This window comes from uncultured Allobosea sp., assembly GCF_945957345.1.
Lineage (GTDB): Bacteria > Pseudomonadota > Alphaproteobacteria > Rhizobiales > Beijerinckiaceae > Allobosea.
In genome coordinates, this window is sequence record NZ_CAMFKW010000004.1 from 54,159 (window position 1) to 109,920 (window position 55,762).

Sequence of the window (55,762 nt, forward strand, 5' to 3'; positions counted from 1 at the left end):
GACGCCGCGCTTCGTCTGGCTCGCGGCGCCTTTCGTCGTGCTGATCGGGCTCGCCACCTACGGCTTCACCAGCGCCGAGGTGAACTGGCAGAACAACCTGGCCGGGCGCCTGCTCTGGACGGCGCGGCTGCTCACCTCGCTCTCGCCCGAGGCGGTCTGGGGCCTGTCGCCGGAGAAGCCGTTCCTGTCCGATTCCGGCTATGCCTATTCGCTCAACCAGATCGGCCTCGTCGGCGTGATCGGCTTCTGGAGCCTGTTCATCTTCACGCCCGAGAATTCGCCGCGGGCCTGGCGCTTCAAGGTCTGCGTCGCCGCCTATATCTGCCTGCTGATGCTGGTCAGCGATTCCGTCTACTCGATCAAGACGGCGGCGCTGCTCTGGTTCATGACCGGAACCAGCGATGCCCATACGGACCCGGCACCTGCCGCAGCTTCGCAGCAGGCGGCCGCGCCCGCCTATTCCGCCGCAGCGACCGGCTGATCCGCCGGGGTTGCGGGTGGCGGCCCGGCATGGATGCGGGCGGTGAGCGAGAACCTGCGGCGCAGGCGCAGCACCGGCTTCTCGATCACATGCCAGGAGAAGGCGGCCATGGTGCTGGCCGCAGCGACCGAGAGCGCGAAGAAGGCGGCGCGGCTGTGCATCCGCGGCAGGACCTGGAGCATCGCCTGCTGCAGCGGATAGCCGTAGAGATAGAGCCCGTAGGAATAGTCGCCGCGGGCGGTGAACGGGAAGGCAAGCTTCGGTGACAGCCCGGCATAGTTGACGACGTAGGCGAAGATCGGCGCCGTCACGCAGGAGAAGACCGGATTGGTCATCCAGTCGGGCGAGCCGAAGGCGGCGAGCGCGATGTAGGCGAAGGCGCCCGCCAGGGCATAGTCGAGGCGATGGGGAACGCGATCGCGATACTGGTAGAGCACGATCCCCGCCAGGAAGAGCGGGACGAGCCGCGCCGCGCCGCGCGTGACGAAGAGGTAGGTCAATGTGTCAAGATGGGGCAATGCGATGCCCAGATCGGCACAGAGGAAGACCGTGATCGACAGGCCGAACCAGGCGAGCGTGAGCGCCAGCATGAGCCGGCGGTGGCGATAGAGGCCGGTGACCGCACACAGAACCAGCAGGGCATAGCAGGCGATCTCGTGTGGCACCGTCCAGAGCGAGCCGTTGACGATGTGCGGCTGCGGATTGTCGAGGAACAGCCCCGGCAATTCGAAATGGATGTTGCCGAGAATGTTGAGGAAGTAGCTGGCGAAGAGCGGGTCCGAGACATACTGCCGCAAGCCGTAGGCGGTGAGCAGCGGCCCCAGGATCAGGGCCGATAGCGTGATCTCGACCGCGAGAGCCGGCAGGATGCGCAGGCCGCGATTGACGATGAACTGGCCGATGGAGAGCCGCTCGGCGCTGCCGGCGACGAGGAAGCCGCTGAGCGCGAAGAACATCGGCAGGATGGCGAAATCGAAGGCCCAGAGTTGCAGCGGCGCGAAGGGAAGGACCGGAGCGAGCAAGGCCTCGGGCGTCGCCGGCCGCATCAGCCCGGTATGGATGAACAGCACCGCGAGCGCGAGCGCGATGCGGGTCGCATCGAAGCCCGGGCCGACACCCCTGTGTTCGGCAAGTCGCGATCCGAAAGTCGCCATGACCTCTCTCCAGCGCGGCCATCATGGTCCGTGCTTTCACACCCGCTTCAGCAAGACCGCTGCCAAGCCGCATGCGTCCCGGGCGGCGTTTCCCGCTCCCGCATTCCGGCAAGGCGCCGTTTACCACAGGTTGCAATCGCCGCCGCAACGGCGATTGCGGCCGGTTTTCGATGGCGGGAGCAAGGCAACCTTAAATTTTACAGGCTAGATTTCCGGGAAGAAAAAGAAACATCCGGCCGGATGACAGAAGCATTTCCGGCTGTGACGGCACGGCTGTTGCGAAGCGCCGCGCCAGTGATCCGATACGGGGCAGGGCGAAAGCATGAAGACCAAGATCCGTGAAATCCTGAAGACGACCGGCAAGCTGCCGGGCGATGTCGCGGCGCTTGCCGACGATGCCGATCTCTACAATGCCGGCCTGACGTCCTTCGGCACGGTCGAGCTGATGATGGCACTGGAAGAAGCCTTCGACGTCGAGTTCCCGGACACGATGATGAACCGGCGCAACTTCGCCTCGATCGCCGCGATCGCGAACGCGATTCAGGCCATCCAGAGCGAGAACGTCTGATGACGAGCCTCGCCCGCCTCGCCGATGCCGGGTTCGTCACCGAGGCGCCGACGCCGGCGGCGCGCGCCGAGGCCGAGAGGGCGATGATCGCCAAGGCGCGCCGGATCGCGAAGATCGCGGCCGAGCATGCCGCGGATGTCGATGCCCGCTCGCGCTTCCCGCAAGAGGCCTTCGATGCCCTGAAGCAGGAGCGCCTGCTCGGCATCATGGTCCCGGCCGTGCAGGGCGGCGAGGAAGCGAGCCTTTCGACGATCGCCGAGATCTGCACGGCGCTGGCCCAGGCTTGCGCCTCGACCGGCATGATCTACGCGATGCACCAGATCAAGGCGTCGAGCCTGGTCGTGCATTGCGGCGACGACCCCTGGCATGCCGGCTTCATGACCCGCATCGCCCGCGAGCAGCTCCTGCTCGCCTCGGCCACGACCGAAGGCGGCGGCGTCGGCGGCGACCTGCGCTCGTCGATCTGCGGGGTGATTCGCGACGGCGACGACTTCACCCTCGAGAAGGAGGGTTGCCTGATCTCCTATGGCGCGCAGGCCGATGCGATCCTGATCACGTCGCGGCGCACGCCCGAGGCGCCGCCCTCCGACCAGGTCATGTCGGTCCTGACCAAGGACCAGTACCGGCTCGAGCGCAGCCATGTCTGGAACACGATGGGCATGCGCGGCACCTGCTCCGACAATTTCAGCTTCGCCGGCCGCGCGCCGGCCCGGCAGATCATCCCGACGCCCTTCGCCGAGATCGCGGCACAGTCGATGCTGCCGCATGCGCATCTGCTCTGGGCCTCGGTCTGGTACGGCATCGCGGCCGAAGCAGTCGCCCGCGCCGAGGGCTTCGTGCGCGGCGAGGCCCGCAAGAAGCCGGGCTCGACCCCGCCGGGCGCGCTCAGGCTCGCCGAGCTGCTCGTCAGATTGCAGCAGTTCAAGGGGCTGATCATCGCGGGTCTCGATCGCTACGAGCGGGTGCGCGGCGATGCCGACGAACTCTCCTCGATGGGTTTCGTGGTGGCGATGAACAGCATCAAGGTCGCGGCCTCCGAGAGCGTCGGCGAGATCGTCAGCCAAGCCTTCCTGATCTGCGGCATCCAGGGCTATCGCAACGACAGTCCCGCCAGCCTGGCGCGGTTGATGCGCGATGCGCTGTCGGCGCCGATCATGATCAACAACGACCGTATCCTCGGCAATACCTCCAATCTCCTGGCGGTCTACAAGCACGACCCCAGCCTGTCCCGGTGAGCGCATGTGCCAGAACTGTCCCCAGCCGCAGGGCTTCCTCGCGGAACTGATCGATAACGGCCTGCTGATCGATACCGGCGTCGACGGGCTCTATGGCCGCAGCGGTCGGTTCGAGGAGGTCATCGCCCGCTTCGACGACCTGATCACCCGCCATGGCGGGCAGGACGGCGCCGAGATCGTGCGCTTTCCGCCGGCGATGAGCCGCAAGCATTTCGAGAAGAGCGGCTATCTCAAGAGCTTCCCGCAGCTTGCGGGCACGGTGCATTCCTTCGCCGGCGACGAGCGCGCCCATGCCGCATTGCTGCACAAGGTGGCCGACGGGGTCGACTGGACCGACGGCCAGATCTCGACCGAGGTCGTGCTGACGCCTGCGGCCTGCTACCCGCTCTATCCGGTCGTGGCCAAGCGCGGCCCGCTCGAGGCCGACGGCGCGCTGTTCGACCTGCAATCCTATTGCTTCCGGCACGAGCCTTCGAAGGACCCGGCCCGGATGCAGCTCTTCCGGATGCGCGAATATGTCCGCTTTGGCACGCCGGAGCAGGTCACCGAATTCCGCGCGACCTGGCTGGAACGCGGCCAGGCGATGATGGCCTCGCTCGGCGTGCCGCTCAATCTCGACGTCGCCAACGACCCGTTCTTCGGCCGGGCCGGGCGCATGCTCGCCAACAACCAGCGCGATCAGCGTCTGAAATTCGAATTGCTGATCCCGATCGAGAGCGAGGAGAAGCCGACCGCCTGCCTCTCCTTCAATTATCATCAGGATCATTTCGGCACGACCTGGGGCATCCGGACGGCTGCGGGCGAGACGGCGCATACCGCCTGCGTCGGCTTCGGCATGGAGCGCGTCGCGCTCGCCCTGTTCAAGCATCACGGCTACGACGTCGATCAATGGCCGGCGTCGGTGCGCGCCGTGCTCTGGCCGTGAGCGCGACGGCTGCCCGGCGCGAGGCTGTGAGTCCCGGTCCGGCCGGGGCGCTCCTGCCGGTCGATCCGCTCGCCTATATCAGGCATGCCATGCATGCCGGCGAGCGGCACTGGCCGCAGACCAATTGCTATGCCGATCTCTGGATCGAGATCCTGCACGCGCTCGGTCTGGAGCCGGCGGCGGCCTTCGGCTTCACGATCGGACAGGATTTCGAAGGCGACCAGTTCACCTTCTTCAAGCCGCCGCCCGACGATCTCGAAGCGCTCTATGGCCTGAAGGTCACGGAGCTCGCGCTCTATGACGAGCTGATCGGCCATATCGAGCAGCAGATCGCGCGCGGCCGGCTGGTGCTGCTCGAGCTCGATTCCTTCTACATGCCGGACACGCGCGGCGTGTCCTATCGCGAGAGCCACGGCAAGACGACGATCGCGGTCAACCGGCTCGACCGCGCCGGTCGCCAGCTCGACTATTTCCACAATGACGGGCTGCATCGCGCCGAGGGCGAGGATTTCGACGGGTTGTTCCGCCTGCTGCCGGGGCAGATGCGCGAGGACACGTTGTTCCCCTATGCCGAGATGGTGCGCTTGCCCGAGCGGGCGCCCCGCGAGGCCGACCTGCGCGAGACCGCACTTGCCCTGCTCGCCCGCCATGTCGCGCGCCGGCCGCGCGAAAACCCGGTCGCCGCCTACCGGGCCGTCGCGACGGCGCAGGCCGAGGCTCTGGCCGAACGGCCGGGCGCGGCCTTTCATCTCTATGCCTTCAACACGCTGCGCCAGCTCGGCGCCAATTTCGAGCTTCTCGCAAGCCATCTTGCCTGGCTGGGGCAGAGCGTGTCCGGGCTCGACGAGGCCGGTGCCATCGCCCTGCGCATCGCCGAGGGTGCCAAGCTCGCGCAGTTCCACCTAGCCCGGGCGATGAAGCAGAAGCGTTTCGAGCGCTTCGACGCCGCGCTGGCGGGCCTGGCGCAGGAGCATGAGCAGATCAGCGGCCTGCTCGGCCAGCGCTTTCCCGGCTGAGCGGCATGGCCCGTATCGTCGCCCGCGATCGGGAACGGGTGGAGCCGCTCGCCGGCTGGTCCTGGCTTGCGACGGCGGCCGATGCCGTCGCGACGCCGGCGGATCTGCCGGATGGCGGTTGGGAGGATGCCGCCGTTCCCGGCACGGTCGCCGGCGCGCTGCGGACGCGCGGCCGTCTCGACGATGCCAGCGCCCATGCGATCGGCCAGCAGGATCATTGGTATCGCACGCGGCTGGCGGAGCCGCTGAGCGGACGCTTGCGCTTCGAGGGGCTGGCGACGGTCACCGAGGTCTGGATCGACGGCGTCCGGCAGGCCGAGAGCCGTTCGATGTTCGCCGCCGTCGAATTGCCTGCCGATTGCCCGGCCGGGACCGAGATCGCCCTGTGCTTCCGGGCGCTGGCGCCGCGACTTGGCGCCGCGCCGCGCCGCTCGCGCTGGCGGCCTGCGATGATCCAGCCGAACGGATTGCGTTGGTTCCGCACCAGCGCGCTCGGCTCGGTGCCGGGCTGGTGCCCGCCGGGCTTGCCGACCGGGCCATATCGACCCGTGCTGCGGATCGAGCGGGACGAGGGCGGACCTGATATCGTCGGCATCGACCTGCGGACGTCCTATGAAGGCGGCACCGGCAGGGTGGCACTTGCGGTTACTCAGGGCGATGGCGCGGCCGATGTCATGAGCGCGGTCATGCGTTGTGCCGGCCGTGAGGCCGCCCTTCGCGTCGAGGACGGGCGGCTGGCTGGTCTGTTGACCTTGCCCGGCATTGCGCCTTGGTTCCCGCATACCCATGGCAAGCCGGCGCTGCACGGACTGACACTCGTCATCGACGGCGAGAGCATCGATCTTGGCCGCATCGGCTTCCGCTCGCTCGCGGTCGACCGTGGCGCGGACGGCGCCGGTTTCGGACTGGTCGTCAACGATGTCCCGGTGTTCTGCCGCGGCGCCTGCTGGTCGAATGCCGACGTCACGACGCTGGCTTGCGGCCGCGAGGCCTACGAGCCTTGGCTTCGGCTCGCGCGTGATGCCGGCATGAACATGATCCGCCTGCCCGGCGTCATGACCTATGAGGACGAGGCGTTCTTCGCGCTCTGCGATGAACTCGGCATCCTGGTCTGGCAGGAGATGATGCTGGCCAATTTCGACTATCCGCAAGGCGATGCGGGTTTTCGTGAGGCGATCAGAGCCGAGGCTGAGGAACTGCTTTCGCGGACGCAAGGTTCGCCCAGCCTCGCCGTGCTCTGCGGCGGCAGCGAGGTCTTCCAGCAGGCGGCGATGCTCGGCGCACCGCCCGAGGCCTGGTCCGGTCCGGTTTTCGACGAAATTCTGCCCGATGCGGTTGCGCGCCTGCGCCCCGACATCGCCTATGTGCCGAACTCGCCTTCGGGTGGGGAACTGCCCTTCCTCACGAATAAGGGCGTGGCGCATTATTACGGGGTTGGCGCCTATATGCGCGACCTCGACGATGCGCGTCGGGCCGAATTGCGTTTCGCGGCGGAAAGCCTCGCCTTCGCCAATGTGCCGGAGGCGGTCTCGCTCCGGAACGGGCGCCCACCCGCAATTACGCATCATCCCGACTGGAAGCGCGGCGTGCCGCGCGATCTCGGCGCTTCCTGGGATTTCGACGATGTGCGCGATCATTACCTTGAGCGCCTCTATCGGCTCGATCCGGCCAGACTGCGCCGAGAGGATCCGGAGCGCTATTTCGCTCTCTCTCGCGCGACTGTGCCGGAGGTGATGGAGGCAGCCTTCGCCGAATGGCGCCGGCCGGGCTCGCCGACATCAGGCGCGCTGGTCTGGCTGCTGCAGGATCTCCAGCCCGGCGCCGGCTGGGGCGTGATCGCCAGCGATGGCGAGCCGAAATCGGCCTGGCACGGGCTTGCCCGCGCCTTCCGGCCCGTGCAGCTCACGCTGACCGACGAGGGCGTGAACGGGCTCGCCCTGCATGTCCTGAACGAGCGGCCGGAACCGCTGGCGGCGACCCTCGAACTGACCTGCTGGCGCGACGGCGCGACGGCGGTCGTGCAGGCGCGGCGCGAGGTCGAACTGGAAGCGCGGGGAGCGGCAACGCTTTCCGCCTTCGACCTGATCGGCCGTTTCTTCGATATCACCTATGCCTACCGCTTCGGCCCACCCGGCCATGACGTCACCTCGGCCTTATTGCGGCAGGCCGGAAGCGGGCCGGTGCTGGCGGAGGCATTCCATTTCCCGCTTGGACGCGGCCATGAGCGGCATCGGCTCGGGCTTGCTGCGACGTTGGAGCGCGACGGCGAGGGGTGGAATCTCATCCTGTCGACGCAGCGTTTCGCGCAGTCGGTCGAGATCGTCGATCCGCATTGGCGGCCGGAGCAGAACTGGTTCCACCTTGCGCCGGGTGAGCCTCGACGGGTCCGCTTGCTTCGTCGCGCCGGCGTCGAGACCAATCCGGCCGGAGAGGTCACTGCGATCAACGCGACCGAGCGAGTGAGCTACATCGCGCCGGTCTGATCGGGGCGCCGCCTCTCAGCGCCGGCCGAACTTCGGCAAGCTGCTCGTCAGCCTGTATTGCAAGCTTTCAGCGATCGTGATGACCGCCGTTCCGTATCGCGCCGTCACCGCCAGTGAGATCATGGCTGCGGGAACGGCGAGGATGATCCCGCCGAGGAGGTCCGAGGGGTAGTGGACGCCGACATAGACGCGCGACCAGGCGACGACCAGGCCGATCACCGTGGCCAGGCAAGCCGTTCCATACTGCCGCACCAGCGCGAGGACGGTGGCGCAAACAGCGAAGACGAGGGTGTGGTTGCTGGGGAAGGAGGCGCTGGGCCGGTGCTCCACCAGACTGTTCCCGAGGCCGGCCATGAAGGGGCGCGGCCGGAAGATGACGAGCCCGGTGAGGAAACTCAGCACGATCGCGATCACGAGGGCCAGCACGAGCGCGAAGGCTAGAAGGCGGCGGCGCCGGGAATCCTGAATCCACAGGACCACGATATAGCAGGGCACCAGCAGGATCGCGAAGCGGGTGACGGCGATCGCGAAGAGCGCGATGTAAGGGTTCGGATTTGCCCCTGCATTGAGAGCGAGGAACAAGTCGGTATCGAGTGTGCTCATCGTCGCGAATCGGTCACGGGCTTGATGAAACAAGCTCTCGCACAACGCGCGATAGCCGGCGAATGAAATCCGGCCTCGTCTGCGATCCAGCACTGTCTCATATCGGCTTGGTGTCAGACGCTGCTAGGGCGTAGACTGGGAATGATGCCGGGCAAGGCCGCGGCGCAGCCCCGTCATTTTCCGATTGCCGGCCGGCGCTTTTGCGCCTTGGAGAGCGCGGCCGCCTGTGATTACCTCAGCAGCGTCCAGGGGGAGAACGGATGCCGCGCCGCATCGCATTTGGCGGATTTCTGCACGAGACCAATACGTTCGCGCCGAGCAAGGCCGGGATGGAGGCTTTCCTGCAAGGCGGCGGCTGGCCGCCGCTGGCGCGCGGCGAGGCGGTCTACGCGGCGGTGAAGGACGTCAATGTCGGCGCTGCCGGCTTCGTCGACAGCGCCCGCGGCCGGGATTGGGAGATCGTGCCGACGCTCTGGTGCGCGGCGAGCCCCTCCGCTCACGTCACGGCCGAGGCCTTCGAGGTCCTCGCCGATGAATTGGTCGAACGCATCGCCGCGGCGCTGCCGCTGGACGGCGTCTATCTCGACCTGCACGGCGCCATGGTAACCGAGAACCATGACGACGGCGAAGGCGAATTGCTGCGGCGGGTGCGCGCCGTGATCGGGCCCGACGTCCCGCTCGTGGCGAGCCTCGACCTGCACGGCAATGTTACACCGTTGATGATGGCGATGGCCGACGCGCTCGTCGCCTACCGCACCTATCCGCATGTCGACATGGCGCTGACCGGCAGCCGTGCGACCGAACTCCTGGCGCAGTTGGTCGAGAGCGGTACCCGCCCGGCTAAGGCCTTTCGTCAGGTGCCCTATCTCATTCCGATCGCCTGGCAGGCGACGGCGATGGAGCCTTGCCGGACGATCTATGCCGAGCTCGTTGCGCTCGAAGGTCCCGCCGTGCCGACGCTCTCTTTCCTGCCGGGCTTCCCGGCGGCGGATTTTCCCGATTGCGGCGCGACCGTTCTCACTTATGGCGCGACGCAGGCCGATGCCGACCGGGCGGCCGATGCCGTCCTTGCCCGCGTCATGGCGAGTGAGGCAGCCTTCAAGGGTCCGGTCTTCTCGCCCGAGGATGGCGTGGCGGAGGCGATGCGGTTGTCCCAGACCGCGACCAAGCCCGTTGTCATCTCCGATACGCAGGACAATCCCGGCGCCGGCGGCGATTCCGACACGATGGGCATGGCTCATGCCCTGGTGCAGGGCGGCGCCAAGCGCGCGGCGATCGGCGTCATTGTCGATCCGGCGGCGGCCGCGATAGCTCATGCTGCGGGGGAGGGCGCGACCGTCAAACTGTCGCTCGGTGCAAAATCCGGCATTCGCGGGGACAGGCCGCTGGCCGGGGAGTTCCTGGTCGAGAAACTGTCCGATGGCCGCTTCGTCGCGCCGGGCCCGTTCTACGGGGGCTCGCGGATCAATCTCGGGCCGAGCGCCTGCCTGCGCATCGGTGATGTCCGCATCGTCCTCGGCTCGCGCAAGGCGCAGATGGCCGATCAGGCGATGTACCGGCAGGTCGGCATCGAGCCGACGGAGCAGGCCATCCTCGTCAACAAGAGTTCGGTGCATTTCCGCGCCGATTTCGAACCGATCGCCGCCGCGATCCTCGTCTGTGCCGCGCCGGGGCCGATGCCGGTCGATCCGGCCGCCTTGCCCTGGCGCCGCTTGCGTCCGGGGTTGCGGACCTCGCCGCTCGGCCAGCCTTTCGCCTGAACCTTTCGCTATCTGGAGCCATAATGCCCGCTTTGCCTGAGATCCTGTCCTTCACGGACGAGCTCATCGCCATCCGCCGCGATCTCCATGCCCATCCCGAGATCGGCTTCGAGGAAGTCCGGACTTCCGACATCGTCGCGGAGAAACTCGCCGGCTGGGGCATCGAGGTCCATCGCGGCATCGGCAAGACCGGCCTGGTCGGAATTCTGCAGGGCACCGGCGGACCGGGCCGGCGCATCGGCCTGCGCGCCGATATGGATGCGCTGCCGATCCAGGAGATCACCAACCTGCCCTGGCGCTCGACCGTGGCCGGCAAGATGCATGCCTGCGGCCATGACGGGCACACCACCATGCTGCTCGGCGCCGCCCGCTATCTCTCGGAGAATCGCGGTTTCAAGGGGACGGCCGTGTTCGTCTTCCAGCCGGCCGAGGAGGGGCTCGGCGGGGCGCGCAGCATGATCGCCGAGAAGCTGTTCGAGCGCTTCCCCTGCGACGAGATCTACGGTTTGCACAATTCGCCCGATCTCGATCCCGGCCAGATCTCGATTTTCCCGGGACCTGCCATGGCGGGCGCCGATTTCTTCGACATCAAGATCACAGGCCGCGGCAGCCATGGCGCGATGCCGCATATGGGGCGCGACCCGATCGTCGTCGCTATGAGCCTCGCCAATGCGCTGCAGACCATCGTCAGCCGCAATGCCGATCCGCGCGAGGCCGCCGTGCTCTCGATCACGCAGATCCATGCCGGCTCGGCCTATAACGTGATCCCCGAGGAGGCGATGCTGGCCGGCACGATCCGCACCTTCTCGCCGGAGATCGGTGCGCTCGTCCGCGAGCGCATGCGCGAGATCGCAGCCGGCACGGCGGCAAGCTTCGGTGTCACGATCGAGGTCGACATCCGCAACATCTTTAACGTTCTGATCAATCACGAGGCGCAGACCGACGCCGTTGTCGCTGTTGCCGCCGAAATCGTCGGCTCCGAGGGAGTACTGACCGACGGCAAGCCATTGATGGGCAGCGAGGATTTCGCCGACATGCTGCGCGTCGTGCCCGGCGCCTATGCCTGGGTCGGCCATGCCGGCACCGTCCCGGTACATAATCCGGCCTATGTGCTCGACGACGGCATCCTGCCGGTCGGCGCCAGCCTGCTGGCCCGGCTCGTCGAAACCCGCGCCGCGGCATGAGAGTGGAGATGACGTCGTGCGGCCATGCGCGGCGTCATAGGGCCTTCAGCCATTCCTGAAAGAGGTCGCTGCCGGGCATGGCCAGGAGGCGGCTGACCTCGAAATGGTTCTGCCCGGCGGCAAGCAGCAGCTTGCCTGGCTTTCCCGCCTTTTGCAGGGCTTCGTGGAAGGTTCGGGCGTGGCGCCGGTACTCGTCGGTCTCGGCGTCGCCATAGGCGACGAGGACGGGGCAATCGAGCCTGGCGACATGCCGTATCGGGCTGAAGCTCTCGATCTCGTTCGCGGTCAGGTTGAGATAAGCCCCTCGCGCGCTGAGCATCGGCCCTTCCAGATCATAGGCGCCGCTGGCGCAGAGGGCGCCTGCCACAATGCCGGGCTCGAGCCGATGCGGGGTTTCGGCCGTGAGGGCGGCGGCCACGAGATGGGCGCCCGAGGAATGGCCGATCACGAACAGGCGGCGGGGATCGAAACCGAGCTCGACGGCATAGCGGGCGAGCCAGCCGATGCCGCGCTGGACCTGCGTCACCATCTCCGGCAGCCGGGCGGCAGGAATGCTGGCGAAGTCGAGGACCGCGAAGCTCAGGCCGGCGCCGGTGAAGGCCTCGGCCGCGAAGGCGCTGTCCATCCGATCGAGCATGCGCCAGGCGCCGCCATGGACATAGATGACGAGGGGAGCGCCCTGCATGGCCGCCGGGAACAGGTCGATCCGCTCGGCCGGCCCTTCGCCATAGGCGAGATGGCGGCAGGCGAGCTTGCGATGCGCCTCCAGGCTGGCATCCCGATACCAGGCGATGATCGCCTCGGCATTGGGCGCCCAGGCGGCCTGGTTGTAGTTCAGGTCGAGCCGGGCCTGGTCGTAGTCGAGATAGACGGCACGCTCCGTCATCGTCCAGCCCCGGCCTGCGCCCGGTAGACGATGCGCCCGTCGACGATGGTGAGCTCGGATTCGATCCGGGCCAACTCGTCGGACGCACAGGAGAGCGGGTCGGCCGAAAGCACGGCGAGGTCGGCGAGCTTGCCGACGGCGATGCTGCCCTTCTCGGTATCCTCGAAGGTCAGCTTCGCGCCGCCGAGCGTGGCACATTCGAGCGCTTCCTCGCGCGTCAGTGCCTGCTCCGGCGAGATCAGCGCACCCATGCGGTCGCGCCGGTTGACTGCAAGCGAGAGCGACTGGAACAGGCTGAGCGGCGCGTTATCGCTGCCGAAGGAGACAGGCACGCCGGCTTCGCGCAGGGAGCGCAGCGGCACGATCTCGTTGGCCCGCTCGCGCCCGAGCTTTTCGACCAATTCGCTGCCGCGCTTGTAGATATAGGCGGTCAGGTGGGTGGTGACCGCCAGCCCGAGGCTGGCAACCTGCTTCACCTGATCCGGCGTCAGGCTGACGACATGGCCAAGCACCCAGCGCTGCCCGGCGATCGGAGCGACCTTGTCCACCTCGGCGAAGAGATCGAGCATGTTGGGCAGGATGCCGACCGCCCGTATGCCGTTGCGCGCGGCCTCGATCAGCACCTCCTTCAGGGCCGCGCGCGGCAGCGAGGAATTGTAGTGGAAGCCGGCCCAGCCGGTCTGCGGGAAGGCCGCGCTGCGCAAGTCCCGCTCGACGGAATCGTCGATCTCGCCATAGAGCCCGGCCATGCCGAGCCAGGCGTCGCCGAGCCCCTTGCCCGCGAGCCAATGCCCCCAGGACTTGAGCAGGGCGCGGCAATCCTCGGCGGAGGTCGAAGGCCAAGCCGGGCTGAAGATCATCGAGGCGCGCACGGTCTGGCGCCCCTCGCTGCGCACCTGCCGATAGGCGTCCAGCACCTCGGCGGCGATGCCGTGCCCCTCGAAGACGCTGGTCGTGCCGGCCCGGTTGTAGAGCCGCATTGAGGCGGCGAGCGCGCCCGCCCGCTCGCTGGCAGAGAAATGCGGCGCCCGGCGCATCAGGCTGTGCTCGACCACCGGCATCTTGTTGGTCTCGACGAAGATGCCGTTCGGCTTACCGTCTGCGTCGCGGCAGATCTCGATCGACGGAGCCGGCGGCACCGTGGAGGCGTCGATGCCGGCCAGCCGCAAAGCACGGCTGTTTGCGATCGAGACCAGCGGCAGGGTCGAGCGCCAATAGCCCCAGATCGAGCGGATATAGACGGGGTTGTCGGGGGCGGCGCGGTCGAGATCGTGACGGTCGGGGAAGCGGTGCTCGGCGATGCCGGCCAGCACATCCTCGTAGCTCGGCGGGATGCCGATCGGCATCGTGATGATCCATTCGCCCGGCTTCTTGCCACGGGCGATCGCGGCGATGCGCGCGACGATGTCCTCGATCGAGCGGCAATCGGCGAGCGAGGGCAGCACGTTCTTGAGCCCCTCGCGGTCGAGATGGGCGTGGCCGTCGATCAGGCCGGGGACGACGGTCCGGCCGGTGAGGTCGACGATCTGGGTCGCGGGCGTGGCGAGGGCCGTGATCCCCGCGGAGCTTCCGAGCGCGGCGATGCGGTTCCCGACGATCGCCAGCGCCTCGCAGCCTCCGGCCTCACCGAGAACCCTGCCATTGACCAGCGCGAGCGAGGGGCCGGCATGAGGGAAGGCGGAAGGCATGGACGGTCCTTATCTGCTTGCGGATCGAGGCCGCGGCAAGCGGGTTTCGGAGATATCGGGAGGCGAGCTGGGATCAGGCCGCTCCGCCGGGAGTCGCATCGAGATCGGTGGCGAGGAAGACCTTCCGGGTGAATTCGATATGCTCGTCCAGGAGCTTCACCGCGCGGTCGGCATCGCGATCCAGGGCCGCGTTCATCAGGGCGGTATGCGGTTCGAGCGCCAGCGCATCGCGCAGAGCCGCGAAGGCGGGACTATCCTGCCAGCGCGCGCCGGAGCGGGCATGCGACAAGGCCGGCGCGATCGAGAGCACGCGGTGGTGGCGCCGGAGCTGGTCCTTGATCTGGACGTAGAAGCGCATCAGCCAGGGCGAGCTGTTGGCAGCGAGCAAAGCCGTGTGGAAGGCCTCGTGCCGCTCCTCCCAATCGGTCAGGCTCAGCTCCTCAGGGTTTTCCACGGGCGGCGTGCAGCGCGACAGCCGGTAATGCGCGGCGACGAGCGCCGTCTCCCAGGCCTCGCCGCCGCGGGCGATCGATTCGGCCAGCATCGGCAATTCGACCAGGCGCCTCGCCCGGGTCAGGTCGCTGAGCTCCTCCAACGACACGGGTGCGACCGTGTAGCCCTTGTTGGCGCTCGATGTGACCAGCCGTTCCGCCTCCAGGCGCGAGAGCGCCTCGCGCAGCGGCGTCCAGCCGATGCCATAGGTCTCGCGCATCGCACCGAGTTTCAGCGGCGCGCCGGGGCGCAGCCGCGTCTCCAGGATGTCCTGGCGCAGCGTGCGATAGGCGGACTCGGTCTTGGTGGCGATTTCGGCTTCGTCCATGGGCCCCTCATGCGATGAAGGTACTATATATAATTTCACGTTACTGGCAAAATTATATATATGATTTGACATCTTCGATAATCGTCGAAATGATCCGCCCCGACACGCCGCAGAGCGCGCTATCGATCATGAGTGGAGGCAGGATGAGCTTGGCATCGCTGGACAGCGCCGGCGGCGTTTCCGAGGGAGCGCGGCGGGACGCTGCCGATCCGCTGCGCCATCTGCGGGCGCGCTTCCATCTGCCGGATGGGACGATCTATCTTGCCGGCAACTCGCTTGGCCCCGCGCCTGTTGCCGCCTTTGCCGACATGGAAACCGCCCTGTCCAAGGAGTGGGCGGAAGGGCTGGTGCGGAGCTGGAACGATGCCGGCTGGTTCGCGCTTGTCGGCACGCTGGGCGACCGTCTCGGCCGCCTGATCGGCTCCGGCCCCGGCCAGACGGTGGTCTGCGATTCCGTCTCGGTGAACGTCTACAAGGCGCTTCACGCTGCGCTCGCGCTGCGGCCGGATCGCAATGTGATCGTCGCCGAGGGCGGCAGCTTCCCGACCGATCTCTATGTCGCCGAGGGTGTCGCGACTGGCCGGCCCGGCGTGACGCTGAAACTCGAAGGTGTCGATGCCGACAGGATCGAGGATCTGATCGACGAGCGCACGGCGGTCGTGCTGGTCAACCATGTCGACTACAAGACCGGCGAATTGCGCGACATGGCGGCGCTCAACCGGCTGATCCACGCCAAGGGCGCGGTCGCGGTTTGGGACCTCTGCCACAGCGCGGGCGTCGTGCCGGTCGATCTCGACGGCGCGGGCGCCGATCTCGCCATTGGCTGCACCTATAAGTACCTGAATTGCGGCCCGGGCGCGCCGGCCTTCATCTACGCGGCCTCGCGCCATCACCAGGCCCTGTCTCAGCCGCTCTCCGGCTGGTGGGGCCATGCCGCGCCCTTCGCCTTCGAGCGCGGCTATCGGCCGGCCGGCGGCATTCAGCGCCTGCTCTGCGGCACGCAACCTATCCTCTCCATGCGTGTCGTCGACGCCGGCCTCGCGGCGATCGAGGACGTCGAGATGAGTGCGCTCAGGACCAAGAGCCTGGGCCTGACCGACCTGTTCATGGAGCTGGTCGACCCGGTCTGCCGGGCGCATGGCGCCAGCATCGTCACGCCGCGCGATCACGCCGCCCGCGGCAGCCAGGTCTCGATCACCTTCGAGCATGGCTTCGCGGTGGTCCAGGCTCTGATCGCGCGCGGCGTGGTCGGCGATTTCCGGGCGCCGGACATGATGCGCTTTGGCTTCGCGCCGGCCTATCTCGGCTATGCGGACGCTGAGGCCGCGGCGAAGGCCTTCAATGACGTGATAACGTCCGGAAGCTGGCGCGACGAGCGTTTCGCGAAGCGCCGCGCCGTCACCTGACGGCGCCTCGGCGAGCCGACAACAAGAGCGCGGCCGGCCAGGAGCCAGAGCTGCGCCGATCGGGGAAACATAAAGCCTACGACGCCTTGCGGCATCGAACGGGCGTTCCAGGGGAGGAACTCATGAGGATTTCATTCAGATCGGGCTTGGCCGCCGCCGCTCTGGCGGTCGCCGCGGCCGTTTCCGCGCCGGCCGAGGCCGGGCCGACGCTCGACGCGGTCCGCAAGCGCGGCGAGGTCGTCTGCGGCGTCAGCACCGGCATCGGCGGCTTCTCGATCGCCGATAGCTCCGGCCGCTGGACCGGGTTGACCACCGATTTCTGCCGCGCCGTATCGGCGGCGGTTTTGGGTGACGCGGCGAAGGAGAAATTCGTCCCGCTCAGCCCGCAGCAGCGTTTCACCGCCCTGCAATCGGGCGAGATCGACATGCTCACCACCGTCGCGACCTGGACGCTGACGCGCGACGCCTCCCTCGGCCTGCTCTATGCCGGCGTCTATTTCTATGACGGCCAGGGTTTCCTTGTGCCGAAATCGCTCGGCCTGAAAAGCGCGCTGGAGCTCGACGGCGCCAGCATCTGCACCGCCACCGGCACGACGAGCGAGCTCAACCTCGCCGATTACTTCCGCGCCAACGGCAAGAAGTTCACGCCGGTCGTGTTCGAGGCCCAGAACGAGGCGCGCGCCGCGTTCTTCAGTGGCCGCTGCCAGGCTTTCTCGGCCGACATGTCCTATCTCTCCTCGGTCCGCGCCTCGGACGCGCCGAACCCCGACGAGTGGCAGATCCTGCCCGAGATGATCTCGAAGGAGCCGCTCGGCCCGGTCGTCGCCCGCAACGACCTCGATTGGTATACCGCCGTCAAATGGGTGATGATGGCGCTGATCGAGGCGGAGGAGAAAGGCATCACCGCCGCCAATGTCGATCAGATGAAGGATAGCCAGAACCCGGAGATCAAGCGCCTGCTTGGCACCGCCGGCGACATGGGGCAGAGGCTGGGGCTCGATCCGGCCTGGGCCTATCGCGCGATCAAGCGCGTCGGCAATTACGGCGAGATATTCGAGCGCAATGTCGGCCCCAAGACGTCGCTGCGCATGCAGCGCGGCGCAAATGCCCTGTGGACCCAGGGTGGGCTGATGTACGCGATGCCGACGCGCTGAGATGAGCGCCCTCGCGATCTCGCCGACGCGGCTGGCGCGAGGCCGTCACGACCCGGCTTTCCGCGCGCTGGCGACGCAGCTGATCGTACTGGCCATGCTGGCCGGCACCGTCGCCTTCCTGGCCATGAACCTCGCCGGCAATCTCGAAGCGCGCTCGATCCGCACGGGCTTCGGCTTCCTCTGGCAGGCGGCCGGCTTCGAGATCGGGCAGAGCCTCATCGCCTATGGCCCGAGCGCGAGCTTTGGCCGGGCGCTGCTTGTCGGCCTGCTCAACACGCTCGTCGTCGCCTCGCTCGGCATCGTGCTGTCGACGCTCGCCGGCTTCGTCGTGGGTATCGCCAGCCTGTCGCGCAATCCGCTGGTCAGCCCGCTGGCACGGCTCTATGTCGAGCTCATCCGCAACACGCCGCTCCTATTGCAGCTCTATCTCTGGTACGCGGTCCTCACCCAGATGCTGCCGGCCGCATCGGCCGCGCCGCAACTGCTTCCGGGCGTCTATCTCGCCAAGAGCGGTTTGCATTTTCCGGTGCTGCAGCATGGCGCCTGGTTGATCCCGGCGGCAGGGCTTGCCGGCCTCATCGCCTGGGCCGGCCATGGCGTCTGGGCGCGCCGCAGGGCCGCGCAGACAGGAGCACCTGCGAAGCTCTGGCCCGGCCTGCTATTGCTCCTGCTCCCGCTCGTCGCCGTGGCGCTCGAACGCGCCGTCAGCGCCTCCTTCGACATGCCGCACCTGACCCGCTTCGGCTTCTCCGGCGGCGGGATGATCACGCCGGAGCTGACGGCGCTGCTGATCGGCCTGTCGCTCTACAATGCCGCCTTCGTCGGCGAGATCCTGCGCGGCGGCATTCTCTCGGTCGGTCGCGGGCAGCTCGAGGCGGCGGCCGCGCTCGGCTTGAGCCGGGGCCAGACCTTGCGCCTCGTGGTGATCCCGCAGGCGATGAAGGTCGCGGTGCCGCCGCTCGCCAGCCAATATCTCAATCTGGCCAAGAACACCTCGCTCGCCATCGCGATCGGCTATCCCGACCTGATGTCGATCGGGAACACGATCATCAACCAGACCGGCCAGGCGGTCGAGGTGATCGCGATCCTGATGAGCCTGTACCTGACGCTGAGTCTGGCAATCTCGACCTTCATGAACTGGTACAATGCCCGCGTCGCGCTCCAGGGGGCGTCATGATCGGCGCTGCCCTCTCCCTGCGGGCGCGCCTGTTCGGCAGCATCGGCAACACGCTGCTGACCGTCGCGATGCTCGCCCTGTTCGCCAGCTATCTGCCCGTGCTGCTGCGCTGGGCTGTATTCGACGCGACCTGGTGGTCGGCCTCTCCCGCCGCCTGCCGTGCCGCGGGCGGCGCGTGCTGGGCCTTCGTCCACGAGAAGTTCCGCCTCGTACTGTTCGGCCGCTATCCGTTCGAGGAGCAATGGCGCCCCTTGATCGCCCTGCTGCTGACCATCGTGCTGGTGCTGGCGGGCTGCTCGCTACGCTTCGGCTGGCGCAGCGTGGTGGCCGGTGCGCTCGCGGGGCTTCTGGCAGTGATCGTGCTGATGCGTGGCGGCGTGCTCGGCCTCAGCCTCGTGCCGACCGATCTCTGGGGCGGTTTGCCATTGACCGTCTTCCTCGCCGTCGGCGGCATCATCGGCGCCTTTCCGATCGCGGTCGCACTGGCGCTCGGCCGACGCTCCGAACTCGGCGTCATTCGGGGCATCTCGGTCGTCTATATCGAGATGGTGCGCGGGGTGCCGCTGGTCAGCGTCCTGTTCATGGCGTCCTTCATGATTCCGCTCTTCCTGCCCGGGAAATTGCAGGTCGACGTGCTGCTGCGGGCGTTGATCGCGATCACGCTGTTCAGTGCGGCCTATCTGGCGGAAGCCATTCGCGGCGGTCTGCAAGCGGTTCCGGATGGACAAGAGCAGGCGGCCAAGTCGCTCGGCCTTGGCTATTGGCAGACATCGCTGCTGATCGTCGTGCCGCAGGCGTTGCGCCTTGCCATTCCCGCCATTGCCAACCTGTTCATCGGCCTGTTCAAGGACACGTCACTGGTCGGCATCGTCGGCCTCACCGATCTCCTCCTCGCGACCAAGCAGGCGCTCGGCGATCCGCAATGGCGCAGCTTCTCCCTCGAAGCCTATCTCTTCGTCGCCCTGCTCTATGTCGCGTTCTGCTCCTTCATCTCGCTCTACAGCCGGATGCTGGAGAAGCGAACACGACAACACCGGTCGAGCTGACACGCTGTCCGGGTCCTCAGGCCCGACCGGGATTTTGCGAGGCGCCGACAAGGCCCCGAGGTCTTCGCCTACAATCGGGGCGCATCGCTCCGCGTAGGGCGATCGAGCCTCGGTAGGGAAACGATGACACGCAAGCCGCCTTCGGACCGGTTTTCTAGGGCGATCGAGCCTTCATGCGATTGCGCGACAGCCTGGGCAATCGTGAGGCCGAGGCCGGAGCCGCCGGTTTCCCGGCCACGTGACTTTTCCAGACGCACGAAGGGATGGAAGACGCGCCCGATCTCGGCCGGCGGGATCCCCGGTCCCTGATCCTCGACCGTGACGACGACCTGGCCGTTGGCTTCGGTGATCGCGACGTCAGCCGACGCGCCATATTTGACCGCGTTGCCTATGATGTTCGAGAAAGCCCGCTTCAGCGGCAAGACGCGCCCCAAAATCGGCGCCGCGTTCAAGCCCGTCAGGCTGATTTTGTGTCCCTGGTCGAGATGCTCGTCGACGATGGTCTCGATGACGGACGCCAGGTCGATCGGCCGGGCTGCTTCGCTCGACACGCCGCCGCGCAGGTATTCCAGCGTCGAGTCGATCATCTCCTCCATCTCGCGAGGCCGGCATGACCGGCAAGATCATCGTCAAGTGAATGCTCTCAGCGAAAGGACATCCTCATGTTGAAGACTGCCGCAAGTCTGGCTTTCCTCATCGCCGCGCTGCCGGCTGCCGCCCAGTCGGTCAGCGGCACCGTCACCAAGGTCGACGAGGTCCAGGGCAAGCTCACCATCAATCACGGCCCGATCAAGAATCTCGACATGGACGCCCTGACCATGGTGTTCAAAGCGGCCGATCCCACCATGTTGAAGGGGCTCAAGGCCGGGACCAAGATCAAGTTCGACGCTGATCGGGTCAAAGGCCAGATCACCGTGACCAAGTTCCAGAAGGCGAAGTGACGATATCGAAGGAGGGCGGGCGGCTCAGGCTCGCCCGCTTTCGCCTCAAAGCGGTGTTGGTCGGAGCCGTCGCAGCGAGCTCAGTTGCTTCGGCCTCCGATGCCGACCTGCAAAGGGCACTCCTCGACAGCGCTTGCGCGGCGCCACGGATCGAGACGCTCATGCAGCAAGGCGATCTCGTCGCCTATCGCTCCAATTGCCTGGGTACTTCGCACAAGATCATCACCATCGTGTGCGGTAAGGGGCGATGCAGCCCAAGCCCTTCGATGGGCAACCGCGATCGCCCGTGACATACCGCTTGACCTTCCTATGATGGGCAGGAGCAGGCTCCTGACATCGCCACATCGAAAGGATGATGCAGATGTGCTCCTGCCAACAGCATGCAAACCCCGTAACCGAGACGACAGTGCCAGCCGGCGATTCGGTGACCTTTCAGGTCGAGGACATGACCTGCGGCCATTGCGCCGGCAGGATCAGGGGCGCCATCGAGACCAGGCTGCCGGGAACGACGGTGACCGCCGATCCCGACTCCAAACGCGTGAGCGTGCTGGGTTCGCCCGACCGCGCCGCGATCAAGGCCGCCGTCGCGGCTGCGGGCTATACGGCGAGCCTCTGACGGCTCGGTTGACGATAGACGAGCCAGCCCTGATCGCCGGTTCGTCCCCCGAAGGGCGCAAGCGGGGCAAGTATGAATGCGGTTATGGAAGGAAAGGTCGTGACGAACGAAAACCCATCAACGCGCCGCGCAGCGATGCGCGGCCTGGCGCAGGCGGTGGCCGGCTTGATGCTGTGGCGCCCCGCCATCGCTGCCGAGACCTTGCCGAAGATGACCGTGACGCGCGATCCGAACTGTGGCTGCTGCGGCGCCTGGGTCACGCATGTGAAGGCCGCTGGCTTCCCGGTCGAGGTGATCGAGATCGACGATGTCGCGCCGCTCAAGACGAAGCTCGGCGTGCCCGATGCGCTCACCTCCTGCCATACCGCGGAGATCGGCGGCTACGTCGTCGAGGGTCATGTCCCGGCTGACGCGATCAAGCGCCTGCTGGCCGAGCGCCCCAAGGCAACCGGCCTTGCGGTTGCCGGCATGCCCGTCGGCGCGCCGGGCATGGAGGTCCGCGGACAGGCGCCGGACCCATACGAGGTCGTCATCTTCTCGGCCGGCCGGCAGACCATATTCGCGCGTTACCGGGGGCTCGATCAGATTTGATCCGGCTTACGGCCCTGAATGCCTAGGGCACAAAATCCTGGCGCATGGGCGTGAAGACGTCGACGAGGATGCCGGCCTCGATATTGACGGCGCCGTGGACCGCGTCAGGCGGCACGGTGAAGCTGTCTCCGGCGACGAGGCGCTCTGTGCGGCCGGAGATGGTGATGTCGAAGACGCCGCTCTCGACCAGCGAGCACTGGATATGCGGATGGCTGTGTGCCGGGCCGATCGCGCCGGCCTCGAAGCGCACGCGCACCATCATGACCTCGTCGCGATATGTCAGGATCTTGCGTGTCACGCCGCCGCCCGCCGGCTCCCAGCCGAGATCGGCGTCGCGAGCGAAGGGCTCGTTCTTACGGTCCATGTCGGGTCTCTCTCAGCGCGCGAGCCAGCCGCCATCGACCGGCAGCACGACGCCATGGATATAGGCGGCCGCATCCGAGGCGAGGAACACGGCAGCACCGCCGATCTCCTGCGGCTTGCCCCAATGACCCGCCGGGATGCGGCTGAGGATGGCGGCGTTGCGCTTGGGGTCGGCGCGGAGGGCTTCCGTGTTGTTGGTGACGAAATAGCCTGGCGCGATCGCGTTGACGTTGATGCCCCTGCCTGCCCATTCGCAGGCCAGCAGACGCGTGAGACCCGCGAGCCCGCTCTTTGATGCGGTGTAGGAGGGGATGCGGATGCCGCCCTGGAAGGAGAGCAGCGAGGCGATATTGATGACCTTGCCGCCCTTGCCGTCGGCCAGCATGCGCTTCGCCACGCCCTGCGTCAGGAAGAAAGTCGACTTGAGATTCACGTCCATCACCGCGTCCCAATCGGCTTCGGTGAAGTCGATGGCGTCGGCGCGTCGGATGATGCCCGCATTATTGACGAGAATGTCGAGCCGCGAGCCGTCGTCTTTCGCGGCAGCCTCAGCCTCTTCCACGATGCGTCCGACCGGCTCCAGCGTCGCGAGGTCGGCCGTGATCTCATGGAAGGGCTTGCCGGTCTCGGCGACCAGCGCCTTGGTCTCGGCCATGCTGGAACGGCCGACCGCGACGATGCCGGCGCCGGCCTCGGCGAGCGCGACCGCGATCGCCTGGCCGAGGCCCGTATTGGCGCCCGTGACGATCGCGGTCCGACCGTTCAGATCGAAGGGAGAGCCGTTAGACATCAGCGCAGGTCTCCGGTCGCGACCATGTCCATGTCGGTGTAGTCGACATTGTCGCCGCCCATGCCCCAGATGAAGGAATAGGCCTTCGTCCCGACGCCGGAATGGATCGACCAGCCGGGCGAGAGGATCGCCTGCTCGTTGGCGACGACGAGATGGCGGGTCTCCTGCGGCTCGCCCATCAGGTGGAAGACGCGGGCGTCGGCAGGGACGTCGAAATAGAGATAGATCTCGCAGCGCCGGTCATGGGTATGCGAGGGCATCGTGTTCCAGATGCTGCCTTCCTCCAGCGTGGTCACGCCCATGACGAGCTGGCAGGTCTCGCAGGTTCCGGGAATGATGTACTGGCGGATGATGCGCTTGTTGGCCGTCGCCTGCTCGCCGAGTGCCAGGATTTTGGCGTCGGCCTCGCGGATCACCTTGGTCGGGTGCACGGCATGGGCCGGGGTGGAGAGTAGATAGAACTTCGCCGGGTTCGACGCATCGTCGCTGGCGAAGGAGACTTCGCCCGCTTCCTTGCCGATATAGAGCGCGTCTCGCTTGGCGAGAGCATAGTCCTTGCCGCCGACGGAGACCTTGCCGGGGCCGCCGACATTGACGATGCCGAGCTCGCGCCGCTTCAGGAAGGCATCGGTGCCGACCGCCTTCGGGACCGGCAAGGTGACGGCTTTGCTGGTCGGCATGGCGCCGCCGACGATGACGCGGTCGAGATGGCTGTAGGTCAGCCTGACCTCGCCGGGGACAAACAGCGTCTCGATCAGGAAGTGGCGCCGCAGCTCCGCCGTGTCGAAGCCCTTGACGGCCTCGGGGTGCGAAACCTGGCGAATCTCGATGGTCATGGTCGGTCCTTCAGTGGAACAGGCGCGGCAGCCAGAGCGACAGGCCGGGCACATAGGTGACGAGGAGGAGCACGGCGATGCTGGCACCGTAGAACGGCCAGATCGTGCGCATGGACTCGCCGATGGAAATGCGGCCGATGGCGCAGGCGACGAACTGCACCGAGCCGACCGGCGGCGTGTTGAGCCCGATGCCGGCGTTGAGGATCAGGATCACGCCGAAATGCACGGGGTCGACGCCGAAGGCCTTCACCACCGGCAGGAAGATCGGCGTGCAGATGATGATCATCGGCGCCATGTCCATGAAGGTTCCGAGCACCAGCAGCATCAGGTTGATCATCAGCAGGATGGTGATGGGGTTGTCGGAGACCGCCTTCATCGCGGCAATTGTCGCCTGCGGCACCTCGAGGAAGGCCATCAGCCAGCCGAAGGCGCCGGCCGTGCCGATCACCAGTAGCACCATCGCCGTGGTGCGCACCGCGCCCAGGGTCGCCTCGACGAAGGCCGTCCAGGTAAGCTGCCGATAGACGAAGATCGTGACGAGGATGGCGTAGACCACGGCGACGCAAGAGGATTCCGTCGCGGTGAAGACGCCGGACCGCACGCCGCCGAAGATGATGCCGATCAGCAGAATCCCGGGCAACGCCAGCACGACATAGCGCCCGACGGTCGCGAAGCCGGGGAAGGGCTCGCGCGGATAGCCGCGCTTCACCGCGACCGCCCAGGCGGCGACCATCAGAGCCGCGCAGAGCAGCAGGCCCGGAATGACGCCGGCGGTGAACAGGTCTGCGATCGAGAGATTGCCGCCCGCCGAGAGCGAATAGATGATCATGTTGTGCGAGGGCGGGATCAGGAGCGCGATGATCGCCGCGTTCGCGGTGACGTTGACGGCGTAGTCGGCGTCATAGCCGCGCTTCTTCATCTGCGGAATCATCAGCCCGCCGACCGCGGAGGCATCGGCTACCGCCGAGCCGGAGATGCCGCCGAAGAGCGTGCAGGTCACGACATTGACCTGGCCGAGGCCGCCGCGCAGATGGCCGACGAGGCTTGCCGCCATCTGGATCAGCCGCTCGGCGATGCCGCCGCGGATCATCAGGTCGCCGGCATAGATGAAGAACGGGATCGCCATCATGGCGAAGGCGTTCATGCCGGAATTCATCTGCTGGAAGACGACGACCGGCGGCAGGCCCATATAGGCGACGGTCGCGACCGAGGCGATGCCGAGGCAGAAGGCGACGGGCACGCCGATCAGCAGCAGGATCGAAAAGACGCCGAAGAGAATCCAGAGTTCCATGGCTCAGGCCTCCTGGCTTTCGCCGAAATGCACGAAGCCGAGTGGCGCCTGTTCCTCGCCGGTGACGAAGAGCAGGAGCTTCTCCAGCGCAAACAGCGCGATCAGCGCGCCGCCGGCCGCGATCGGCACATAGTCCCAGCCGCGGGATATGCCGATGATCGGCATGCGGTCGGCCCAGGTGCCGGCGGCGAGCTGCCAGCCATAGCCGAGCATGGCGAGGCCGAAGGCGCAGACGAGACCCTCGCCGATGACGATCAGCGCGGCCCGCACGGGCGGCGGCGACATCACGAGCCCGACCTCGAAGCCGAGATGGGCGCTTTCGCGCACGCCGACGGCGGCGCCGAGCAGGATGAACCACGACATCAGGAAGAGCGACCCGGCTTCGACCCAGATCGGCGTGTCGTTGAGCACATAGCGGCCGAACACGCCCCAGGCGACCATCACGGTCATCAGGACGAGGCCGGCGCCTGCCGCGATCAGCGCGAACAGGCTGAGCCTGGCGTCGAGGCGGGTCAGGAAAGCGGTGAAAGCGCGCATGAAATCTGCCCGGGCTGATAAGGGGCCGGAAGCGGGGCGGCCGTCACGTGCCGCCCCGCCTGAACGAGGCTCAGTTCACCGCCTGGATCGCGGCGACCATCTCCTTGAGCTTCGGATCGGTGACGAACTTGTCGTAGACCGGCTTCATCGCGTCGATGAAGGGCTTCTTCTCGACGGTGTTGATCTGGGCGCCGCCAGCCTTGACCTTGGCCTCGGAGGCCTTCTCGCGCGCGTCCCAGAGCTCGCGCATCTTCAGCACCGACTCCTTCGCCGCGGCCCTGATGATCGCCTGGTCGGCCGCATTGAACTTGTCGAAGCTCCGCTTCGACATCACCAGCGCTTCCGGCGAGAGCGAGTGCTCGGTCACCGAATAGAACTTTGAGACCTCGAAATGCCGGGTCGATTCATAGGACGGCCAGTTGTTCTCTGCGCCGTCGATGACGCCGGTCTGGAGCGCCGAATAGACTTCGCCGAAGGGCATCGGCGTGGCGTTGGCGCCGAGCGCCGAGACCAGCGCGACGAACATGTCGGATTGCTGGACGCGGATCTTCAGGCCCTTCATGTCGGTGGGCGTGCTGATCGGCTTCTTGGAGTTGTAGAAGGAGCGCGAGCCGGAATCGTAGAGCGCCAGCCCGATCAGGTCGTGCTTCTCGAATTCCTTGAGCAGGTTGTCGCCGATCGGGCCGTCCATCGCCTTCCGCATGTGATCGACCGAGCGGAAGATGAAGGGCAGGGAGGGGATGTTGGTCGCCGGGATCAGGTTGTTGAACGGCGCCATGTTGATGCGGTTGATGTCGATGACGCCGAAGCGGGTCTGGTCGATCGTATCCTTCTCCTGGCCAAGCTGGGCCGAATGGAAGACGTTGATCTTGACGCGGCCTTGCGTGCGCTCCTCAAGCAGCTTTCCCAGGTAGCGAACGGCCTCGACGGTCGGATAATCGGTCGGGTGGATATCGGCCGAGCGCAACGTCACGTTCTGGGCCAGCGCGCTGGTTGCCGTTGCGGCCGAAAGGGCGAGCGCGGCGGTATAGGCGAGGAATCTGCGGCGTGCGGTCATGGTGCGTTCTCCCGTGGTTTCGAGCGCCCTGCCGTTTCCCGGCTTGTTCGCCGGCGCTTCGATCGTAAGCTGGCTGCCCGCCTCCGTGTTCGGTTGCGGCAGAGGTTGTATGGTAGTATGTTGTGGTATGGTACGCAACAGGCCCTGGAGGTTTTTGACTTGAGCCTTTCGTTGGCGTCACCCGCCGTTCTTGCGGGCGCTTCGGCGGCCGGACGTGTCGAGGCCGAACTGCGCCGGGCGATCATTGCGCTCGAATTGCCCCCGGGGACGCGCCTGTCCGAGCAGGAGATCGCGCTGAAATACGGCGTCTCGCGCCAGCCTGTCCGCGAGGCGCTGATCGCGCTCGCCCGCACGCGGCTGGTCGACGTGCAGCCGCAGCGCGGCACGGTCGTGGTCAAGTTCTCCGTCCGCAAGATGATGGAGGCGCGCTTCATTCGTGAGGCCGTCGAGGTTGCGATCGTGCGCGAGGCCTGCAAGGCCTTCTCGCCCCAGAGCCGGCAGAGGATCGCCGATCTCCTCGAAGTTCAGGAGAAGGCAGCCGGGCGCGACGACCACGCCTCGTTCCAGCGCTATGACGAGCTCTTCCATGTCGAGCTGGCCGAGGGCGTCGGCATGCCGCTCGCCTGGGAGGCGATCCGGGACATCAAGGCGCATATGGACCGGGTCTGCCAGCTCACGCTGCCAGGCACCGACGTGATGCTGTCGCTGGTCGAGCAGCATCGCCGGATCATGACGACGATCGATGCGCAGGATGCGGCGCAGGCCGAGCTCGCCATGCGCCACCACCTCACCGAGATTCTGCGCGCGCTGCCGAAGACGGAAGCCAATCATCCGGATCTGTTCGAGTAGGCGGGCGTCCACCGGTGGCGCACCGGCCAGCGCGTTGCGGTGGTGCCGCGTGTCGGGATAATCACGCTCTTCGCGGAGCCGTGCATCCCGGAGCGTCGAACGCATGAACCGCTATCCGATGTTCAGTCCGCAGGTGCTGATCAGCTTCGTCGCGGTCTGCGAGACGCTGAGTTTTACGCGCGGGGCCGACCGGGTCTCGCTGTCGCAATCCACCGTCAGCCTGCAGATCAAGCGCCTGGAGGACCTGCTGGGCTGCCCGCTGCTGGAGCGCTCCTCGCATCAGGTCCAGCTCACCGAGGAGGGGGAGCGGCTTCTGAGCTATGCGCGGCGGATCATCGCCCTCAACGAGGAGGCTCATGACGCCCTGACCGGCGTCTGGCGCGACGGCGTACTGCGGCTGGGGATGCCTGAGGATTTCGCCGTGCCGACCATCGACCTGCTCGCCGATTTCAGCCGGCAGCATCCGCATCTGCGGCTCGATGTCAGCAGCGGCCTGAGCGCCGACCTGCGCAGCGCTTTTGAACGCGAGGAACTGGACCTTGTCCTGGTGAAGCAGCGGCGCGGGCAGCCGCCGCGAGCCGCAAGGCGGGAGCCGCTGCTCTGGCTCGACAGTCTGGCCCATCCGGCCATCGAACGCGCGCCGGTTTCGCTGGCGATGTTCCCCATCGGTGGGCTCTATCGCGATGAATTGTGTGGGGCGCTCGACCGGCTCGGCATGCGCTGGCGCATCGGCTATTGCAGCGGCAGCCTCGCCGCGCTTGCCGCCGCTTCGGCGGCCGGGCTCGGCATGACCCTGCTGCCCGCAAGCTGCCACTTGCCCGGCCACAGGGTCCTCGGCGTGGCCGAGGGCTTCGCCGAGATCACCGATTTCGAGCTCGCGCTCTATTACCGCGACGATGCTCCGGCCTCGACCGCGATCCTGGCCGAGCGGCTAGCCGTCTATTGCCATCTGGAGGCTTGAGTGGTGCTAGCATTGCCTGACGCAATCGCCAGCATTGCCAAATATCGCTGCCAAACCGCCGGCCGCGCGCTTATGGCGTCCGCAACGATCACAAGGAGGCGGCGACCATGGAACTGGCACATCATCAGAGCAGGCGTTCGTTCATCGGCCGGACGGGTGGTCTCGCCACCGCCTGCGCCGTGATGGCGGGGCTTCCGGGCGGGGCTGCGAAGGCGCAGCCGGCCGCTGCCAGGCCCGCCGCCGCCAAGCCGGCGTCCGAGGCGGGCAAGCGCATCCCGACAGAGCAGCACTATCTACTGACCAATGTCCGGCTCGAGGAAGGCTTCGTCCGCGAGGGCGATGTCGTGACCGGCACGCGCTCGGGGCTCTATGCCCTGGAGATCAAGGGCGACAAGATCGCAGCGATCCATGGGGCGGGCGAGGCGCTGCCGGCGGGCGTGCCGAGCTATGAGGCCTACGGCCAGCTCGCCTTGCCTGCGATGCGCGACATGCACATCCATCTCGACAAGACCTTCTATGGCCGCGCCTGGCAGGCACCGCTGCCGCGGCAGGGCAAGACGATCCTCGACATGATCGCCCGCGAGGAGAAGCTGATCCCGCAATTGCTGCCGGACTCGCAGGAGCATGCCGAGCAGCTCATCGCCCTGCTGCAGTCGAAGGGCACCACGGTCGCCCGCAGCCATTGCAATATCGACCCGGTCAGCGGCCTGAAGAGCCTGGAGCACCTCAAGCGCGCGCTGGAGAATCATCGCGACGATTTCAGCTGCGAGATCGTCGCTTTCCCGCAGCACGGCCTGCTGCTCTCGAAGGTCGACAAGCTGATGCGCGAGGCGATGAGCCTGGGCGTTGCGTATGTCGGCGGGCTCGACCCGACCAATGTCGACGGCGCCATGGAGAAATCGCTCGACGCGATGTTCCAGATCGCGCTCGACACCGGCAAGGGCGTCGATATCCATCTGCACGAAACCAGCCCGGCTGGTGTCGCCGCGATCCTGCATATGATCGCGACCGTCGAGAAGAACCCGGCTCTGCGCGGCAAGGTCACGATCAGCCATGCCTTCGCGCTGGCCACGATGGCGCCGGGTGCCCTCGACGAAGCCGCCACGCGCATGGCCGCGCAGGGTATCAGCGTCGCTTCGACCGTACCGCTTGGCGCCGCGACGATGCCGCTGCCGCAGCTCAGCGCCAAGGGCGTCTTCGTGATGACCGGCACCGACAGCGTCACCGACCATTGGTCGCCCTTCGGCCGCGCCGACATGCTCGAAAAGGCCAATCTCTACGCGCAGCTCTATCGCGGCAGCGACGAGTTCCGCCTGTCCCGTTCGCTGGCGATCGCGACCGGCGGCGTGCTGCCGCTCGACGACAAGGGCGAGCGGGCCTGGCCGAAGGCTGGCGACTCCGCCGATTTCACGCTGGTTCCGGCGAGTTGCTCGGCCGAGGCCGTCGCCCGCCTGCCAGAGCGCAGCGCGACCTTCCATCGCGGCCGCATGGTCTTCGGCGGCGTCGGCGCGGCCTGACATTATCCGTTCCTGCGCGGTGGCCGGCGGTTTCGCCGGTCAGGCGCTCACGCCTCGTGGGCTCGTCACAGGCATGCGACCTGCGCGATAATGCGGGGACGGCCTGCCTGTTCCCAGCGTCGAAAATGCATATCCTGCGCCCGGCCGAGAGCTGGAGCGGTTCCGTCGTTCTCCGAACCACGGAACCGCTCCAGCTCCTTGTCTTGTCGCATTTTCGCTGACGCGGACCTTCGGTTCTTCACGCGAACGGGTGTCCACTTCGCTTGAAAATGCTTTGAAAAGGATATGACGATGACGCTTGGGGTGGGTGGATCGAGTTTCGAGGCCGAGCTTGCGAAGCTGAAGCCTGTCGCCGACGGCGTCGAGCCGATCGCGGTCAGCGAGTTCAAGGCCCGCATCGCGAAGGTGCAGCGCCTGCTTCGCGAGCAGGGCCTGCAGGGCCTCTATTTGGATACCTCGACCAACCTGCTTTATTTCACCGGCATCCAGCTCAAGCTCACCGAGCGGCTGCACGGCGCGGTGATCCCGGCCGAGGGCGAGATCGTCTATCTCAGCCCGGCCTTCGAGGAGCCCAAGACCCGCGAATACATGCGCTTCGGCGATGATGTCCGCTGCTGGGAAGAGCATGAGGATCCGACCGCGCTCGTCGTGGAGACGATCCGCAGCCTCGGCTACGAGAGCGGCTCGATCGCGCTCGATCCCGATACGCCCTTCTACACCGTGGACGGCTTGCGCAAGGCCGGCAACCGCTTCGACTTCACCAATGGCGCCGCGCTCACGGGAGCTTGCCGGCAGGTGAAATCGGCCGCCGAAATCGCCCTGATCCAGCGGGCCATGGACGTCACCATGGCGGTTCATCGCGCGGCGGCGCGTACGCTCAGCGCCGGCATGACGACCACGGAGCTCGTGGATTTCCTCGACCGAGCCCATCGCAAATTCGGGATGAGCCTGACATTCGGCGCTGCGCAATTCGGCGAGGCGACCGCCTATCCCCACGGCGTTCCCTATCCGCAGACGCTGGCCGATGGCGACATGGTGCTCATCGACATGGGCACGAGGCTGGGCGGCTACCACTCGGACATCACCCGCACCTATGTCTTCGGCGAGCCGACGGACAGGCAGCGCGAGATCTGGGACCTAGAGAAGAGGGCGCAGCTCGCCGGTTTCGCCGCGGCTACGCTCGGCGCGCCCTGCGAAGCCGTCGATCACGCTGCGCGCGGCGTCATCGAAGCGGCCGGCTATGGTCCCGGCTACAAGGTCCCGGGCCTGCCGCACCGCACCGGCCATGGCCTCGGCCTCGCGATCCACGAGGAGCCGTTCATGGTCAAGGGCAGCCTGACGCCGCTGCAGGCGGGCATGTGCTTCTCGGTCGAGCCGATGATGTGCATCTATGGCGAGTTCGGCGTTCGCCTCGAGGATATCGCCTATATGACCGAGGACGGCGCGCGCTGGTTCACCGAGCCCGCCCTCAGCGTCGACGATCCCTTTGCCGTCGCGGGGTGACGGCAAAAGCGGCGGCTATCGTCCGAGATATCGTTGATGCCGGCCCGGCCATGTCTGGTCGGGCCGGCAATCGTCTTGTTCAGAACATGTGAAGCGGCGGCTTCGCGCTGTCCGGCAGCAGCGCCTTGTAGGGCGTCCGAGTGAGACGCTTCTGGAAATCGGCCTTGGCCTGTTCCAGCAAGCCCGGCTCGACCAGCACGTCGGCGGCTACGCCGGCCATGATCTTGGCGACATGGACCATGCCCTTATGCGCCAGCGGCGACTGGCCATGGGCCGTCAACTGCCAGGAATGCCCGGGCGTGCCGATCGTATAGGTCGCGCCGCGCGCCTGCACCGTCGGCACGGCCCAGGAGACGTCGCCGACATCGGTCGAGCCCATCATGCGCGGCCCCGGGACTTCGCGGGGAGCGATCGTGTTGCAGAGGGGGAAGTCGGAGACCGGCAGTCCCGCACGGCGGAAGGCGCTTTCGATATGTGCCGGCGTCACGGTCTTCTGCATGCGCCTGGCGAAGGCGACATCCTCCGCATCGAAGGGCGGCGGGCCGAGCCGGTCGAAATTGCGCTGCATCGCATCTTCCAGCGGGGTGTTGGCGAGCAGGCTGCTCATCGCGCTGACGATCTCGTCGCTGACGGTGGTCTCGGTCATCAGGGCTGCGCCCTCGGCAATCTTCCGGACGCGGGCGACGAGCTCATGGACCTGCGAGACCTCGGTCGCGCGCACGACATAGCGCAGCTTCGCCTTGGCCTGCACGACATTGGGCGCGATGCCGCCGGCATCCAGATAGGCGTAGTGGATGCGGGCATCGCTCGGCATGTGCTCGCGCAGGTAGTTGACGCCGATGTTCATGAGCTCGGCGGCATCGAGCGCCGAACGGCCGAGATGGGGCGCTGCAGCGGCATGGCTCGCACGGCCGGCGAACTCGAAATCCATCGTGGTGTTGGCAAGCGAGATCGGCGCCGTAACCGCCGAGAAATCGGATGGGTGCCAGGAAATGGCGATGTCGACATCGTCGAAGACACCTTCCTTGACCATGAAGGCCTTGCCGGCGCCGCCTTCCTCGGCCGGGCAGCCGTAATAGCGGACGCGGCCTTTCAGCCCGCGCTCGGCGAGGAAATCCTTGACCGCTGCGGCAGCCAGCATCGCGCCAGCACCCAGCAGGTTATGGCCGCATCCATGGCCGGCCGGCTGGTTCGGCAGCGGCTGGTGTTCGGAGACGCCGGGAGTCTGCGACAGTTCCGGCAGCGCATCATATTCGCCGAGGATGGCGATCACCGGGCCGTCTTCGCCGGCCTCGCCCATGACGGCGGTCGGCAATCCCGCAATGCCCGTCGCCACGCGAAACCCCTCGCGCTGCAACTGTGCGGCATGGGCCGCAGCCGACTTGACCTCGCGGTAGTTCAGCTCCGGCATCTCGAACACGCGGTCGCTCAGCTCGATATAGTCGGCTTGCTTGGAATCGACGATCGACCAGATTTTCTCAGCGTTCTGCACAGTCTTCTCCCGAAATCGCGTCGTGCGTCTGCATGCTGTCGAAGGCCGCCCCCGCCCGCAATCGTCTGGCGCGCGCAGCCGTCCTGCATTCGGCAGCTACGCGGCCCGGGAGCCTCCTCTATTCCATGACCATGGTGTGGTCGTCGACCGGCGCGGCCGCCTCGCGGCGCGGCGTGCGCAGCAGGGCGAGGAAGGGCAAGGCCGCGAGGCAGAGGATCATCAAGAGCTTGAAGTCGTCGATATAGGCGATGATCGTCGCCTGACGCGTGATGACCTCATCGAGTGCGGCACGCCCGGCCAGCGTCGTCGGGTCCCAAGCATGCTTGATCGCCGGCATCTCGAAGATGCGGTTGAAGGGCGTCACGTAATTGGCGATCTCGGCATGGTTGACCTGCACGTTGCGGGTCAGCAGATAGCTGACCAGCGAGATGCCGACGCTGGAACCGATATTGCGCGAGAGGTTGTAGAGGCCGGTGCCGTCGCCGCGATATTCCGCCGGCAGGGTCGCGAAGGTGATCGTCGTCAGCGGCACGAAGAGCAGGCCGAGGCCACCGCCCTGGACGAAGCCGGTCAGCATGATGCGGCTCTGCGAGACATCGGGCGTCCAGCCGGCCATGTCGTACATCGCCCAGGCGCTGACCAGGAAGCCGGCGCCCAGCAGAAGACGGATGTCGACCTTGCCGATCAACCGGCCGACCATGAACATGCAGGCCATCGTGCCGAGCCCGCGCGGGCCCATGACGATGCCGGCGGTCACCACGGGATAGCCGAGCAGCGTCTGCAGGAAGGGCGTCAACAGCGCCAGCGAGGCGAGGTAGCAGATGCCGACGATGAAGATGAAGATCAGGCCGACATTGAAGTTCCGGTCGAGGAAGAGCCGCGGCTTGATGAAGGAGTTCTCGGCCGTGAAGGTGTGCACGACGAGGACATAGAGCGCCGCGACGCAGATTGCCGCCTCGACGATGATCTCCAGCGAGTCGAACCAGTCGAGCTGGGCGCCGCGATCGAGGAAGAGCTGGAGCGCGCCGATCGCGATGCTGAGCGCGCCGAAGCCGGTCCAGTCGAGCTTCGCGAGCGCGCTCGCCTTGGTCTCGGTGACGAAGATCGAGACGCCGGCCAGCGCCAGGATGCCGAGCGGGAGGTTGATGTAGAACACCCAGCGCCAGGAGATGTTCTCGGTCAGCCAGCCGCCGAGCACCGGGCCGAGCACCGGGCCGACCATGACGGATATGCCGAACAGAGCCATGGCGGAGCCGCGTTCCTCCGGCGTGTAGATGTCGAGCAGGATGCTCTGCGAGAGCGGCACGAGCGAGGCGCCGAAGAAGCCCTGCATCAGCCGGAAGCCGACGATCTGGGTCAGCGACTGCGCCGCCCCGCACAGGATCGAGGCGACGACGAAGCCGATGATCGCGGCCGACAGCACGCGCTTGCGGCCGAAACGCGCCGCGAGGAAGCCCGAGGGCGGCGTCATGATCGCGGCGGCGACGATATAGGAGGTCAGGACCCAGTTGATCTGGTCCGCGCTCGCCGAGACGCTGCCCTGGATATAGGGCAGCGCGACATTGGCGATGGTGGTGTCCAGCGCCTGCATGATCACCGCAAGGATCACGCAGGCGGTGATGGCGCCGCGATTGGCGACGGGCGCTGCAGCCGGGATAGCGGCATTGGCCATGGCCAGCCTCTTCTTACCTGTTACTTGCCGACCGCCTCGCTGACGAAGCTTGGCAGGCCGCGGGCGTGGCCGGTATCGACGTCGAGCGTCACGCTCATGCCGGCGCGCAATTGCGGCTGGTCCGGCGGCGTTTCGATCTTCACGCGCATGGCGATGCGCTGGACGACCTTGACCCAGTTGCCGCTGGTGTTCTGCGCCGGCAGCAGCGAGAAGCTCGCGGCCGAGGCCGGGCTGATGCTGTCGACCGAGCCCCTCCAAACGGCGCCTGGATAGGTATCGACATAGACTTCGGCTTCCTGGCCGGGCTTCACCCAGGTGAGCTCGGTCTCCTTCGGATTCGCCTGGATCCAGACATGGTCGGTCGAGACCAGGCTGAAGGCATTGGTCGCGGCTTCCAGATACTGGCCCTTCTGGAGCGAGGGCACGTTGGTGACGACGCCGTTCATCGGCGCGCGGACCGTCGTGTGGTCGAGCTGGCGCTGTGCCTCGGCCCGGGCCGCCACTGCATCCTTGTAACGCGGGTGGTCCTCGACCGGCGCATCGGGCTTGCCGTTGAGATTCGCGGCGATGCCGGCGAGCTGGCTTTCGAGCTGGGCGAGCTTCAGTCGGGCGCCGTCGAGATCATGCTTGGCCTGATCGAAGGTCGCCTGCGAGGCGACCGATTTGGTGGCGAGATCCTGCTGGCGCTTGAAGGTGGTCTCGTAGAAGGCGATGTCGGTATGCGCCTGCTCGATCTGGCTCTGCATGCCCTTGTAGCTAGCCTTCAGGGCTTCGAGATCGTTGTGGACGATGCCGATCTGGGCGTCCGTCCGCTCCAGCGCGAAGCGGAACTGCCGGTCGTCGAGCCGGAACAGCACGTCGCCGGCCTTGACCACTTGATTGTCGCGGACGTCGATCTCGCCGACGATGCCGGCCACATCGGTCGAGATACCCAGGATATCCGCCTGGACATAAGCGTTGTCGGTCGACATCACTCGTCCGCCGGTGACGTAATAATAGCCGCCGGCGATCAGCGCGATCGGCAAGAGCGCGAAGAGTACGAGGCGCGTGCGGTTTCGCCGATGGCGCGGCGCCGGACCGGGCATGACCTTTACGGGCATTTCCGGCTTTGTCTCCGGCGCTTCCTTCGCGATCGTCTCGGCGCGGGCTTTCGGCTCGAACTGCCGGATTTCCGCTCCGCTGCCCGAAGAGCCGGGCTCGGTCTCCTCGCGGGCGGTCGCTTCCGTATTCCTGGCTGCGTCATCCATTTGGGGCCTGCCTTTCGGCCACCGGCATCTGGCAGGCGGCCGTGAGATTCGCTTTCATCCGACCCAGCGTCTCGAGAAGCTGCTCGCGCTCGGCCAGCGGAATGTCGTCGAATGCTTCCGCGCGCGTAACGTCGCCGAGCGCGCGCAGCTCCGTCAGCTTCGGCCGGGCCTTCTCGGTGAGGTAGAGTTGCCAGATGCGCCGGTCGGTGGCGTGCGGGCGGCGCTCGGCTAGTCCGCAGCTTTCGAGCTTGTCGACAATGCGGCCGACCGTGATCGGCTCCACCTCCATCAGTTCGGCCAGGGCGCCCTGCTGGATGCCGGCATTCTGGTCGAGATACGCCAGCACCTGCCATTGCGAGCGCGTCAATCCGGAATCGCGGGCGTGCTGCTCGAAACGCTTGCGCAGGAGGCGCGCGACGTCATGGAGCAGGAAACCGACCGTCGGCGACGGTTTCTTAGGCGTGCTGATCATAAGCTAGTCTATAAAATTCGCGCGACCGAGCGTCAACGCACCTTTTGACGCAGGGGCAATTCCGGAGGCGCATGCGCAGGCGTCGCGCGGAGGGTGCGCACAAGCATCCGCCCGTCTGGATTCCCAATGGACAATCAGCCCGTATCAGGCCGTTTCCGGCCCTAGCGCTTCAGCGCCGCCCGCAAATCCTTGACCTGCCCCGCCGTCACGGGCGGCGCGGCATTGCCCCAGCTGTTGCGGACATAGGTCAGCACGTTCGCGACATCGGCATCGTCGAGATTCCAGCCGAAGGAGGGCATGGCGGGCGTCGTCGGCCGCGCGGCGGTGGAGACCGCCTGGCTGCCTTGCAGCACGACGCGGATCAGCGAGGTCGGATCGGTGCTGTTGATCACCGGGGCCTTGGCCAGCGTCGCGAACAGTGCAGCCTGGCCAGCACCGGTGGAGTTGTGGCAGGCCGAGCAGCGGTCGAGATAGATCGCCTTGCCAGCAGCCATGGCGGCATCGTTTGCGGCAAGCGGCTGCGGAGCCGGGGCGCCGTCGCCCTTGACGTCCTTGAGATAGGTCGCGACCGCTTGGAGATCGGCATCGGCCCATTTGCTGGTCGATTGCGTGATCGCTTCCGCCATCGGTCCCGAGGCGATGTCGAAGCGGTTCGCGCCAGTCTTGAGATAGGCGACGATGTCATCGGCAGACCAGCTACCCAGGCCCTTGTGCGGATCGTTGGTCAGGTCGGGCGCGTACCAGCTCTGGAGATTGCCACCGCGCAGGAACTCTCCGGTCTTGTCGGCGCCGGTCAGGCTCTTCGGCGTATGGCAGGTGCCGCAATGGCCGGCTCCGTTGACGAGATAGGCGCCGCGGTTCCAGGCGGCCGATTTTGCCGGATCGGGCTTAAATTCCTGCGGTGAGAAATTGAGCCAGTTCCAGCCGACCATCGAGGTCCGGATGCTGAACGGGAAGGGCAATTGGTTCGAGACGACGCGGTTCGAGACGGGCTCGACCTTCTGGAAATAGGCCCAGAGATCGGCGATGTCCGCTTCCTTCAGCGTCGAATAGGCGGGGTAGGGCATGGCCGGGTAGAGGCGCTTGCCGTTCTTGCCGATGCCGGTCTTCAGGGCGCTGCGGAAATCGGCGTAGCTCCAGCTCCCGATGCCGGTCGCGGGATCGGGCGTGATGTTGGAGGGCACCAGCGCGCCGAAGGGTGTCTGTAATGGCAGGCCGCCGGCGAATGGCTTGCCGCCCGGCCTGGTGTGGCAGGCGGAGCAATCGGCCAGAACCGCCTGGTAGCGCCCGGCCTCGATGCGATCGAACAGGTCGGAGGCGAAGCCCTTCGCGCCGAGGATGGTGGCGGCTGCAAGGCCGGCGATGAGCGCTGCCTTCTTCATGCTTCCACCAGCTTGCCGGGGTTCTTCAGGTAGTGGTTGCGGATCGAATCCGCCGCCCAGTAGGCGAGGGCGCCGACCGGCCCGGTCGGGTTCTTGCCGGCATTCTGCGGGAAGGCGGAGGCGCCGATGACGAAGACGTTCGGCACGTCCCAGGCCTGGAGATGGCGGTTGACCGCGCTGGTCTTCGGATCCGCCCCCATGATCGCGCCGCCGGTATTGTGCGTGCTCTGGTAGGGCACGGAGTTCCAGCCCTTCTGCTGCTTGCCGACCACGACCTGCTTGCCGCCGAGCGCGTCGGCGATCTCCTTCATGCGGTCGCTGACCCAGTTCGACATGCGGATGTCGTTGTCGGGGAAGTCGAAGGTGACACGCAGCAGCGGCCGGCCGAACCGGTCCTTGTAGGTCGGATCAAGGTCGAGATAGTTGCCGCGCGTCGCGTAGGAGGAACCCTGCGACGAGAAGGTCAGCGTGTTGTTGTAGTATTGCTTCGTCGCCTCCTTCCAGGCAGCGCCCCAGCGCGGCGTACCCGGCGGCACCGGACGGTACTGGATCGGGCGGCCATTGGTCGGAATGCAGTTGATGCCCGCGCCGCCGACGAAATTCAGCGGGCCATGGTCGAAGGCATCGCCATTGTAGTCGTCCACCGTTTGGCCAAGCGCGCCGGCCGCGATGAACGGGTTCATCGACTTGCCTTCGAAGAAGACCTGCGCCGAGGCATTGGTCTGGTAGCAGTAGTTGCGCCCGACGACGCCTTCGCCGCTCGCGGGATCATAGGGCTTGCCGATGCCGGAGAGCAGCATCAGCCGGACATTGAACAGGCCGTAGGCGTTGAGCAGGACGAGATCGGCCGGCTGCTCGAAGATCTCGCCGTTGACGTCGATATAGGTGACACCGGTCGCGGTCTTGCCGTCGGCCGCGAGGTTGATCTTGAGCACCTCGCATTCGGTGCGGGCCTCGAAATTCGACTTGCGCATCAGAACCGGCAGAACGGTCGTATGTGCGCTCGATTTCGAATAGTTGGCGCAGCCGAAGCGCTCGCAGAAGCCGCAGGCCGTGCATTGGCCCATCGCGATGCCCAGTGGATTGACATAGGCGCCGGAGAGGTTGGCCGAGGGCGTCGGGAACGGGTGCAGGCCCTTCGAGCGCGCCGCTTCCGCGAAGAGCGTCGGCGCATAGGTCATCTGCATCGGCGGCAGCGGGTATTCGCGCTTTCGCGACCCCTCGAACGGGTTGCCACCGGCCTGGATCGCGCCGTTCAGGTTCCCGGCCTTGCCGGAGATGCCGCAGAGATATTCGAAGCGGTCGAAGGCGCCTTCCAGCTCGTCATAGGTGACACCCCAGTCCTGCACCTGAAGCTCGGACAGCCTGTCCGCGCCATAGCGCTCGGTGAGATGGGTCTTCAGCACAAAATCGCTCGGAAAGAAGCGCCAGGTGTGGCCGTTCCAGTGCGTGCCGGCGCCGCCGACGCCGGTGCCGGGCAGGAAGGAGCCGTAGTCGCGCATGGGCAGGGCCGTCTGCGAGACGTTGTTGCGCATGGTCATCGCCTCCTGTGCCGGCTGCAGGAACAGGTCCTTGCGTACTGCGTAGCGCAACTCGTCGGGAGCGTAGGCGACGTTGAAATCGGTCGCCGTGTCGCGCCAGGGGCCGCGCTCGATCGCGACGACCTCGAGGCCGGCATCGGTCAGCTCATGCGCGAGGATCGAGCCGGTCCAGCCGAGCCCGACGATGACGACGTCCTTGCGGGGGAGTTTCCGGGCCATGTCTCAGTTCCCGCTCGTCTTGTCGCCGGTCTTCCATTCCGGCCGCCCGGCGATCGACAGGGGCGGCAGCGAGAAGGGCTTGTTATGGGCCGTGATGTAGTCGCGGTAATCGTAGCGGGCGCCGGGAAAGCCGATGAATTTCCAGCCGGCCATGTCCTTGTTGCCGCCATAGATCGGGTCGGCGAAGAAGCCTTCCATCGTGTTCTGCAGCACGAGATTGAAGAAGCCGGCGGCCGACTTGTACTCGACCTTGCCGGCTTCGAAATCCCTGAGGACCTGATCCTGCTCGGCGGCGGCGAGATCAAAGAAACTTTTGCCGGCGAACCGCGCCTGCGTGTGCTTGTTCAGCGCGGCGAGGCCGGCCTTGTAACGTGCGGCCGGCGCCTCGGCACCTTGATAGCCTTGCGTCGGCAGGCCGGCGGCAAAGGGGCCTTGCGTATAGAGCCGGTCGGACATGCCGTAGCTGCCGGCAAGCTGGCGGTCGATGAAGCTGGCGCAGCCTGCGTCCTTGCCGCCGATGCTCAGTTCATCGGCCGGAATCAAGCGGTCGACGATCGCCTCGACGGTGCGGGCTTCGTCCGGTGTCAGGACATACCAGCGACCGCCGGGCAAGGGCTCGGGCGGCAGGGCGGCGAAGGGTTTCCAAGGCAAGGTGCCGGAATGTTCGGCGGCGCGGGCGCCGGGAACCGAGGCGATCAGGACGAACAGGCCGGTGGAGGAGAGGAAGCGGCGCCGGGTGAACGAGGCGGTGGGCGGCATCGGGCAGCCTTTTTTCGGTCGTCGCGCGCCCGGAGGGTGCCGGCCCCGCTGGGGACAGGCTCTGCCTCGGATCGGATGGGATCAACCGAAATACCCGCGCAGCTGCCATGCTCTGCATACATGGAACAATTCAAAAGTAGGCGGCGCGAAACCGGCTAGGCGCACTTCCGAATGCGCGGCGCTTTGAGGCCGGCGCCCAGCTTCGAGCGTGTTCGATTTATTGGTGTATATTTTTCATAATTGACAAATTTTTGTTATATGAAATTCTTGTATCAAGATTTCTTCCGCCTTGCGCCGGACCCATGCTTCTCGAGCCCGACGAGCCGCACCCTGTTGGAAGCCGCCGCTGCGACGCGTCTTCACCGGTCGTCTTCATCTGCGAGCATGCGGGCAACCTGCTGCCGCGCCGCTGCGGCGATCTCGGCCTGTCCGAGCAGGACATGGCCCGCCATATCGCCTGGGATGTCGGTGCCTTCCGCGTCGCCGAATTGCTGGCCGAGCGCTTCGAGGCGCCGCTGCTCTGGCAGCGCTATTCGCGCCTCGTGATCGATTGCAACCGGCATCTGGGGGCGCCGAGCCTCATTCCCGAGACGAGCGAGGCAACGCAGATTCCGGGGAATTTCCGGCTGTTCCAGAACGAGCGCCGCGCCCGGATCGCCGAGATCTGGCAGCCCTTCCAGGACGAGGTCGGCGCCTTGCTGGAGCGCCGTGCCGAGCGCGGCCTGCCGACCCTGCTCGTCGCGGTGCATAGCTTCACGCCGGTCTATCTCGGCCGGGCGCGGCCCTGGCATGTCGGCTTCCTGCCGGGCGCGATCGCTTGGCCGAGTCTGGCCCTCTACGATGCGCTGAAGCCGGGCGGGACGCTGACGGTCGCGCTCGATCAGCCTTACCGGATCGACGAATACGACCAGACGATCCCGGTCCATGGCGATGCCCGCCAGATTCCCTCGACCCTCGTCGAAATCCGCAACGATCTGATCGCGGACGAGGCGGGCTGCCTGGAATGGTGCGGGCTGCTCGGGGACGCGATCGACAGCGTCCTGGAAACGGCGGCGCCGGCCGCTGCGGCATTTTAGAGCATTTTCGAGCGAAGTGGGCACCGGTTCGCGTGAAGAAAATGCGTTGAAACAAAGGCTTGGAGCAATTCCGCGATTCGGAGAATTGCGGAATTGCTCTAGCGGCGGCTTGCGGGGGCGGGCATGACGGACACGGATTGCGAACTGCGCCTGCGCCGGGCCGTCGAGGCCCATATCAAGGACGGCCGCCTGCTGCGGGACCTGTCGCGGCGCATCGCCATGCCGACCCCGAGCGGCGATCCGGCGGCCGGTCCGGCCCTGCACGCCTATCTCGCCGACGAGATCGTGCCGGCGCTCGACGCCATGGGCTTCGACAGCGAAATCCTGGTCGAAGGCGATCTCAGCCCGCTGCCGGTGCTGATCGCCCGCCGCGAGGAAGGCCCGGACCTGCCGACCATCCTGCTTTACGGCCATGGCGACGTGATCCAGGCCGCGCCGGCGGAATGGTCCGAAGGGCTCGATCCCTGGGCGCTGACCCGGCGCGGCGAACGCCTCTACGGCCGGGGCAGCGCCGACAACAAGGGCCAGCACAGCGTCAATCTCGCAGCCTTGTCGATCGTGCTCGCCGAGCGCGGCCATCTCGGTTTCAACACCATCCTGCTGATGGAGATGGGGGAGGAGGCCGGCTCGCCCGGACTCCAGGCCTTCTGCGAGAGGCACCGCGACAAGCTGAAGGCCGACCTGCTGATCGCCTCGGACGGGCCGCGCTGGTCGAGCCGGCGCCCGACCCTGTTCCTGGGCGCGCGCGGCCATATCGATCTCGAAATCTCAGTCTCGCTGCGCGAGCACGGCTATCATTCCGGCAATTGGGGCGGCTGGCTGCGCAATGCCGGTCAGGTCCTGGCGCGCGCGCTCGCCCTGCTCAGCGACGAGCGGGGGCGCCCTTCCATGCCGGCTTTGGCGACGCCGGATGCGGCCCTGGTCTATGAAGGGCTGTTCGATCGGCTGGCCGCTCCCGACGAGCCCGGCCTGCCCGAACCCGAAACGGGCTGGGGCGACGGCGAGGCCTCACCCGCCGCGCGCCTGCTGAACCGCAACAATCTCGAGATCATCGCGATCGATTTCGGGGCGATGACGAAGCCGGTTTATGCCATCGGCCCGCGCGCGCGGGCCCTGGTCGGGGTCAGCTTCCTGCCGGAAACCGATCCGGCGACCTTCGCGCCGGCTTTCGGGAGGGCCTTTCGCGAAGCGGGTCTCGACGGTGTCAGCGTTCGCGCGACCGGCCTTTTGATGCCGGCGAGCCGCACCGCGCCCGATCATCCCGCCGTCGCCTGGGCTCTCGCGGCGATGCAGCGCTGGAGCGGCAAGCCGGTCGATCTCCTGCCCAATTTCGGCGGCGCGCTGCCGAACTGGATTTTTCGCGACGTGCTCGACCTGCCGACGCTGTGGATTCCGCATTCCTACAATGGCTGCGCCCAGCATGCGCCGGACGAGCATGCGCTGGAGCCGGTCCTCAACGAGGGGCTGATGCTGATGGCGGGCCTGTTCTGGGAGGCCGGCAGCCGGCCGGAGCGCCTCTCGCGATTGCTGACGCGTCTTTGAAATAATCAAACCAGTTTTCAGAATTATCACATTTCTGAAAAATTATTGACACAGTTGCGGCGGGCGCTACAGTCGCTCCAGCCGATCATGGGACCGAAGGGGACGGGCCTGCGCGATGGGACGGTTTCTCACACGACAGCTGCTGCTCGCGATCGTCGTCGCGGTGAACGTGTCGCTGATCGGCTTCGCCATGTTGCGCCTGTCCGGCGATCTGGCGCAGCGCATCGTCGGCCCCGAGGCGACGGCCGAGCAGGTCGAGACCGTGCGCAAGTCCTACGGGCTCGATAAGCCGCTGGTCGTGCAATATGTCGACTGGGCGCGCGATGCGCTGCACGGCGATTTCGGCCGCTCCTTCTTCTACAATGCGCAGGTCTCCGACCTGATCGCCGAGCGCCTGCCGGTGACGATGACGCTGGGCCTGATCGGGCTGGCGCTGGCGCTGCTCTTCGCCATTCCGCTCGGCATTCTCGCTGCGGTCTATGCCGGCAGCTGGCTCGACCGATTGGCGCTGACCGGCGCCGTGCTCGGGCAGGCGATGCCGAGCTTCTGGATCGGCCTGCTGCTGATCCTGCTCTTCGGCCTGCAGCTGGGCTGGCTGCCGGTCTCCGGCGCCGACGACTGGCAGGGCTATGTCATGCCCTCGATCGTGCTCGGCCTCTATGCCGCGCCGGCGCTGATGCGCCTGACCCGCTCCGGCATGATCGACGTGCTGCGCTCCGACTATATCCGCACCGCTCGTGCCAAGGGGCTGCTGCCGGCGGAGGTGGTGCTCAAGCACGGCCTGCGTAACGCGCTGATCCCGGTGGTCTCGATCGCGGCGGTGCAGCTCGGCCTGCTGATGGGCGGCTCTGTCGTGGTCGAATCCGTCTTCTCGATCCATGGGCTCGGCTATCTCGCCTGGGAATCGATCAGCCGGGCCGATTTCCCGGTGGTGCAGTCCATCGTCCTGACGCTCGCGATCATGTATGTCGGCCTGGTCTTCCTCTCCGACGTACTGAACGCGCTGCTCGATCCGCGGTTGAGGTGAGGCGATGAGCAAGCCGGCAACCCCCGCCGTCGCCACGACGGCCCCGGAAAGCCGCCCGGCCCCGTTCCGGCGCCTGCTGAAGCGCATCGTCGGCAATAGCGGCACCTTGGTCGGCGGCGGGCTCCTGCTGCTGATCGTGCTGGCCGCGCTGCTCGGCCCGGTCTTCTATCCGCAGGACCCGTTCGCGCAGGACGTCGCGAACCGCATCGCCGAGCCGTTCTGGAACGGCGGCCCGGCGATCCATCCGCTCGGCACCGACACGCTCGGCCGCGATTATCTCGCGCGGCTGCTCTATGGCGGGCGCATCTCGCTGCTGATCGGGGTGCTTGCCGTCTCGATGGCGGCGGCGATCGGCGTCACGCTCGGCCTCGTAGCCGGCTATTTCGGCGGCCGCGTCGACCTCGTCGTGCGCTTCCTGATCACGACGCGGCTCGCTATGCCGGTGGTGCTGGTCGCGCTCTCGGTCGTGGCGACGGTCGGCAACTCGCTGACCATCGTCATCCTCGTGCTCGGCTTCCTGATCTGGGACCGTTTCGCCGTGGTCGCCCGCACCACCGCGATGCAGGTGCGCGGCATCGATTATGTGAAGGCGGCGCGCGCCGTCGGCTCCTCGCATGCGCGGATCATCTTCAAGGAAATCCTGCCCAATATCTCGAACGGCCTGATCGTCGTCGCGACCGTCGAACTCGCCAATGCGATCCTGCTGGAGGCGGCGCTTTCCTTCCTCGGCCTGGGCGTGCAACCGCCGCTGCCCTCCTGGGGGCTGATGATCGCCGAGGCCAAGGACTACCTGTTCTTCTCGCCCTGGCTGATCACGCTGCCCGGCATCGCGCTCGTGCTGCTGGTGCTGGCGATCAACCTGCTCGGCGACGGCGTGCGCGACATCACCGCGCCTTCGGGGACGCGATAGCCATGGCAACGGTCCTCGATATCCGCGACCTCGCGGTCGACATCCCCGTCGAGGCCGGCACGCTGCATGCGGTGCGCGGCATCTCCTTTGCGATCGAGAAGGGCCGGACCTTCTGCATCGTCGGCGAATCCGGCTGCGGCAAGTCGATGACCTCGCTCGCGATCATGGACCTGCTGCCGAAGGGCGCGGTCCGGCGGGCGAGCGCGCTCAGCCTCAACGGGCGCTCGCTCGCCGATCTCGACAACCGGGCGATGGCGGATATCCGCGGCGCCGAGATGGCGATGATCTTCCAGGAGCCGATGACCTCGCTCAATCCGAGCTTCACCATCGGCGACCAGCTCACGGAATCGCTGCGCCGGCACCGTGGCACCTCGCGGCGCGAGGCCGAGGCTCGCGCGGTCTCGATCCTGCGCATGATCGGCATCACCGCGCCGGAAAGCCGGATGAGCCAGTATCCGCACCAGCTTTCGGGCGGCCTGCGCCAGCGCATCATGATCGCCATGGCGATGATGTGCGATCCCTCGCTGATCATCGCCGATGAGCCGACCACCGCGCTCGACGTCACCATCCAGGCGCAGATCCTGCGGCTGCTGAAGTCATTGCAGAGCGAGTTCGGCACGGCCCTGCTGCTGATCACGCATGATCTCGGCATCGTCTCGCGCATGGCCGACGATGTCGCGGTGATGTATGCCGGCGAGATCGTCGAAAGCGGCCCGGTCGAGCAGATTTTTCGCGATCCGCAGCATCCCTATACGCGCGGGCTGATCGCCTGCCTGCCCAATCGCGAGCGGCGGCAAGTCGGCGGCAGGCTCGCCTCGATTCCCGGCACCGTGCCCTCGCTCGTCGGAAGCTTCACCGGCTGCGCCTTCCGCGAGCGCTGCGAACTCGCGATCGAGGCCTGCGCCGAACCCGTGACGCTGCGCTCGCTCGTGCCCGGCCATCAGGTCCGCTGCATCCGTGCTGGCGCGCCCATCGAGGAGACCGCCGCATGAGTGCCGCGATGCTCGATATCCGCGACGTCTCGAAGGTCTTCCCGATCTCGCGCGGGATGTTCCGCGGCGGCGCCAAGCTCACGGCGGTCGGCGGCGTCTCGCTCAGCGTCGCGCCCGGCGAGGTGCTGGGGATCGTCGGCGAGTCCGGCTGCGGCAAGACCACGCTCTCGCAGATCATGCTCGGCCTGCTGCCGCCGACCACCGGCGAGGTCACGATCGACGGCCAGCCGCTCAAGTCGCTCGGGCGGCTCGACATCGCCCGGCGCGTCCAGCCGATCTTCCAGGACCCGTATTCCTCGCTCAACCCGCGCCAGACGATCCAGGAGATCGTCAGCGTGCCGCTCGTCGTGCACGGCATCGGCTCCAGCGCCGAGCGGGCGAAGCAGGCGGCGGCGATGCTCGATCTCGTCGGCCTGCCGGCGCGCTTCCTCGATCGCCTGCCGTCGCAGCTTTCGGGCGGGCAGCGCCAGCGCGTCGCCATCGCCCGCGCGCTGATCCTGAAGCCGCGCCTGCTGATCTGCGATGAGCCGACCTCGGCGCTCGACGTCTCGATCCAGGCGCAGGTGCTGAACCTGCTCGCGGACCTGCGCCGCGAGCTCGGGCTGACCTTCGTGGTCATCAGCCACAATCTCTCGGTGGTCGAGTATTTTGCCGACCGCATCGCCGTGATGTATCTCGGTCGCGTCGTCGAAGAGGGGCCCTCGGCTGCGATCTTCGCCAATCCGCACCATCCCTATACCCGCGCGCTGATCGACTCGGCGCTGCCGATCGATCCCGGCGGCGGCATTCCCGAGCTCGGCCTCGGCCAGGCCTTTCCCGATCCGATCAATCCGCCGCCCGGTTGCGCCTTCAACCCGCGCTGCCCGGCGGTGCGCCCGGACTGCGCCTCGCGCATGCCGCGGCTCGATGCGCAGGGCGAGAGCCGGGTCGCCTGCCTCTATCCGCTGGAACGCGGCGCCGTCGCCGCACCGGCTTCCGCCTAGATCGAAATCCAAGAGGGAAAGACCAATGAAGAACGGCCTCGTTTCGCTCAAAGCCCTCGGGCTTGCCGCCGCGCTGGCGCTGACCGTCGCCGGCCCGGCGCTCGCCGGCAAGAAGGACGACACGCTCCATGTCGTCTGGCGCGTCAGCGTCCCGAATCTCGATCCGCAGCACAACAACCTGCGCGAGGGCGTGGTTATCGGCCAGCTCATCTGGGATACGCTGGTCTACAAGAACCCCGATACCGGCGCCTTCGAGCCGCTGCTCGCCGATTCCTGGAACTGGATCGACAACACCACGGTCGAGTTCAAGCTGAAGCACGGCGTCAAGTTCCATAACGGCGACGATTTCAGCGCCGACGACGTCGTCTACACGCTGAACTACGTCGCCAATCCCGCCAGCAAGATCGCGGTGCCCGGCAACGGCTCCTGGATCGACAAGGCCGAGAAGATCGACGACTTCACCGTGAGGGTGAAGCTGAAGAAGCCCTTCCCGGCGGCGATGGAGTATTTCGCGGTTCCGCTATTGATCTATCCCGCGAAGTACCATGCTAAGGTTGGTGCCGAAGGCATGGGCAAGGCACCCGTCGGCACCGGCCCCTACAAGGCGGTGACGGTCGACGGCGTGAAGCGCTACCTGCTCGAGCGCAACGAGAATGGCGTGCCGAACAGCCCGAAGGGCCGCGCCAAGATCGGCAAGGTCGAGATCCGCACCGTCACCGATTCCGCCGCCGAGATGGTGGAGCTGCTCGCGGGCCGTGCCGACTGGATCTGGAAATTCAACAGCGACCAGTTCGACAAGCTCGACAAGATGCCGCGTATCGCCGCCTCGCGCGACGAATCGATGCGCATCGACTTCCTGCTGCTCGACGCGATCGCGCCCGGCGACAACCCGCTGGCGAAGCAGCAGGTGCGGCAGGCGATCAACTACGCGATCGATCGCGAGAAATTCGTGAAATACCTCGTCCAGGGCAATGCCCGCGTCATCGACGCGCCCTGCTATCCCGGCCAGTTCGGCTGCGACACCAGCGCCGCCGTGCATTACGGCTACGACCCGGCCAAGGCCAAGGCGCTGCTGGCGGAAGCCGGCTATCCCAACGGCTTCACCACCCAGATGGTCGGCTTCCGCAGCGCGCAATGGACCGCCGCGATCCAGAACGACCTCGCCGCGGTCGGCATCAAGGCGCAGGTCAGCATGGTTGAGGGCGCCGTGCTCGTCGAGAAGACCAAGAAGGGCGAGGCGCCGGTCGCGCATTGGGATTGGGGCTCGCTCTCGGTCAATGACGTCTCGGCCGTGCTGCCGAACTTCTTCGGCGACGAGGGCTATGATCGCTCGCAGGACAAGGAAGTGAAGGCGCTGCTCGACAAGGCCGGCACCTCGGTCGACCAGGCCGAGCGCAGGACGCTCTATGCGCAGGCGATCAAGCTGATCACGGAGCGCGCCTATTCGGTGCCGCTGCATACCTTCACGATCAACTACGCCTATAACCGCGAGCTCGATTTCAAGGCCTATCCGGACGAGCTGCCGCGCTTCTACCAGTACGGCTGGAAGTAAGCCTCTTGCCGGCGGCGGTACCCGCCCGCCGCCGGCTCCTTGCTGCGACGATATCCGAGAGGCTGCCATGACCATGCCAACCCGGCGCGACGCCCCGTTCGAGAAGGGCGCAACCGCGCTGCTCTTCGTCGACATGCAGAAGATCTGGACGATCCCCGGTCTCGATCCCGATCATCCCGATGCCGATCCCGAGAGCTATTTCTACAAGCGCGCCCGCGACATCGTGGTGCCCAACCAGGTCCGCATCCTCGCGGCGGCGCGGCGTTCCGGGGCCGATGTGCTGCACACGATCATCCGCAGCCTGACCAAGGACGGGCGCGACCGCTCGCTCGACCACAAGCTGACGCCGATCCATATCCCGGTCGACGCGCCCGAGGGCGACGTCATCGACGAGCTTAGCCCGATCGACAACGAGATCGTGCTGCTCAAGACCTCGTCCGGCGTCTTCAACTCGACCAATATCGACTATGTCCTGCGCAATCTCGGCTGCCGCAACCTGATCATCGCTGGCCAGCTCACCGACCAATGCGTCGACATGGCGGTGCGCGATGCGGCCGACCGCGGCTATCTCGTCAGCCTCGTCGCCGATGCCTGCGGCACCTACACCGAGGAGCGGCATCAGGCGGCTTTGCGCGCGTTCGGCGGCTATTGCTGGGTCACGGACACAAACGAAATCACCCGCCGGCTGGAAGGGATGGCATCATGACGACGGAGCTTCCCGTGGGCGACGAGCTTCTCGCCCTTCTCACCACCGACATGACCGGCCTGACGCGCGGACGCTGGATCGCTGCCTCATCGCCCGACAAGACCGTGCTCAAGGGCTGCGGCTGGGTTCCTGCCAATCTGGCGCTGACGCCTTTCGACGTCATCGCCGAAAATCCCTGGGGCTCGTCCGGCGATCTCAGGCTGAAGCCTGACCTCGCGACGCGTTTCCGGGTCTCGACCTTGCCGGAGACGACGGCGCTCAATGGCGTGCTCTGCGACATCACCAATCTCGACGGCACGCCCTGGCATGGCTGCGGCCGCTCCTTCCTGAAGGCGGCGCTCGCCGATCTCGAACGCGAGACCGGGCTCACGGTCACGGCCGCCTTCGAGCAGGAGTTCCAGATCCGCGAGCCGGAATGGGAGCAGGCGCCGTCCTTCTCGCTCGCAGCGCTTCGGCGCGCTGATCCCTTCGCACCTCTGCTGATGGCGGCCCTGCGCGAGGCCGGCGTCGAGCCCGAGATGGTGCTGGCCGAATATGGTCGTGACCAGTTCGAGCTGGTCTGCGGGCCATCCGATGCGGTCACCGCCGCCGATCGGGCGGTGCTGATCCGCGAGATCACCCGCGAGGTCGGGCGCTGCTGCGGCCTGAATACGACCTTCGTGCCGAAGCTCACGCCTGACGGCGTGGGCAACGGTCTGCATATCCATTTCTCGTTCCGCGACAAGGACGGCACGCCTGTAACCTACGATCCGGCGCGGCCGGGGCGGGTCAGCGAAGCGACCGGCCATTTCGTCGCCGGGGTAATGCGGCATATGCCGGCGCTCGTCGCGCTCACCGCGCCGAGCGCCGTGTCCTATCAGCGCCTCAAGCCGCATCACTGGAGCGCGGCCTATACCGCCTTCGGCGCGCTCAACCGCGAGGCCTCGGTGCGGATCTGCCCGGTGCCGGAAGGGCAGGGTGTCGACATCGCCAAGGCGTTCAACCTCGAATACCGGGCGGCGGACAACACGGCGAGCCCTTATTGGGCGCTCGGCATGATCGTCCGGGCCGGGCTCGAAGGCCTGCGCCACAAGCTGCCGCAGCCGCCGCTCGTCGGCATGGACCCCGCTTCGCTATCGGAGAGCGAGCGCGAAAAGCTTGGACTGCATCGCCTGCCGGCCAGCCTGCCGGAGGCGCTGGCCGCCTTCTCCGCCGACGAGACGGTGAGTGGCTGGCTGCACCCGGACGTGCGCCGGAGCTACCTGTCGGTGAAGCAGAAGGAACTCGACCTCGTCGAAGGGCTGATCGATGCGGAGATTTGCAGCCGCTACGCCTCGGTCTACTGAGGTTTCATCGACCGATTTCGGGAGTTCCGACGTGACGACGCCGTCCGACAGCCAGGTTCTCGCCACGACCATCCGCCAACGGCTCGGCGATCTCACGCAGAGCGAGCGGCAGGCGGCGCGGGCGCTGCTGTCCGACTATCCGCTTGCGGGCTTGCAGGCGATCACTGCCTTCGCGACCCAGGCCCAGGTCAGCCCGGCGACGATCCAGCGCCTGATCGGCCGGCTCGGCTACCCGCGCTATGCCGATTTCCAGTCCAAGCTGCGCTCCGAGCTCGACGAGCGCCTCAAGGGGCCGCTGGTGCTGGAGCGGCCGGCGCAGGACGAGGGCGCGGCCGAACGGCCCTGGCTCGGCTTCGGCGCGGCGCTCACCCGACAGGTCGAGGCCTCGCTGCAGGATCTCGTGCCGTCCGAGGTCGAGGCCGTCGCGACGCTGCTTGCGACCGATGCCCGCCGCATCGTCGTCGCCGGCGGGCGCTTCACCCGCTCGGCCGCGACCTATCTGTGCACGCATCTCCAGCATATGCGCGGCGGCGTGTCGGAGATCACCGGGCCGAACTCCGTCTGGGCCGACCTGCTGCTTGATCTCGGCCGGCGTGACCTGCTCGTCGTCTTCGATGTCAGGCGCTACCAGCCCGATCTCTACGCCCTCGCGAATGCGGCGCGGAACGCCGATCTGCGCATCGTGCTCGTGACCGATCCCTGGATGTCGCCGATCGCGGCGCTGGCCCATCATGTTCTGCCGGTGCGCGTCGAGGCGCCCTCGGCCTGGGATACGATCGTGCCGGCGATGGTGCTGACTGAGGCGCTGATCGCCGAGGCGCATGCGCGCGTGCCGCAGGGCGGGCGCAAGCGGATGTCGGAGCTGGAGCGTCTGCGCAGCGATCTCACGACCGCCGACAGGACGAGCCAGCCATGAAGCAGGAACGCGTCCTGCGCGTCGATGCGCATCACCATCTCTGGCGGCTGTCGCGCGGCGACTATGGCTGGCTGACGCCTGAGGTCGGGCCGCTCTATCGGGATGTCGAGCCGGCTGATTTCGCGCCTTACCTCGCGCGCAATGGCATCGGCCGCAGCATCCTGATCCAGGCTGCGCCGGCCGTCGCCGAGACGGTGTTCCTCTGTGAGCTGGCACGCGACAACCCCTTCATCGCCGCCGTGGTCGGCTGGGTGGATTTCGCCGATCCGGCTTCGCGTGTCGATCTCGAAAGGCTGAAGGAGCTGCCGCCCTTCCGCGGCGTCCGGCCGATGATCCAGGATATCGCCGAGGATGCCTGGATGCTTCGCGATGAGTTGAGCCACACCTTCCGGAATCTGGTTGCGCTTGATCTCAGCTTCGACGCACTGATCCAGCCGCGCCATCTGCCGCATCTGATCGAGCTAGTCGCCCGGCACCCTGACCTCAGACTCGTCATCAACCATTGCGGCAAGCCGGAAATCCGCGACTGGACGCCGGGTGATGCCGATTTCCGCAACTGGGCCGAGGGGATGACCTGGCTCGCCCGCAACAGCGCGGCCTTCTGCAAGCTCTCGGCGATGCCGACGCGAGCCGCACCCGGCTGGACGGTCGAGACATTCCGTCCCTATGCCGATGTCCTGCTCGATGCCTTCGGCCCCGAGCGCCTGATGTGGGCGAGCGACTGGCCGGTGCTGGAACGCAATGGCAGCTATGACGATTGGCTGGGCGCCGCGCGCGAGCTGGTCGGGTCAGCCGGAGTGGATGCGATTTTCGGAAACACGGCCCGGCAGTTCTACCGGCTCTGACGGGGCTTCCCGGCCGCGCATTCCTGACCAAGACGCTCTCTGGCCCGATGTCAGTCAGGGGGCGTCGCGATTGACATGCGATGCCGATCGGCGCCTACTCATTGCAGGCCGACCACCCCCGATTGGGCGGTTAGCACTCTCAGTTTCCGCGCCGCGCGCGGATGATCGGCGCCCAGTGAAACCCACGGTCGATGCGTACACGGTCGCCATGCCGTGGTACGAGCGGGATGACTTCCAGCAGCTCTGGGAGCTCGCGCATGACCGCGACGAGATGCCATCGGACTACGAGACCTGGCATCGGAATGCGGTGGCGGTGATGAATGCCTGGCTCGCGCGGGGGCGAGCGCTGGAGATCGTCACGATCAAGCCGGCTGAATTCCTCGTCTGGCTGCGGGAAACGGGATTGCCGAACACGGCCGACACGCGCCGGCGCTATGTCGAGCTTCGCGCCGTCACGCATGGCCACGACGTGGCCTAGCCGGTCCGCGTCCAGCGCAGGAAAGCGGATAGCCGCAGCAGGCTGTTGATGATCAGGGCGTAGACCACACGCGTGTCTCCATCTCAGGAGCCCACGATAGCGCGTGGCGCTTTTAGCGTTGTTGACGCGGCGCAAGCTGCTCCGACAAATCCCGCGACCGAACTTCTCCGATGCTCACGAGAATCGCGGGATTCCAAAGCTGGGTCAATCGTAGGGATTTCCAAGTTTTAGCGAGCAGGGAGAAGGAAGCAGCCGTGTCACGCTGCTTCCGTAGCGCCTTCCATCTTCAGGATCTTGAGGCCGATCTGGACCATCAGCATCTCTTCGGCGTCGCCGAGATCGATGCCGGCATCAGACCGGATCTTGTCGAGCCGGTAGAGCACCGTTTTCGGGTGGACCTCCAGGCGCCGCGAGGTTTCGAGCGCGTTGCCGTTGCAGGCGATATAGGCCTCCAGCGTCTCGATGAGATCGGCGCGTCCTCGTGTCCTGATCGAGACCAGTTTTTGCAGCGACGGCGGGACGAGGTCCCTGAGCTCGTGCTGTGGGGCGAGCCGGCAAAGCATGCGATAGATGCCGAGCTCATGGAAAAAGACGAGGCTCTTCTCGAAGCGCGCGCGGGCGCCGATATTGAGGGCGTCGAGCGCCTGGCGATAGCTCCGGGGCAGGCCCTCGACATCGGCTGCGAGTTCGCCGACGCCGGCACGTAAGGGGGCACGCTCTTCGGAGCGTGTCCACAGCGCGTTCAGCTCGGCGAAGCGGCGCTCCAGCTGCGAGCGCCATTCCCGCCCCTCGCCGATGGGCCAGAACAGCACGACATGGCCGCCGCGAATCTGGGCATGAGCATTGTCGAAGACATCGGCGAGAAGCTGCGACAGGCGCTCCAGGCTTTTGCTTTCGCTTGAGTTGGGCGCCTTCTGTGTGGCTTTCAGGCCAAGCACCACGACCGCGTGCTTGCGCCGGAGGTCCCATTGGATCAGGCCGGCGCGCCGGTGCAACTCGCTGGAGGGCAGGGCGCTGCCGCCGAGCAGATCGCCGATCAGGTCGAAGCGGAACTGCTTCTCGACCTCGATGACCGCCTGCTGCCGGAGGAAATCGAGCGCGAGCGCGTTGATGGCACTCTCGATGGCGATGGACTGCACGTCCTCCAGCTCGCCGTTGAGTTCGAGGACCGTGAGATAGAGCCGGACCTCATCGCCGACGCGTACCGAAAAGACGTAGCGGTTGCAGATGCGGTCGTCGGCCTCGGGCGTCGCGATGGTCTGGATATAATAGGGGGCGCCCTCTTGATGACCTTCCGGTGGGACGAGATTGACGGAGCTGCCGATGGTCCCGGCGAGGCATTGCAGTTGCTCGTCATAGAGGCCGACCGGATTGCCGATGAAGGTCTCCAGCGATTTGAGAATGCGAAAGGCGCCCTGGTTCGCCAGGGAGGCGCTGAGGAAGTGGTCGCTGATCTCCTTGAAGCGTTCGAGGACGCCGAGGCGTTCGCTGAGGAGATGCTCGGAGATGCACAGGACGATGGTCCGGTAGAGCACGCTGCGCGGGATTTCGATGACGGGGAGCCGGTGCTTGCGCGCGGCCTCGACGATCTCCTCCGGGACCTCCTGCACGAAGAGCCCGGTCTTGACGATGAGCGCGCTGAGCTTGCGGGCCGCAATCTTTTCGATGAAGGCGTCGAGCGGGCGCAGGCGGTCGAGCGAATAGAAATTGGTGAGGAGCACGTCGCCGGGTTGCAGCCAGTCGGTTATGTCTGGGGCCTCGATGACGTTGACGCCGCGGACCGGGTTGGACAGGCCCTCCTCGCCGCAGATCAGGCGGGCCTGCCTGAAGGGCGCGAACTGGAGCAGCTCGGAGATTTTCAGTTGATGGGCCATGGTCCCGGCTCTCCAAGGCGGTGGCCTGGCACCGCATGATGCTCATCGCCATGCCGGCCATATTTTATCCATGAGGGATAAAATATGGCCGGTCAATTTAGGCGGCTTGGCAATGGTTCCGGCGCTGCCGGCTCACTAGGCTCTCCCCAAAAGAAGATCGTGCGACGGCGGCGTTCCGCGGGACTGGAGCGCGCCCGCGAGGATGGGGAGATCGATGGATAGATCGTTTATCTGGCGAAAAGGCGACTGGGGCGGCTATTTCGGCCTGCTGGCCAACAACCTGACCAATCTCCTGACGATGATCGGCCTGCTGCTCTTCGTCGTCGGCTTTCCCAAGGAAATGGTCTATGGGCGCATCGCGCCTGCCTTCGGTCTCGCCGTCTTTGCTGCAAGCCTGTGGTACACCTATTTCGCCTATAAGCTCGTCAAGGAAACCGGCCGCGCGGACGTGACCGCGCTGCCTTCCGGCCCGAGCGCGCCATCGATCTTCACGGTGACCTTTCTCGTCATTCTGCCGGTCTATCTCCAGACGAAGGATGCCGAGTTCGCGCTGCAGATCGCGCTGGTCTGGTGCTTCGTCGAGGCAATGATCCTGGCGCTGGGCTCCTTCCTCGGCGAGACCATCCGCAAGACGATCCCGCGCACCGTCCTGCTCTCCTGCCTGGCCGGGCTCGGCCTGCTGCTGCTCGCCATGAATCCGATGCTGCAGTCCTTCGAGACGCCGACCGTCGCCTTCGTGGTGCTCGCGCTGATCTTCCTGAACTGGTTCGGCAAGAAGCCGATCTTCCCGAAGGTCCCGACCGGCTTCCTGCTGCTCGCCTCGGGCACGGCGCTGGCCTGGGTCTTCGGCCTGCAGAGCCCTGCCGAGATCAAGAACTCGCTGGCGACCTTCGGCTTCAACCCGCCGACGCTGCATATCTCGAACTTCCTCCAAGGCCTGCCGCATGCGCTGCCCTATCTCGCCTCGGCCGTGCCGCTCGGCCTCGCCAATTATGTGTTCGACCTCGAGAACATCGAGAGCGCGCATGCCGCCGGCGACCCCTACCCGACGCGTCAGGTGATGATGGCCAACGGCCTGTCCTCGACGCTCGGTGCGATGTTCGGCAACCCGTTCCCGGTCACCGTCTATATCGGCCACGCCGGCTGGAAATCGATTGGCGCCGGCACCGGCTACACGCTCTTCACCGGCCTGAGCATGTTCCTGATCTCGCTGTTCGGGCTGGGGGCCTTCCTGCTGGCGCTGATCCCGATGGTCGCGGTCGTTCCGATCCTCGTCTATATCGGCGTGGTTACGGCCAATCAGGTGGTGCGCGA

At 66.5% G+C, this 55,762-nt stretch carries 52 protein-coding genes (2 of these 52 only partly in view); 32 read left to right on the forward strand and 20 right to left on the reverse strand.

What is annotated here, in order from left to right:
- Nucleotides 1-481 carry the final stretch of a UDP-phosphate alpha N-acetylglucosaminyltransferase gene (locus tag Q0Q36_RS02970; protein ID WP_293795393.1) on the forward strand. It extends 758 nt beyond the left edge of the window, so 481 of the gene's 1,239 nt are visible here — the last part of the coding sequence; its start codon lies beyond the left edge, outside the window; its stop codon occupies nt 479-481.
- On the opposite strand, the gene Q0Q36_RS02975 is transcribed toward Q0Q36_RS02970, so the two are convergent.
- Complete coding sequence (locus Q0Q36_RS02975; RefSeq protein WP_293795395.1) at nt 457-1,635, reverse strand: acyltransferase; 1,179 nt, start codon at nt 1,633-1,635, stop codon at nt 457-459. The genes Q0Q36_RS02970 and Q0Q36_RS02975 overlap by 25 nt on opposite strands.
- A gap of 322 nt (nt 1,636-1,957) precedes the next feature.
- Between Q0Q36_RS02975 and Q0Q36_RS02980 the strand changes: the two genes are divergently transcribed.
- From Q0Q36_RS02980 to Q0Q36_RS03000, 5 genes are read left to right on the forward strand one after another with little or no spacing between them, the layout of a single operon-like run.
- Nucleotides 1,958-2,203, forward strand: a complete 246-nt coding sequence (locus Q0Q36_RS02980) for an acyl carrier protein (RefSeq protein ID WP_293795396.1) — start codon at nt 1,958-1,960, stop codon at nt 2,201-2,203.
- A complete protein-coding gene (locus tag Q0Q36_RS02985; RefSeq protein ID WP_293795397.1) occupies nt 2,203-3,438 on the forward strand; it encodes an acyl-CoA dehydrogenase family protein in 1,236 nt (411 codons plus the stop codon). Before Q0Q36_RS02980 ends, Q0Q36_RS02985 begins: the two co-directional genes overlap by 1 nt.
- Nucleotides 3,439-3,442: 4 nt before the next feature.
- Nucleotides 3,443-4,363 (forward strand): amino acid--[acyl-carrier-protein] ligase, encoded by a 921-nt coding sequence (locus Q0Q36_RS02990; protein WP_293795399.1) that lies wholly within the window; start codon nt 3,443-3,445, stop codon nt 4,361-4,363.
- Nucleotides 4,327-5,379, forward strand: a complete 1,053-nt coding sequence (locus Q0Q36_RS02995) for a DUF1839 family protein (RefSeq protein WP_293795400.1) — start codon at nt 4,327-4,329, stop codon at nt 5,377-5,379. The genes Q0Q36_RS02990 and Q0Q36_RS02995 overlap by 37 nt, the downstream gene beginning before the upstream one ends.
- Before the next feature lie 5 nt (nt 5,380-5,384).
- Nucleotides 5,385-7,862 (forward strand): glycoside hydrolase family 2 protein, encoded by a 2,478-nt coding sequence (locus tag Q0Q36_RS03000; protein ID WP_293795402.1) that lies wholly within the window; start codon nt 5,385-5,387, stop codon nt 7,860-7,862.
- 15 nt (nt 7,863-7,877) lie between these two features.
- Here Q0Q36_RS03000 and Q0Q36_RS03005 read toward each other — a convergent pair whose 3' ends face one another.
- Nucleotides 7,878-8,465, reverse strand: coding sequence for an undecaprenyl-diphosphatase (locus Q0Q36_RS03005; RefSeq protein ID WP_293795403.1), 588 nt, complete (start codon nt 8,463-8,465; stop codon nt 7,878-7,880).
- A gap of 260 nt (nt 8,466-8,725) precedes the next feature.
- Between Q0Q36_RS03005 and Q0Q36_RS03010 the strand changes: the two genes are divergently transcribed.
- Together Q0Q36_RS03010 and Q0Q36_RS03015 are read left to right on the forward strand one after the other, a co-directional pair.
- Nucleotides 8,726-10,225 carry a M81 family metallopeptidase gene (locus Q0Q36_RS03010; RefSeq protein ID WP_293795405.1) on the forward strand — a complete coding sequence of 500 codons (1,500 nt, stop codon included), beginning with the start codon at nt 8,726-8,728 and terminating at the stop codon, nt 10,223-10,225.
- A 23-nt stretch (nt 10,226-10,248) separates the two neighbouring features.
- Nucleotides 10,249-11,409, forward strand: coding sequence for a M20 aminoacylase family protein (locus tag Q0Q36_RS03015; RefSeq protein WP_293795406.1), 1,161 nt, complete (start codon nt 10,249-10,251; stop codon nt 11,407-11,409).
- Between the two features lie 34 nt (nt 11,410-11,443).
- Here the strand turns inward: Q0Q36_RS03015 and Q0Q36_RS03020 are convergent, their stop codons facing one another.
- The 3 genes from Q0Q36_RS03020 to Q0Q36_RS03030 form a co-directional block, all read right to left on the reverse strand.
- Nucleotides 11,444-12,295 (reverse strand): alpha/beta hydrolase, encoded by an 852-nt coding sequence (locus Q0Q36_RS03020; protein ID WP_293795408.1) that lies wholly within the window; start codon nt 12,293-12,295, stop codon nt 11,444-11,446.
- Nucleotides 12,292-13,983, reverse strand: coding sequence for an amidohydrolase (locus Q0Q36_RS03025; protein ID WP_293795410.1), 1,692 nt, complete (start codon nt 13,981-13,983; stop codon nt 12,292-12,294). The genes Q0Q36_RS03020 and Q0Q36_RS03025 overlap by 4 nt, the downstream gene beginning before the upstream one ends.
- A gap of 73 nt (nt 13,984-14,056) precedes the next feature.
- The gene (locus Q0Q36_RS03030) at nt 14,057-14,803 is read right to left on the reverse strand and encodes a GntR family transcriptional regulator (protein ID WP_293795412.1); all 747 of its coding nucleotides are present in this window, start codon (nt 14,801-14,803) and stop codon (nt 14,057-14,059) included.
- A 143-nt stretch (nt 14,804-14,946) separates the two neighbouring features.
- Between Q0Q36_RS03030 and kynU the strand changes: the two genes are divergently transcribed.
- From kynU to Q0Q36_RS03050, 4 genes are all read left to right on the forward strand, one after another.
- On the forward strand, nt 14,947-16,209 hold the full coding sequence (gene kynU, locus Q0Q36_RS03035) for a kynureninase (RefSeq protein ID WP_293795414.1): 1,263 nt from the start codon (nt 14,947-14,949) through the stop codon (nt 16,207-16,209).
- Between the two features lie 122 nt (nt 16,210-16,331).
- Complete coding sequence (locus Q0Q36_RS03040; protein ID WP_293795415.1) at nt 16,332-17,363, forward strand: amino acid ABC transporter substrate-binding protein; 1,032 nt, start codon at nt 16,332-16,334, stop codon at nt 17,361-17,363.
- A 1-nt stretch (nt 17,364) separates the two neighbouring features.
- Nucleotides 17,365-18,540, forward strand: a complete 1,176-nt coding sequence (locus Q0Q36_RS03045) for an ABC transporter permease subunit (protein WP_293795416.1) — start codon at nt 17,365-17,367, stop codon at nt 18,538-18,540.
- Nucleotides 18,537-19,586: an amino acid ABC transporter permease gene (locus Q0Q36_RS03050; RefSeq protein WP_293795417.1), complete on the forward strand. Its 1,050-nt coding sequence runs from the start codon at nt 18,537-18,539 to the stop codon at nt 19,584-19,586. The genes Q0Q36_RS03045 and Q0Q36_RS03050 overlap by 4 nt, the downstream gene beginning before the upstream one ends.
- Nucleotides 19,587-19,654: 68 nt before the next feature.
- On the opposite strand, the gene Q0Q36_RS03055 is transcribed toward Q0Q36_RS03050, so the two are convergent.
- Complete coding sequence (locus tag Q0Q36_RS03055; protein ID WP_293795418.1) at nt 19,655-20,173, reverse strand: ATP-binding protein; 519 nt, start codon at nt 20,171-20,173, stop codon at nt 19,655-19,657.
- A gap of 75 nt (nt 20,174-20,248) precedes the next feature.
- Between Q0Q36_RS03055 and Q0Q36_RS03060 the strand changes: the two genes are divergently transcribed.
- The 3 genes from Q0Q36_RS03060 (at nt 20,249) to Q0Q36_RS03070 (ending at nt 21,734) form a co-directional block, all read left to right on the forward strand.
- Nucleotides 20,249-20,527 carry a copper-binding protein gene (locus Q0Q36_RS03060; RefSeq protein ID WP_293795420.1) on the forward strand — a complete coding sequence of 93 codons (279 nt, stop codon included), beginning with the start codon at nt 20,249-20,251 and terminating at the stop codon, nt 20,525-20,527.
- 424 nt (nt 20,528-20,951) lie between these two features.
- On the forward strand, nt 20,952-21,143 hold the full coding sequence (locus Q0Q36_RS03065) for a heavy-metal-associated domain-containing protein (protein ID WP_293795422.1): 192 nt from the start codon (nt 20,952-20,954) through the stop codon (nt 21,141-21,143).
- A gap of 135 nt (nt 21,144-21,278) precedes the next feature.
- Entirely contained in the window at nt 21,279-21,734 is a 456-nt protein-coding gene (locus Q0Q36_RS03070) for a DUF411 domain-containing protein (protein ID WP_293795543.1), read from the forward strand.
- A 22-nt stretch (nt 21,735-21,756) separates the two neighbouring features.
- On the opposite strand, the gene Q0Q36_RS03075 is transcribed toward Q0Q36_RS03070, so the two are convergent.
- From Q0Q36_RS03075 to Q0Q36_RS03100, 6 genes are all read right to left on the reverse strand, one after another.
- Nucleotides 21,757-22,098 (reverse strand): cupin domain-containing protein, encoded by a 342-nt coding sequence (locus tag Q0Q36_RS03075; RefSeq protein ID WP_293795423.1) that lies wholly within the window; start codon nt 22,096-22,098, stop codon nt 21,757-21,759.
- A 12-nt stretch (nt 22,099-22,110) separates the two neighbouring features.
- Nucleotides 22,111-22,887, reverse strand: a complete 777-nt coding sequence (gene kduD / locus Q0Q36_RS03080) for a 2-dehydro-3-deoxy-D-gluconate 5-dehydrogenase KduD (RefSeq protein ID WP_293795424.1) — start codon at nt 22,885-22,887, stop codon at nt 22,111-22,113.
- Nucleotides 22,887-23,723 (reverse strand): 5-dehydro-4-deoxy-D-glucuronate isomerase, encoded by an 837-nt coding sequence (kduI, locus tag Q0Q36_RS03085; protein WP_293795425.1) that lies wholly within the window; start codon nt 23,721-23,723, stop codon nt 22,887-22,889. The genes kduD and kduI overlap by 1 nt, the downstream gene beginning before the upstream one ends.
- A gap of 10 nt (nt 23,724-23,733) precedes the next feature.
- Nucleotides 23,734-25,014, reverse strand: coding sequence for a TRAP transporter large permease (locus Q0Q36_RS03090; RefSeq protein ID WP_293795426.1), 1,281 nt, complete (start codon nt 25,012-25,014; stop codon nt 23,734-23,736).
- A gap of 3 nt (nt 25,015-25,017) precedes the next feature.
- Nucleotides 25,018-25,551, reverse strand: a complete 534-nt coding sequence (locus Q0Q36_RS03095) for a TRAP transporter small permease (RefSeq protein ID WP_293795428.1) — start codon at nt 25,549-25,551, stop codon at nt 25,018-25,020.
- Nucleotides 25,552-25,621: 70 nt separating this feature from the next.
- Nucleotides 25,622-26,608, reverse strand: a complete 987-nt coding sequence (locus tag Q0Q36_RS03100; protein WP_293795430.1) for a TRAP transporter substrate-binding protein — start codon at nt 26,606-26,608, stop codon at nt 25,622-25,624.
- A gap of 159 nt (nt 26,609-26,767) precedes the next feature.
- Here Q0Q36_RS03100 and Q0Q36_RS03105 point away from each other — a divergent pair, with 159 nt between their 5' ends.
- The 4 genes from Q0Q36_RS03105 (at nt 26,768) to Q0Q36_RS03120 (ending at nt 31,438) form a co-directional block, all read left to right on the forward strand.
- The gene (locus Q0Q36_RS03105; protein WP_293795432.1) at nt 26,768-27,457 is read left to right on the forward strand and encodes a GntR family transcriptional regulator; all 690 of its coding nucleotides are present in this window, start codon (nt 26,768-26,770) and stop codon (nt 27,455-27,457) included.
- Between the two features lie 103 nt (nt 27,458-27,560).
- Nucleotides 27,561-28,418: a LysR substrate-binding domain-containing protein gene (locus tag Q0Q36_RS03110; protein ID WP_293795434.1), complete on the forward strand. Its 858-nt coding sequence runs from the start codon at nt 27,561-27,563 to the stop codon at nt 28,416-28,418.
- 107 nt (nt 28,419-28,525) lie between these two features.
- Complete coding sequence (locus tag Q0Q36_RS03115) at nt 28,526-29,935, forward strand: amidohydrolase family protein (protein WP_293795435.1); 1,410 nt, start codon at nt 28,526-28,528, stop codon at nt 29,933-29,935.
- A 291-nt stretch (nt 29,936-30,226) separates the two neighbouring features.
- Complete coding sequence (locus Q0Q36_RS03120) at nt 30,227-31,438, forward strand: Xaa-Pro peptidase family protein (RefSeq protein ID WP_293795437.1); 1,212 nt, start codon at nt 30,227-30,229, stop codon at nt 31,436-31,438.
- A 79-nt stretch (nt 31,439-31,517) separates the two neighbouring features.
- Here Q0Q36_RS03120 and Q0Q36_RS03125 read toward each other — a convergent pair whose 3' ends face one another.
- From Q0Q36_RS03125 to Q0Q36_RS03155, 7 genes are all read right to left on the reverse strand, one after another.
- Nucleotides 31,518-32,930 (reverse strand): amidohydrolase, encoded by a 1,413-nt coding sequence (locus tag Q0Q36_RS03125; protein ID WP_293795439.1) that lies wholly within the window; start codon nt 32,928-32,930, stop codon nt 31,518-31,520.
- 118 nt (nt 32,931-33,048) lie between these two features.
- Nucleotides 33,049-34,602, reverse strand: a complete 1,554-nt coding sequence (locus Q0Q36_RS03130; protein ID WP_293795440.1) for a DHA2 family efflux MFS transporter permease subunit — start codon at nt 34,600-34,602, stop codon at nt 33,049-33,051.
- Nucleotides 34,603-34,622: 20 nt separating this feature from the next.
- Nucleotides 34,623-35,849 (reverse strand): HlyD family secretion protein, encoded by a 1,227-nt coding sequence (locus tag Q0Q36_RS03135; RefSeq protein WP_293795441.1) that lies wholly within the window; start codon nt 35,847-35,849, stop codon nt 34,623-34,625.
- The gene (locus Q0Q36_RS03140; RefSeq protein ID WP_293795442.1) at nt 35,842-36,321 is read right to left on the reverse strand and encodes a MarR family winged helix-turn-helix transcriptional regulator; all 480 of its coding nucleotides are present in this window, start codon (nt 36,319-36,321) and stop codon (nt 35,842-35,844) included. The genes Q0Q36_RS03135 and Q0Q36_RS03140 overlap by 8 nt, the downstream gene beginning before the upstream one ends.
- 161 nt (nt 36,322-36,482) lie before the next feature.
- Complete coding sequence (locus Q0Q36_RS03145; RefSeq protein ID WP_293795443.1) at nt 36,483-37,703, reverse strand: cytochrome c; 1,221 nt, start codon at nt 37,701-37,703, stop codon at nt 36,483-36,485.
- Nucleotides 37,700-39,463, reverse strand: a complete 1,764-nt coding sequence (locus tag Q0Q36_RS03150) for a GMC family oxidoreductase (RefSeq protein WP_293795444.1) — start codon at nt 39,461-39,463, stop codon at nt 37,700-37,702. The genes Q0Q36_RS03145 and Q0Q36_RS03150 overlap by 4 nt, the downstream gene beginning before the upstream one ends.
- A 3-nt stretch (nt 39,464-39,466) precedes the next feature.
- On the reverse strand, nt 39,467-40,222 hold the full coding sequence (locus tag Q0Q36_RS03155; RefSeq protein WP_293795445.1) for a gluconate 2-dehydrogenase subunit 3 family protein: 756 nt from the start codon (nt 40,220-40,222) through the stop codon (nt 39,467-39,469).
- A gap of 302 nt (nt 40,223-40,524) precedes the next feature.
- On the opposite strand from Q0Q36_RS03155, the gene Q0Q36_RS03160 reads away from it, so the two are divergent.
- The 12 genes from Q0Q36_RS03160 (at nt 40,525) to Q0Q36_RS03215 (ending at nt 52,574) form a co-directional block, all read left to right on the forward strand.
- Complete coding sequence (locus Q0Q36_RS03160) at nt 40,525-41,298, forward strand: N-formylglutamate amidohydrolase (RefSeq protein WP_293795447.1); 774 nt, start codon at nt 40,525-40,527, stop codon at nt 41,296-41,298.
- A gap of 123 nt (nt 41,299-41,421) precedes the next feature.
- Nucleotides 41,422-42,840, forward strand: coding sequence for a M20/M25/M40 family metallo-hydrolase (locus tag Q0Q36_RS03165; protein WP_293795448.1), 1,419 nt, complete (start codon nt 41,422-41,424; stop codon nt 42,838-42,840).
- 115 nt (nt 42,841-42,955) lie between these two features.
- Nucleotides 42,956-43,867 (forward strand): ABC transporter permease, encoded by a 912-nt coding sequence (locus tag Q0Q36_RS03170; protein ID WP_293795450.1) that lies wholly within the window; start codon nt 42,956-42,958, stop codon nt 43,865-43,867.
- Nucleotides 43,868-43,871: 4 nt separating this feature from the next.
- Nucleotides 43,872-44,777 (forward strand): ABC transporter permease, encoded by a 906-nt coding sequence (locus Q0Q36_RS03175; RefSeq protein WP_293795451.1) that lies wholly within the window; start codon nt 43,872-43,874, stop codon nt 44,775-44,777.
- 2 nt (nt 44,778-44,779) lie between these two features.
- Nucleotides 44,780-45,769 carry an ABC transporter ATP-binding protein gene (locus Q0Q36_RS03180; RefSeq protein WP_293795452.1) on the forward strand — a complete coding sequence of 330 codons (990 nt, stop codon included), beginning with the start codon at nt 44,780-44,782 and terminating at the stop codon, nt 45,767-45,769.
- Nucleotides 45,766-46,752, forward strand: a complete 987-nt coding sequence (locus Q0Q36_RS03185) for an ABC transporter ATP-binding protein (protein ID WP_293795453.1) — start codon at nt 45,766-45,768, stop codon at nt 46,750-46,752. Before Q0Q36_RS03180 ends, Q0Q36_RS03185 begins: the two co-directional genes overlap by 4 nt.
- Before the next feature lie 25 nt (nt 46,753-46,777).
- A complete protein-coding gene (locus Q0Q36_RS03190) occupies nt 46,778-48,304 on the forward strand; it encodes an ABC transporter substrate-binding protein (protein WP_293795454.1) in 1,527 nt (508 codons plus the stop codon).
- Nucleotides 48,305-48,371: 67 nt separating this feature from the next.
- The gene (locus Q0Q36_RS03195; protein WP_293795455.1) at nt 48,372-49,010 is read left to right on the forward strand and encodes a cysteine hydrolase family protein; all 639 of its coding nucleotides are present in this window, start codon (nt 48,372-48,374) and stop codon (nt 49,008-49,010) included.
- Nucleotides 49,007-50,335 (forward strand): glutamine synthetase family protein, encoded by a 1,329-nt coding sequence (locus tag Q0Q36_RS03200; protein WP_293795456.1) that lies wholly within the window; start codon nt 49,007-49,009, stop codon nt 50,333-50,335. The genes Q0Q36_RS03195 and Q0Q36_RS03200 overlap by 4 nt, the downstream gene beginning before the upstream one ends.
- Nucleotides 50,336-50,366: 31 nt before the next feature.
- Complete coding sequence (locus Q0Q36_RS03205) at nt 50,367-51,251, forward strand: MurR/RpiR family transcriptional regulator (RefSeq protein WP_293795457.1); 885 nt, start codon at nt 50,367-50,369, stop codon at nt 51,249-51,251.
- Entirely contained in the window at nt 51,248-52,096 is an 849-nt protein-coding gene (locus Q0Q36_RS03210) for an amidohydrolase (protein ID WP_293795458.1), read from the forward strand. Before Q0Q36_RS03205 ends, Q0Q36_RS03210 begins: the two co-directional genes overlap by 4 nt.
- A gap of 175 nt (nt 52,097-52,271) precedes the next feature.
- The gene (locus tag Q0Q36_RS03215; RefSeq protein WP_293795459.1) at nt 52,272-52,574 is read left to right on the forward strand and encodes a hypothetical protein; all 303 of its coding nucleotides are present in this window, start codon (nt 52,272-52,274) and stop codon (nt 52,572-52,574) included.
- Nucleotides 52,575-52,831: 257 nt separating this feature from the next.
- Here Q0Q36_RS03215 and Q0Q36_RS03220 read toward each other — a convergent pair whose 3' ends face one another.
- Nucleotides 52,832-54,448 (reverse strand): PucR family transcriptional regulator, encoded by a 1,617-nt coding sequence (locus tag Q0Q36_RS03220; RefSeq protein ID WP_293795461.1) that lies wholly within the window; start codon nt 54,446-54,448, stop codon nt 52,832-52,834.
- A gap of 214 nt (nt 54,449-54,662) precedes the next feature.
- Here Q0Q36_RS03220 and Q0Q36_RS03225 point away from each other — a divergent pair, with 214 nt between their 5' ends.
- Nucleotides 54,663-55,762, forward strand: the 5' portion of a protein-coding gene (locus Q0Q36_RS03225) for a regulator (RefSeq protein ID WP_293795463.1). Its footprint extends 463 nt past the window's final position; only the first 1,100 of its 1,563 coding nucleotides appear in the window; the start codon lies at nt 54,663-54,665; its stop codon lies beyond the right edge, outside the window.

What these genes read in the sequence shown, in the direction of transcription:
- Q0Q36_RS03155 (WP_293795445.1), bottom strand. Translation starts at nt 40,222, where the DNA reads ATGCCGCCCACCGCCTCGTTCACCCGGCGCCGCTTCCTCTCCTCCACC.
- Q0Q36_RS02995 (WP_293795400.1), top strand. Translation starts at nt 4,327, where the DNA reads ATGGCCGGCGTCGGTGCGCGCCGTGCTCTGGCCGTGAGCGCGACGGCT.
- Q0Q36_RS03145 (WP_293795443.1), bottom strand. Translation starts at nt 37,703, where the DNA reads ATGAAGAAGGCAGCGCTCATCGCCGGCCTTGCAGCCGCCACCATCCTC.
- Q0Q36_RS03110 (WP_293795434.1), top strand. Translation starts at nt 27,561, where the DNA reads ATGAACCGCTATCCGATGTTCAGTCCGCAGGTGCTGATCAGCTTCGTC.
- Q0Q36_RS03180 (WP_293795452.1), top strand. Translation starts at nt 44,780, where the DNA reads ATGGCAACGGTCCTCGATATCCGCGACCTCGCGGTCGACATCCCCGTC.
- Q0Q36_RS03055 (WP_293795418.1), bottom strand. Translation starts at nt 20,173, where the DNA reads ATGATCGACTCGACGCTGGAATACCTGCGCGGCGGCGTGTCGAGCGAA.
- Q0Q36_RS03075 (WP_293795423.1), bottom strand. Translation starts at nt 22,098, where the DNA reads ATGGACCGTAAGAACGAGCCCTTCGCTCGCGACGCCGATCTCGGCTGG.
- Q0Q36_RS03200 (WP_293795456.1), top strand. Translation starts at nt 49,007, where the DNA reads ATGACGACGGAGCTTCCCGTGGGCGACGAGCTTCTCGCCCTTCTCACC.
- Q0Q36_RS03040 (WP_293795415.1), top strand. Translation starts at nt 16,332, where the DNA reads ATGAGGATTTCATTCAGATCGGGCTTGGCCGCCGCCGCTCTGGCGGTC.
- Q0Q36_RS03095 (WP_293795428.1), bottom strand. Translation starts at nt 25,551, where the DNA reads ATGCGCGCTTTCACCGCTTTCCTGACCCGCCTCGACGCCAGGCTCAGC.
- Q0Q36_RS03160 (WP_293795447.1), top strand. Translation starts at nt 40,525, where the DNA reads ATGCTTCTCGAGCCCGACGAGCCGCACCCTGTTGGAAGCCGCCGCTGC.
- kynU (WP_293795414.1), top strand. Translation starts at nt 14,947, where the DNA reads ATGAGCTTGGCATCGCTGGACAGCGCCGGCGGCGTTTCCGAGGGAGCG.
- Q0Q36_RS03020 (WP_293795408.1), bottom strand. Translation starts at nt 12,295, where the DNA reads ATGACGGAGCGTGCCGTCTATCTCGACTACGACCAGGCCCGGCTCGAC.
- Q0Q36_RS02990 (WP_293795399.1), top strand. Translation starts at nt 3,443, where the DNA reads ATGTGCCAGAACTGTCCCCAGCCGCAGGGCTTCCTCGCGGAACTGATC.
- Q0Q36_RS03170 (WP_293795450.1), top strand. Translation starts at nt 42,956, where the DNA reads ATGGGACGGTTTCTCACACGACAGCTGCTGCTCGCGATCGTCGTCGCG.
- Q0Q36_RS03130 (WP_293795440.1), bottom strand. Translation starts at nt 34,602, where the DNA reads ATGGCCAATGCCGCTATCCCGGCTGCAGCGCCCGTCGCCAATCGCGGC.
- Q0Q36_RS03150 (WP_293795444.1), bottom strand. Translation starts at nt 39,463, where the DNA reads ATGGCCCGGAAACTCCCCCGCAAGGACGTCGTCATCGTCGGGCTCGGC.
- Q0Q36_RS03165 (WP_293795448.1), top strand. Translation starts at nt 41,422, where the DNA reads ATGACGGACACGGATTGCGAACTGCGCCTGCGCCGGGCCGTCGAGGCC.
- Q0Q36_RS03000 (WP_293795402.1), top strand. Translation starts at nt 5,385, where the DNA reads ATGGCCCGTATCGTCGCCCGCGATCGGGAACGGGTGGAGCCGCTCGCC.
- kduI (WP_293795425.1), bottom strand. Translation starts at nt 23,723, where the DNA reads ATGACCATCGAGATTCGCCAGGTTTCGCACCCCGAGGCCGTCAAGGGC.
- Q0Q36_RS03010 (WP_293795405.1), top strand. Translation starts at nt 8,726, where the DNA reads ATGCCGCGCCGCATCGCATTTGGCGGATTTCTGCACGAGACCAATACG.
- Q0Q36_RS02975 (WP_293795395.1), bottom strand. Translation starts at nt 1,635, where the DNA reads ATGGCGACTTTCGGATCGCGACTTGCCGAACACAGGGGTGTCGGCCCG.
- kduD (WP_293795424.1), bottom strand. Translation starts at nt 22,887, where the DNA reads ATGTCTAACGGCTCTCCCTTCGATCTGAACGGTCGGACCGCGATCGTC.
- Q0Q36_RS03140 (WP_293795442.1), bottom strand. Translation starts at nt 36,321, where the DNA reads ATGATCAGCACGCCTAAGAAACCGTCGCCGACGGTCGGTTTCCTGCTC.
- Q0Q36_RS02980 (WP_293795396.1), top strand. Translation starts at nt 1,958, where the DNA reads ATGAAGACCAAGATCCGTGAAATCCTGAAGACGACCGGCAAGCTGCCG.
- Q0Q36_RS03090 (WP_293795426.1), bottom strand. Translation starts at nt 25,014, where the DNA reads ATGGAACTCTGGATTCTCTTCGGCGTCTTTTCGATCCTGCTGCTGATC.
- Q0Q36_RS03025 (WP_293795410.1), bottom strand. Translation starts at nt 13,983, where the DNA reads ATGCCTTCCGCCTTCCCTCATGCCGGCCCCTCGCTCGCGCTGGTCAAT.
- Q0Q36_RS03175 (WP_293795451.1), top strand. Translation starts at nt 43,872, where the DNA reads ATGAGCAAGCCGGCAACCCCCGCCGTCGCCACGACGGCCCCGGAAAGC.
- Q0Q36_RS03030 (WP_293795412.1), bottom strand. Translation starts at nt 14,803, where the DNA reads ATGGACGAAGCCGAAATCGCCACCAAGACCGAGTCCGCCTATCGCACG.
- Q0Q36_RS03185 (WP_293795453.1), top strand. Translation starts at nt 45,766, where the DNA reads ATGAGTGCCGCGATGCTCGATATCCGCGACGTCTCGAAGGTCTTCCCG.
- Q0Q36_RS03005 (WP_293795403.1), bottom strand. Translation starts at nt 8,465, where the DNA reads ATGAGCACACTCGATACCGACTTGTTCCTCGCTCTCAATGCAGGGGCA.
- Q0Q36_RS02985 (WP_293795397.1), top strand. Translation starts at nt 2,203, where the DNA reads ATGACGAGCCTCGCCCGCCTCGCCGATGCCGGGTTCGTCACCGAGGCG.
- Q0Q36_RS03135 (WP_293795441.1), bottom strand. Translation starts at nt 35,849, where the DNA reads ATGGATGACGCAGCCAGGAATACGGAAGCGACCGCCCGCGAGGAGACC.
- Q0Q36_RS03115 (WP_293795435.1), top strand. Translation starts at nt 28,526, where the DNA reads ATGGAACTGGCACATCATCAGAGCAGGCGTTCGTTCATCGGCCGGACG.
- Q0Q36_RS03045 (WP_293795416.1), top strand. Translation starts at nt 17,365, where the DNA reads ATGAGCGCCCTCGCGATCTCGCCGACGCGGCTGGCGCGAGGCCGTCAC.
- Q0Q36_RS03210 (WP_293795458.1), top strand. Translation starts at nt 51,248, where the DNA reads ATGAAGCAGGAACGCGTCCTGCGCGTCGATGCGCATCACCATCTCTGG.
- Q0Q36_RS03100 (WP_293795430.1), bottom strand. Translation starts at nt 26,608, where the DNA reads ATGACCGCACGCCGCAGATTCCTCGCCTATACCGCCGCGCTCGCCCTT.
- Q0Q36_RS03195 (WP_293795455.1), top strand. Translation starts at nt 48,372, where the DNA reads ATGACCATGCCAACCCGGCGCGACGCCCCGTTCGAGAAGGGCGCAACC.
- Q0Q36_RS03015 (WP_293795406.1), top strand. Translation starts at nt 10,249, where the DNA reads ATGCCCGCTTTGCCTGAGATCCTGTCCTTCACGGACGAGCTCATCGCC.
- Q0Q36_RS03070 (WP_293795543.1), top strand. Translation starts at nt 21,279, where the DNA reads ATGCGCGGCCTGGCGCAGGCGGTGGCCGGCTTGATGCTGTGGCGCCCC.
- Q0Q36_RS03220 (WP_293795461.1), bottom strand. Translation starts at nt 54,448, where the DNA reads ATGGCCCATCAACTGAAAATCTCCGAGCTGCTCCAGTTCGCGCCCTTC.
- Q0Q36_RS03050 (WP_293795417.1), top strand. Translation starts at nt 18,537, where the DNA reads ATGATCGGCGCTGCCCTCTCCCTGCGGGCGCGCCTGTTCGGCAGCATC.
- Q0Q36_RS03190 (WP_293795454.1), top strand. Translation starts at nt 46,778, where the DNA reads ATGAAGAACGGCCTCGTTTCGCTCAAAGCCCTCGGGCTTGCCGCCGCG.
- Q0Q36_RS03120 (WP_293795437.1), top strand. Translation starts at nt 30,227, where the DNA reads ATGACGCTTGGGGTGGGTGGATCGAGTTTCGAGGCCGAGCTTGCGAAG.
- Q0Q36_RS03060 (WP_293795420.1), top strand. Translation starts at nt 20,249, where the DNA reads ATGTTGAAGACTGCCGCAAGTCTGGCTTTCCTCATCGCCGCGCTGCCG.